Genomic DNA, 57,671 nt, shown 5'->3' on the forward strand with positions numbered 1-57,671 from the left:
TCTAATAGCTACTCTCACACGAGTGAGGTGGCAGCAAAACCGACCAAATTTGTACGCTACTGCGCGTAAATGAGAGCGGTTTTGCTGTTTTGTATTATCTCAAGCCGGCTTTTATAAGAGCCTACCAATTGATAGGCCACATCTTTTTTTTTAGAAATCAAGTAATAGCTAGTCTCACACGAGTGAGGTGGCAGCAAAACCGACCGAATTTGTACGCTCCTGCGCGTAAATGAGAGCGGTTTTGCTGTTTTGTATTATCTCAAGCCGGCTTTTATAAGACCCTACTAATTGGTAGGCCACATCTTTTTTTTAAAATCAACTAATAGCTAGTCTCACACGAGTGAGTCTAATGAGCATTTTTTTTGATTTTAAATATTTTGCAATTATATTCTATTCAACTAGCCCTTTTATCATTCTATTTTTGTCTGGTATAAATACAATGTTTACTTTGGTCATTCATAGAATTCTCATATTATTACAGAAAAAACGCACATATGAAAAGCTTATATTTTACTGGTTTTGTCATGATATTTCAACTGATGAATGCCCAACGAAGTGTTTCTACCTATACATATAACGTAGATAGTGTAGGAGGTGTATCCAGTTTTAACTTTACAGAATATGGCATCACCGAGGATGAGCTTAACAATGCAAGTGGCTCGCCTTATTTGAATAAGGAATTTGCGTATGGTACTATTTCTGTTGGAGACAAGGAGATTGCTTCGATCTTGCGTTATAATATTTTCTTTGATGAAATTGAAATTTCAAAGGTTGTTGATCCCGATGATAAAACTAATATTGGTGGGTTGCTAAAGGATCCCAGTATTAAAGCAAAATTTGATAACAGAACCTTTGTATATATTTCTTCTGGTAACGAAGGAGGATATGTTCAGATATTAACTACCGGAAAACAGTTTGATCTTTATATGAAATCTACCGTAACCTATACACCTCCTTACTACAGCACCAACGGTTATGACACTCCACGACCTGGTAAATTTGAAACAACGAATGCCTTTTATATGGTGTCAAAACAAAATCGATTTATACCGATCCCCCCTAAGCATAAGGATCTTTTAAAAATGATCTCATACAAACAAGCTGAAGTTAAAAAGTATTTAAAAGATAACCGCATTAAGCTCTCTAAGGAAAACGACGTTAAAAAATTCATGGTGTTTTACAATAATCTACAAGGATAAATTCTACCTTTTGGTTCTATTACTTCGCGATATAGACTAGCCAAAGCTGCAACAGGGATAGAACGGATATCCTTTTTGCGCCGGAGGATTTGCGCAAAAAGATAGCAATCATAGCCCGGCAGTTGCTCAAAAGAAAATACAAGAAACTCTATAAGCAGATCTTCTAATTTTTTGAAATTTTAATACCTTTATCATTGTCTTTTAGTTAGACTTTGATAATAGATCTTTTAAACACAATTCCCTAGGTGAGAACTCAAGAAAAAAAGGAAGAATTTTACAATGTAATTACCCACGGGATCGGGTTTTTATTGAGCTTACTTGGATTTGCGTTGTTACTGTTCTTTAAAACATACGAATCATATCAGGGTCTCCTTGGAGTTATACTTTACGGGATTTCACTATCTGTGCTATATTTGGCGTCGACTACCTATCATTATGTGACCAACGAGCGTAAGAAACGTGTATTTAGGGCATTAGATCATATAAGTATTTATTTGCTTATTGCTGGAACTTATTCTCCTGTTGTTTTAATCACCTTAAGTGATAGTAAGGGTTGGCTATTGTTTTGGATCGTTTGGGGTATTGCTCTAGTGGGCACAATTCTCAAAGTATTTTTTACTGGAAGATTTGAAATTATCTCGGTATTTCTATATCTCGTGATGGGTTGGCTGATCGTTTTTGACTTTTCGGCTCTAAAAGATGCTGTAGACACACAGGGTTTATGGCTCTTGATGGGAGGAGGGATGGCCTATACCGTTGGCATAATTTTTTATGCAATGCACAAAGTTAGGTACAGTCATGTTATTTGGCACCTTTTTGTTCTAGCCGGAAGTATTCTTCACTATCTCTTTATATTTTTATTTGTGCTCTAAAGGAAATAGGCGAGGACAATTCCGAAGATAATAGCTGTAATTTTTGCCAGATTAAACTTATGATCTTTACTACTCTCAAAAAGAATGGTAGTTGATACATGCAGGAAAATCCCGATGACAAGTGCCGAAATTTCTATATTATATCGCTTAAATAGTGCTACTTCATTAGAAAGGTAGTTACCAAGCGGTGTCATTAAGGCAAAAAGCACCAGAAATAATATGGTTGTGAGCTTTCTATACCTGGCCTGTATAAAAAATAATGCTAATATAATCGCTACAGGGATCTTATGAACGATGATTCCAATGAATAAGTTGTTATCTTCTGAAATTGGAAACCCTTCTAACAAGGCGTGTAATGACAAACTGAAAAATAATACCCAGGGAAAGGTCTTATCACTAACATGTAAATGAACATGTCCGTGTTCTGCTCCTTTTGAAAAGAATTCTAAGCAAATTTGAAGTAATATTCCGCTCATGATCCAAACGCCAATATGCTCATGATTGGACGTAAAAACTTCAGGGAGTAATTCAAAAACAGTTATAGAAAGTAGAAAGGCTCCACTAAATGCTAGAAATAACTGAAGTTTTGGCGCTTTTGCTTGAATAAGTAGTGCAATTCCGTATCCAAATAATACCGATAAAAAGAGTAATAAATAAACCATGAATGAGCAATCTAATTTTGGTAAAGTGGCTTAGTAATAATAGGTATAAGAGGTTTCTTAATTTGAAATAGTGATTAGACTCTGCGAAAATACTGTATTTTTGTTCTCTATTAAACGGTTTTCGTCAAAATAGTTATTAAGTTGAATTTAAAAGTTCCTTGCCTAAGCAAGGATTAGTATGGGAGAAAATTTTAAAATGGTAGCAAAGACGCTCTACGGAATGGAAGGGTTGTTAGCTGATGAATTACGCAAGCTTGGAGCTTCCAACGTAGAAATTGGAACACGAAATGTTGCATTTGAAGGCGATACAGGGTTTATGTATAAGGCAAACCTTTGCTGCAGAACGGCCATCAAAATTTTAAAACCAATTACGGCATTTAACGTATTTACAGAGGAAGACCTATATAAAAAAGTATATGCTATTCCGTGGGAAAAATATATGGATGCAAAGGGGAGTTTAGCGGTAGATTCTACGGTTTTTTCTGAACAGTTTACTCATTCCCAGTACATTTCACTAAAGACAAAGGATGCTATTGTAGATCGTTTTCGCGATCAAGTAGGGGAGCGTCCGAATGTTGACCTGGATCATCCTACCTTGCGTATTAATGTGCATATTGACAGAAATATCTGTACCATTTCTTTAGATAGCTCCGGACAGTCACTACATAAAAGGGGATATAAGGTTGAAAGCACCATAGCCCCAATTAACGAAGTACTTGCCGCGGGCTTGATCATGCTTTCAGGCTGGCAAGGACAATGTGATTTTCTCGATCCTATGTGTGGTGGTGGAACGATCCTGACCGAAGCTGCCATGATCGCTTGCAATATTCCGCCAAACTTAAACAAGGATGAATTTGGATTTGAAACATGGCCAGATTTTGACGTTGACCTATACGAACTTATTGAGGCTGCTGCGCTAAAGAAGATCCGTGATTTTAGATATAAGATTTATGGGTATGACATTGACCCATTTACGGTAAAAAAGGCAAAAGAAAATATAAAGAGTGCCAATTTACAGGACTTTATAGAGGTTAAGGCACAAGATTTTTTTGAAAGTAAAAAAGAAGGAGAACGGCCTATTCATCTTGTTTTCAATCCACCGTATGATGAGCGAATTTCCATTGATGATATGGAAAAGTTCTATGGAAATATTGGAAATACATTAAAGCGAGGTTATCCTGGAACACAGGCCTGGATGATCACTGCCAATATGGAGGCGTTAAAATGTGTTGGATTACGACCTTCGAAGCGAATCAAAGTATATAATGGAAAGCTTGAAAGTAAATTTGTTAAGTACGAGATGTACGAAGGCAGTAAAAAAGCAAAGAAGCAGTAATTATTTTTTATACAGGGGTATTAAATAAGAGATCGTATAGCCATAACCCGCTCCAAACTTGCTATAATCGTATGTTCTATTAAAACCGGGAATATATACATTGTCAAAACCGTCGGGTTTATCTTCTGTGATCTTTCGTTTTAACTGCAGATTTATCGATAAATAAAGGTTATTGGCCACTTCCGTTTTAATTCCAACAATAAGCTCGGCCCAGTGCGCGGTCAATCCTTTGTCTTCTTGATTTACAACGATTACTTCAGATGGGAATGTCTGATCTGTTGTATAAACGCTGTACGACACCAGTTCTTGCTTAAACGTTGAAAAACCGTAGCGCAATCCTGCAAAAATGGCATTGTTTAGTCCGAACCAGTTTTTATTCGCGTTAAAATCGGCTCCCAGTTTTAAATAGCTTCCTGATGTAGTTATGTTAAGATTTGGTTCTGTATAATCTTTCGTTTCATTACCCAATTCTGCTGCTGCATAGAATCGGTCCGCGAAACGAAAATCTCCCATGATCTCAAAACCAGAATAACCGTCTTCTAAAGCGGTTCGTAGTGGTTTTGCTAGATCTGCGCCTAAGCGGAGTCCGTATTTGGTCTTTTTAAGCAAGCTATCTGTAGGCTTCTCTGTTGTTTGTGCTTCCGAAGTAGAAAACACACAAAATATGCTAATGCAAAATAGTAAGGTGTGCTTCAGTTTCATCTTCGATGTTTGTTTTCAAAATTATAAATGAAGTGATCCAGAAGGCATCCCCGTCATTTTCTCTGTTAACTCTAAGATTGGCGTATAGTGTGCGAAAGGAACACGCTCTGTTTACATAATCGTCAACGCGGTTATACTCAAAGGTAAGAACATCACTATTTTCATCATCTTCATTCCCAGCGAGTTCAATAAAACGAAAAGAAGACAGATCGCTTCCTGTATTTAGAGGAATCGCGATAGAATCTGTTGCTGCGCTTGAATAATAAACCAATGTAGGATCATCTCCCGTAGTCTCAATTCGTAGGCTATCAACACTTTTTGTCAAGCCTGGGTTCGCTCTGTCTTTAAAATTGATCACTAGTAGTGGCGTTGATGGTGTCTCTTCAGGACAGATGTCATCACGTGTGCAACCAAGGAAAAGGCTCAAAATAAGAGTAAAAATCAACCCTCTTTTTAATAATAGCATAAAAATTTTCTCGTTGCTCATAGTGTTTATCTCCTTTCCAAAAGTACAACATTTTCTACATGATGTGTCTGCGGAAACATATCTACCGCCTGTACTTTTGTGACTTTGTACTGTGAGTCTAATAACGCAAGATCACGTGCTTGTGTTGCGCTGTTGCAACTTACATAAATGATCTTTGGTGCTGAAATTTCTAGGAGTTGTGCTACTACATCGGCATGCATGCCATCTCTAGGAGGATCGGTAATGATCACATCGGGAGTACCATGTGCGTTGATAAAGTCTTGATTAAAGACTTTTTTCATATCGCCAACATAAAACTCGGTATTTTCTATACCGTTAAGCAGCGCATTTTCTTTTGCAGCTTCAATGGCATCGGGAACCGATTCTACTCCAATAACTTTCGCTGCGTTTTTAGCAACAAACTGTGCAATGGTTCCGGTTCCTGTGTAAAGATCAAAAACAACTTCATTGCCTGTAAGACCGGCAAAATCTCTAGTAATTTTATATAATTCGTATGCTTGCTCGCTATTGGTTTGATAAAAGGACTTCGCGTTAATTTTAAACAATAGACCTTCCATAGATTCCATAATATGGTCTTTTCCTGCGTAACAGATCACTTCTTGATCATATAAAGTGTCATTTCCTTTGCTATTAATCACGTATTGAAGCGAGGTAATGTTTGGGAATTCTTCGGAAACCGCATCGAGCAATAGCTTTCTGTTGGTCTCATCTTCGTGATAAAATTGAATTAACACCATTACATCTCCTGTACTTGAGGTGCGTATCATCAAGGTTCTTAAAAATCCTTCCTGCTTGCGTGTATTAAAGAAGGAAAGGCTAAGAGCTTCTGCTTTTGCTTTTACAAAGTCACGAATCTGATTGCTAGGATCACGTTGTAAATGACAAATTTCGAGATCTAAGATCTTATCCCACATACCGGGAATATGAAAACCGAGTGCATTTCTGTCTTCTATGACCTTATCGCTCTTTATTTGGTCTAGTGTGAGCCATTTACTATCGCTAAATGAAAATTCCATTTTGTTTCGATAGTAATATTGCTCTTTAGAACCGAGAATAGGAATGATCGCGGGTAGCTCGATTTTCCCAATTCGTTTTAGATTATTTTCAACTTCTTTTTGTTTATAGAACAATTGATGTTCATAGCCCATATTTTGCCATTTACAACCTCCACAGGTTCCAAAATGAATACATTTGGGTTGTACGCGTTTATCAGAATATTTAGAAACGGAAATAGCAGTTCCTTCGTAATACGCCTTACGCTTTTTATTTGTTTGAACGGTCACAACGTCACCTGGAACTGCATTGTCAATAAAAACAACGCGCCCGTCATCTGCCTTTGCTATAGATTTTCCCTTAGCACCTGCGTCAATGACCTCTAAATCCTCAAGGATGACTCTCTTGGTTTTACTTCTTCCCATAGCCGCAAAAATACTATAATTAGCACGGTTAATATATTGGGTTGGGCATAAAAAATTAGATAATAATTTAGTAATTTGCGCATCTAAGGATGATTTCTCTCCTCCGCTGAATTTTCGAGTCTTCGGAAGAATAAAGGTACAGTAGGAATTTTATAATATTTCACATTAAAATTTTATGTTATGTCTGTAACAAATCAAACCTTGTCGCAACAGGCGATCGATCTAGAAAACAAATATGGAGCTCATAATTATCACCCACTGCCAGTGGTTTTGGCTCGGGGAGAAGGTGTTTACGTTTGGGATGTAGAAGGGAAAAAATACTACGATTTTCTTTCGGCTTATTCGGCTGTAAATCAAGGGCATTGTCATCCTAAGATTGTAGATGCAATGACCAAACAAGCCCAAACTTTATCATTAACATCGCGAGCATTTTATAATGATATGTTGGGGAAGTATGAAAAATTTGCTTCTGAATATTTTAAATTCGATAAGCTTTTACCAATGAATACAGGCGCTGAAGCTGTTGAGACAGCTTTAAAGATCTGTAGAAAGTGGGCGTACGAAAAGAAAGGTATTGATGAAAACCAAGCCGAAATTATTGTCTGTGAGAATAATTTCCACGGAAGAACTACAACCATCATTTCATTTTCAAATGATCCGGTAGCGCGTAAAAACTTTGGTCCGTATACAGCTGGCTTTATAAAAGTTGCTTACGACGATCTTTCAGCACTAGAGGAAGCGCTTCAGAATAAAAACGTTGCGGGCTTTCTTGTAGAGCCAATTCAGGGAGAAGCTGGTGTTTATGTTCCTGCAAACGATTATTTGATCAAGGCAAAAGCGTTGTGTGAAAAGCACAATGTATTGTTTATCGCAGATGAAGTACAAACGGGAATTGCCAGAACAGGACGTTTATTGGCTACTTGTGGCAACTGTTCTTGTGAAAACAAAGATTGTAGTGGAACTCCAGACGTTAAACCAGATATATTAATTCTTGGAAAGGCACTTAGTGGCGGGGCATATCCTGTTTCTGCTGTTTTGGCGAACAATCACATTATGGAAGTAATTAGACCTGGAAACCACGGTTCTACTTTTGGTGGTAATCCTATAGCCGCTGCGGTTGCAATGGCAGCATTGAGTGTGGTAAAGGAAGAGAAATTAGCAAACAATGCAGACAGGCTAGGGGAGCTTTTTAGAAGCGAAATTCAAAAGTATATAGAAACGAGTACCATTGCTAATTTAGTGCGTGGGAAGGGGCTTCTAAACGCCATTGTGATCAATGATGCCGAAGATAGCGATACAGCCTGGAACATCTGTATGAGGTTACGTGACAACGGACTACTTGCAAAACCAACACACGGAAATATTATTCGTTTTGCACCACCCTTGGTAATGACCGAAGAGCAATTGATGGATTGTGTTTCAATTATTACAAAAACATTAAAGGAATTCGAAAAGTAGATCTCCTTTTGTCTAACTATCTAAAAAAGCGGCCCTAAAGCCGCTTTTTTTTATTTTGATAGTTTTATATTTAAAAACTACATTCCGTATTCGCGCATCATTTCTTCATTCATTTGCATGATTCCATCGGCACCTACGGTTGCAAAAAGGTAAATTACATACACCAAATAGACGGCACTAAGAATAGTTCCAATAATGGCTAAAATTTTACCTGTCTTTACATTGCCATAACCCGTATATAATTCTGGGTTGGCCATATATTCTGCAGTTGCCTTTTTAGACAAAACCAAAGCTATAATTCCAAAGATAAGTCCGAGGCCATAACAGCAACAGGTCACTATAGAAATTATACCGAATACAAGAATAAGAGTTGCGTTGGGTAATTTTTGTTGTTCCATATTTAAGATTGGTTGATTAATACATCTTAAATATAGTATAAAATAATGAGATGTAACAATATAGAACGCAGTGGAGTACTACATATATTTGCTCATTTTTATAGCGTAACTCACTACAATAATGGCAATGTTAAGGAAGAGAAGCCCCATTTTGATTTTATAATCGTATTTAAATTTTACAAAGAAATTAAATACGACTAGAGCTAATAGAAGAATAATGGTATAAATGGCGGGATACATCTTAAATGCTGCAACAAATTCGCCTTTAAATAATAAGGCTGCGGCACGTTGGGTGCCACAGCCTAAACATTCTACACCGAAGATTTGCTTATTTGTACATGTAAGCATGTAATCTTCGAGTCCTTCAAGAATCATAGAAGGTTAATTGTTATTGTATACTGTAATTTTATGATCAATAGCGAAGTTGTCTTTAGTCAACATTTTCACTAAATAAACCCCATCGCTTAAGTTTCCAGTTGGGAAAGTAAAGGAATTACTACTACCTAAATTCACTTTGCTTAAAACTAAACGTCCACCCATATCATAAATATTAGCCGAACCTACGTCGTAACCTTCTGGGTTAGCAACTTGCAGTTGACCAATTCGATTGTCTTGGAAGAAATCCATAGAAGCAACCGCTTTTTCTTGTGCTTTTGTACCATCAGATGAATCTGTAGCTTCACGCAAACCTCTAAATACAATATAGAATCTGTTGTCGTAATTACCAGCATCTAAACTTAAGTTGGCTACATTATCACCAGAGATACTTTGATACGTGTTATTAGAACTATCCCAAAGATAAGCAGCAGGGTAGGGTTTATTAACTTCCTCTGATGTCCCTACTTCTAAAGTAGTTTGTTGTCTAATGTTAAAAGCGATAGGCACACGTTTTCCTATCTCATAATTAATTGTTTGAATCACATATAGATCTCTATCAGCATCTTCGCCAATTGGGAAACTAGCATCAGTACCTGAAGCTGGATCTGGATTCTTTCCGTCAAAACCACGATCGAAACCATCGGTAGCTTCATCAGAGAAGGCTAAAACCATATCTCTAAAGTGCGACTCGCCAAACATTGTAAAGATTCTCATATGTGGAATTCTATCGTCTGGTAAGGTTGCAGGATCTGAAGAACCACTACCTGTACTTCCTCCACCTGTTCCGGTAACAGCACCAGAATCACTTAGCGTAGGACCGTTTTCAGCACTCTTAAATACCGAACCATTAGTACCCTCTTTAATATAACGACGGTGTGAATTTTTAATAGAGATACTGTTTGCCGTAACATCACCACCTGAAGTAGCAGCACCAACAACAACAAAACCTTGCCCAATTGGAGCAAAACGTCTGTCGTACATTAATCCAGCATCATCACCTGGTGCTATAGGTAAAGGGTTACCTGCGGCATCATATGCAACAAATGTTGGTAATGTATAGAGTCCAGGATTTGTTCCATTAGGATCACTGCCCATAGGAACCCAAGTTCCAAAACCACCTTTATTGGCTACATATAAATGAGAGTTGATCGAGCGATCTTCATCCCAATATAAAATTTCTGTTATTTCTGAATTGTCTGCATCGTAAAACATACGATTTAGATCTAGGGCCGAAGGATAAGGGTTACCAGTTAGTAACGGACTCCCAACGCCTGTTGGAACAGTAATCGTTCCATTGTGTGGACGACCTCTAAAATCATAATTCTGATTTTGAGCATCCGTATGAATATCACCTCCTGCTGGAGTAACATCAGTACCTTTCATGGTAAAACCATATCCAGCTGGAACATTGTTGTTTGTTCCAATAGCTTGATAACCTGCAGCGGCGGTTTGTTTGTACAACCATCGTCTAGAAATAGTCAATGGAGTAGAACTACCATTATATGCAGAGGTAATACCAGTTGTGTACGAATCAGTATCGTCTGTAATACCATTAACTCTTAAAATCCCGAAGCTTCTATTTCCAGCAGGACCTGAAGCAAAACCTACTGGTGCGCTCCAAAAGTTGTAATCATATGAATCTGAATTACTATCTTGATAAACCGACAAAGTACCATTTCCGATGTTATTAGAAGCCGTTGCTCCCTGAATCAATTGTGAGTCATTTCGTAAATAAACACTTGACTCAAAGTTTCCTGTTGGATTTGGTTGTAAATTCACATCTTGCTCAACAAAGAGTATTTGATCATTTACATAGACATAGGATTCATCGGTGCCGTTCGGTTGAACATAGAGTTGCGCACAAGCGCTGGCTGCAACCATAAATACGGTTGCATTAAGTAGTAGGTTTTTCATAAAGTTACATTTAGTGTACTCATTCCTGGGGAAAATTCGTACATATTACGCGCTAAAATTAATACAATTTTTTGAATTACAGGACTTTTGCCCTAAATAATCGATTAAATGTACTTATTAACGTTGAAATATTTCTACGGAATATGTAATTTCACCACCTAAAATTTAGCTTTTTTATGAAAAAAGGAGATCATGTTGCAGTATTAGATGATGTCATATCTGGAATTGTAACGGCTATGAATAATTCTGAAGTTACTATAGAAACTTCCGATGGTTTTCCTATGACCTTTCCCAAAAATGAGTTGGTTGTAATGAATGACCTTATAGATGATACGGCTTTATTTTCAAGGGATGTTTCCGAAGTAATTTCAGAAAAAACCATAAAAAAGAATCAAAATACCAAACGAGTAAAGCCTAAAGAGCGGATTTTACCGCCTATGGTGGTCGATTTGCACATACATCAGTTGGTTCCTAAATCAAAAGGCTTGTCGAATTATGAAATGTTGAATATTCAAATGGATACCGCAAAGCGGCAACTTGAATTTGCCATCAGTAAACGTATTCAGCGCCTCGTTTTTATACACGGTGTAGGCGAAGGTGTATTGCGGAGCGAATTGGAGTTCTTTTTAAATCGCTATGAAAATATTCAATTCTATGACGCCGACTTTCAGAAATATGGCCGTGGTGCTACCGAAGTATATATTTTTCAGAACAAAACGACTAGTTAAAAATTGGTGTCTCTGTTTCGGTTGTATTCACAATGTTTTCAATAGAACCTAAATCCAGACTCTCCTGAATAATACTTTCATTATCGGTTCTTAACTCTAATCCCGAAATAAATATATTGATCGAACTTTGTAAACTGTAGGAGTGCAATATGTATTCGTCAATAATATCTTCATTAACAATAGTATCGTCTAAGTAATCTGGAATGCCATCACCATTCGTGTCGGTTTGTGTAGGATCTAAACCTCCTTCAGCCTCGTAGCGGGTAAGTATGGTGTCATCATCATCATCTGGGTCTAAATAATCTGGAATGGTGTCTCCGTCAGTGTCTGCAGGCTCATCACCAGATCCTAGCTCTATAATGGTAAGCACATTATCACCATCGTCGTCGGCATCGTAATAATCAGGTATCCCATCCATGTCTGTATCGATATCATCGTCAATAGCTTCTTCAACACCATCAAGATCGTCACGCACCACAATTTTGCCCATAGTAACGGTACCTGAGTTACCAACATACTCAACAGAAACCTGCGGCGACTCTGGCGGAACATTATTACAAAAGTAACTTGCTGTAATATCGCCATTGTACTTTCGGTAGTTGGCAAAATTTGTAGTTCCGTTAAGCACAAAAGTTCTGTTTGCAGGATTTTTAAAGTTTTCTACGGAAGTTTCCAAGCTTAATGAAAGACTCTCATTAGCATCAGTATTGAGCTTAAAAAAGACGTAGTTTTCGGGTCCTCCGCAACTTTGAAGTGTCTGATCTTCAAAATCAAAGGAAGTTACAATGATTTCGCCATCATCACAACTACTAAAAAATACAATACAGCAAAGCACTAAAAGAATTTTATTCATGATCTTTCTTCAGAATTTACGATAACAAAGTAACGCATTTCTTCGGGATGTAAGTATAATTTAATATGTATTTTTGCACCCTATGAAAAAAGTATATTTAGATAGCGCCGCTACCACACAGCTCAGACCTGAAGTGATAAGATGCATTACTGAGGTTTTAAAAACTGAATACGGAAACCCTTCATCTACACATGCTTATGGTAGGTCATCTAAATCATTACTAGAGAATTCACGGAAAGAAATTGCGGCTCATTTTAATGTATCTGCAGCCGAAATAATTTTTACTAGCGGAGGTACGGAGGCTGACAACTTAATTTTAAATAGCTGTGTACGTGACCTTGGGGTCAAACACATTATTTCAAGTAAAATTGAGCATCATGCTGTCTTACACACATTAGATCAATTAAAGGAACAACACGAAATTACGGTAAGTTATGTTCAGATCGATCCATCGGGTCATGTAAATTACGAGCATTTAGAATCCTTATTAAATTCTTCAGAAGACAAAATCCTAGTTTCTCTTATGCATGTCAATAATGAGATAGGAAATAAACTTGATTTATTGAGAGTGGCAAAGCTTTGCAAGCAACACGAAGCACTATTTCATAGCGACACGGTACAATCTATTGGGCATTTCGCTTTAGATCTTTCTACGATACCCGTAGATTTTGCGGTTGCGGCAGCTCATAAGTTTCACGGACCAAAAGGTGCTGGTTTTGCTTTTATTCGAAAGAACACAGGACTTAAACCATTAATTTTTGGAGGCGAACAGGAGCGCGGACTACGAGCTGGAACAGAGCCAGTTTACGCTATTGCAGGCATGGCCGAAGCATTAAGGATGTCGTATCACAATTTAGATAAAGAGCAGGCTTATATCACCGAATTAAAAGATTATTTTAAAAAAGAGCTCGTAAATGCAATTCCGGATATTCATTTTAATGGTTCTTGTGGAGACAACGAGCGAAGCACTTATACCTTGTTGAATGTTTGTTTGCCAATTACTTCGGAAAAGGGCTTATTGCTGTTATTTCAGCTCGACCTTAATGGGATTGCATGTTCTAAAGGAAGCGCTTGCCAGAGTGGGAGCAGCAAAGGATCACATGTTTTAGAGGAATTTCTTTCCACAGAACACAAAAACAGACCGTCTATCCGGTTCTCATTTTCAAGCTTTAATACCAAAGACGAGATTGATTACGTAGTTGAAACGCTTAAAAAGTTTGTTGAAGATGCCCAATAAGCATGCCCTGCTTTAAAATTTCATTGTAGCACGTACGTTGTAAACACGAGGTGTTAAGTAGTTTGGAATGGCATATTGCACTTTCGTGTATACATCACGTACATAAGTGTTAGTGATGGAGTTTTGAACATCAAACATATTGAAAACTTCTGCGCCAATAGATAATTCTTTAAATACCTTTAAAAAACCACTTTCACGTAACTTATCCTCATTGACGATCACATATGACACGCCAATATCGGCTCGTTTGTAATCTGGAAGTCGTGTTTGAAAATCATACGGATCAGCGTAACTAGGAGAACCTCCAGGAAGTCCCGTGTTATACACTAAATTCAAGTACATTTTAAGATCAGGAATTACCTTTACGTAGTCCTGAAAAAGCACACCAAATTTGAGACGTTGATCTGTTGGTCTAAAAATGTAACCACGATCCTCAATGTTTTCTTCTGTTTTAAGATATCCTAAACTTACCCAACTTTCGGTTCCAGGGACAAATTCACCCGCCAGTCGCAGGTCTAGACCATAGGCGTAGGCAATAGCATTATTGGTTGCGCGATAGCGAATACGTACGTTTTCTAACGTATAGGGGTTAACATCGGTTAGGCTTTTGTAGTAAAGTTCACTGTTTAAGGTAAAAGGTCTGTCCCAAAGATCAAAACTATAATCGTTTCCTAAAACAATGTGAACCGATTGTTGCGCCTTTACATTAGGTCGAACAGTTCCGGTAGAATCACGCAATTCTCTATAAAAGGGAGGTTGGTGATACAAACCACCCGAAATACGAAATAGCATATCCATGTCCCAATCTGGCTTTAAGGTAGCTTGAGCACGCGGACTAAAGGTAGTCTGGGTTACACTTTCAATGCCATCTCCGCTCACAGTCCAGTTGTGCGCTCTAACACCGGCGTTTAGCCAAACTTCGTTATTGCCTAAAGAAGTACGGCGACTCCATTGGGCATATCCAGAGATACGATTGATCTGAACATCGTTTTGTGCTCGAATGTCTGTAAAAGGAACAATAGGGGAGTCGAAGGGCTCGTAAGGCTGATTGTTTGAATAATCAACAATGGGTGGCCTAATTGAGAATCCTGCCGAATCAATGATCTCGTACTCCTGAACACGATCACGAATATCTTCCATTGTGTATTTAAGTCCGTATTCAAACGTATTTTCGTCTGCCGTAATATTTCCTTTATGCTCAATATTTACAATAAGGGCATCAAGGTCATTTCTTGCATGAGTAAGCTGTGATCCTATACCTTCGCTAAATTCAACTTCTCCGAGGTTTTCGCTTCCAATATCAGTATTTACTTCTCCCAAACGGTATTGAGCAAGTATATCAAAGTATTCTTGTTCTTGTGTATGATATACAGAACCGATCAATTTTGCGGTAAAATTTTCTGAAACATCATAACTCGCTTTTAAGGCACCAAAATAGGTATCGTAACTGTCTTGTTCTTCCCCTTCATAAAAAACGAGAAGCGCAATAGGATCTGCGAGTGTACCGAAATTTGTTTGACGTGTTAAGGGTTGATAGTCGTATTTATTAATGGCTATATTTCCGAGGAAACCCAATTCAAGCTTATCGTTTACCTTATAGGTCAAATAGGTTTGCGCGTCTGCAAATCTCGGAGTAAAGTTGGTTTCGGTTTGTTTAGCATCTACAAAGAGACTGTTGTCGCGATAGCGTAAACCAACAATTCCGGTAAGTCGGCCATTTTTCGAAATACCTTCCGCAGAAAGACTCGCTCCTAATAAACTAAGATCTGCTGTAGCGCCAAAATCGCTAGGACGGCGATAGGTTATATCTAATACAGACGACAATTTGTCACCGTATTTGGCTTGAAAACCACCTGCCGAAAAATCTACATTTGATGTGAGGTCGCTGTTCACAAAGCTTAAACCTTCTTGTTGGCCACTTCGCACCAAAAATGGGCGATAGACCTCTACTTCGTTTACATACACAAGATTTTCATCGTAATTTCCACCACGAACCGAATATTGTGTACTTAATTCATTGTTTCCGTTAACTCCTGGGAGTGATTTTAGCAAGTTTTCAACCCCTGCATTTGCACCTGGGATCTTACGAATCGCTTCCGGACTAATTGATGTAATACCTTCGACGCGACGGTTTTCTCTTCCTGAGATCACAATGTCTGGCAGTTGCTCAAGATCTGTTTTGAGTTGCGGATTGAACTCGTAATCTTCGTTGGGCGATAAATTCAACTTGATCACCGCATTTTTATGGCTTACGTGACTGTAGGTGAGGGTTACTACCTGATTAGCGGGTATCTCTATGATATAAAATCCATTAAAATCGGTTGTAGTTCCTCCGCCATCAAAGGTTATGTTTACTTGCGGTAGCGGCATGCTATCGTCACTCAAAATGACCCCGCGGACGGTTGCCGTTTGAGCAAAAGCAAATGTGGAAACTAATAGAAGGATGGATAGTAGCGTGAATTGTCTTGTCTTCAAAAGCAAAAATTAAGATTGTTTTCTGAAAAATGTTGCCTCAAATGTAGCACTATTTCCTACATTATCGACTACAATCAGTTTCAAATTATTCTCAGATTCAGTGACGATGTTATCGTCAAAGTCATAGGTTAGAACGTCGGTTTTGTAATTATATTCCGTTAAAATATATTTTCCGTTCAAGGTTGCGCGATAGGTACTAATACCACTAAGGTCGTCTTCTATCTTTAATTTTAGAGTACTATTCTTACTGATCCATTTCCCGTCATTGAAGTTTACAGGTTTAATAGTGGGTGGAGTACTATCTGCCACAAGAATATAGTCGCCAAAAGTACGCACGCGCGCCGACAGCTTGTCGCCTTTACGCTTGGTAGCGTTAAAATAAGGGTCTCCTTTATAGTTTAGTCTGCCAATATACAGTTTGTCTTTATCACTACCTGAATAGTTTGAAGCATCCACAGTTATCGTGATATTTTTATGAATAGGAATGATATCTTCATGAAAATGCAGCGTATCTCCCTTTGCCTCAATATCTAAATAGGTATTTTCATAGAGACTATTTGCCGGAATATATATACCAAATTTTTCTTTTGAAATAGAAGTAGCCTGATCTGCAAAGATATAATCGAGCGTAGGGGTGTCGTTTTTTCGATCTAGGATCTCTTCCGAAGCACCTTCAATAGGAATAGAAATAAGTACTTCATTACCACTATAATCTGTTATGGTAATGGTATAGGTAGAATTGAAACCTTCATCAACAAACACATAGCCATTGTCAACTTCATCTTTAATAATGCTTAACGGGTTATTTGTTTGTCTGAATAATTTTTGAATACGACTTCTATTTTCCTGAAAGTAGCCATAATCGATAAATCGGTTTAGATAACGTGTTTCGTTAAACGAGAACTTTTCAAAACGCACGTCAAAAATAGCATTACCGTTAAAAGCCGATTTAATTTGATATACACCGTTCTTATTTGAAGCACCGTCTTGCTGATCATGTGTTGACACGCCAAAACCAATACGCCCTAATGCTTTTATGTTCTCGGCTTTGTATGAACCGTCTTTTTGAAGGATAAGCCGAAGTTTTACAGGGTTTTGCGACCGATTGACATGTGAGTTTTCATCGATGGGATACGCCATAACAGTATTAACCAACGGTTTTTTAGTGTCATTAATGGCCACACCAAAAAGTAAAGGATTCATGGGTCTTGAAGCAGCATCTCGAATTTCATAATGTAAGTGCGGGCCGCCACTACTACCGCTATTTCCGGTGTATCCAATAAGGTCTCCTTTTTTTACTGAAAGTTGATCTACATCTGGAAATAGTTCAATCTCATAAGTTTCTTTTTCGTATTGCTTCTTTTTTACATACTCCTGAATATATCCCGCGTATTTCTGTAAATGCGCATAAACAGTGCTGTATCCGTTAGGATGGATTATGTACAAGGCTTTTCCGTAGCCATAATGTGCCACTTTAATACGTTTTACATAACCATCGGCTGGAGCGAAAATAGGAAAGCCTTCTTTTCGTTGCGTTTTAATATCAAGTCCGCTATGAAAATGATTACTTCTAAGTTCACCAAAACTTCCAGAGAGAATCAATGGAATATCAAGCGGGTTACTAAAATAGTCGGTTGGGAGTTGATTTTGCCCAATAGCGAATGATGCTGAAAAGAGGACAACAAGGATACATTTCTTCATGAGACAAAAATAGCGAATGGCTATATTAAATGGGGGAGTTGCGGGAATTTATTGTAATTGATATTCAATATTACAAAAAATAATACAAAACAGTTGTCTTATTTGAACTTGAATGTTAACTTTGTAAGTGAAGTATTGAAATACCTAACGAATGAGTCAACTTACAGAACTTGTTGATTCTCTTGAGAATAGAATTAGCAAGCTTTTGCATAAATACGAGAGTGCTAAGCAAACTAATATAAAATTGGAAAGCGAATTAGCTCAATTAAGGTCTAACCAAGACAACTTTGAGATAACGCTAGCCTCTCTTCAGGAAGAATGCAACTCATTGCGGTTAGCCAATTCAATGCTTGGCAGCGACCAACATAAACGAGAAACAAAACTCAAGATAAACGCTCTGGTTCGGGAAATTGATCAGTGTATCACCCAACTTTCCGAATAAACATAATGGCAGAACAATTAAAAATAAAACTTTCTATCGCAGACCGGGTTTACCCGTTAACGATCGATCCATCGCAAGAAGAAGGCCTTAGAAAGGCTACCAAGAAGATTGAGGCGATGATCCAAAGGTTTGAAAAAAATTATGCCGTTCGTGATAAGCAAGATGTATTGGCTATGTGCGCCTTACAATTTGCGGCACAAGTAGAGCAAAAACAAATAGATAATACAAGCGACACGCTAGAAACAGAAGAGAAGCTACAAGCTTTGAATCAGTTGTTACAAAAGCATTTGTCGTAACGTTCTTTTAATAAAAAGGTTACTGCCTACATTAATATTATTTTTGGTAAACTCAACACGAATTCTTTAAAAAGGGTGAGTTAAAGTTGTAAAAGCGAGCCGTCTTCGAGCGGATACTTGACCAGCTTATTAGCCCTAAACTTGTTTTTAAGGAGTTTATTCAAAATCGCTTATTAATGTAGGCTTTTTTTATGCCCAAATTTTTGCCATTCAGAAATTTAGGCACCTATTGAATCTAATTAGTACTAAAAATTAACAATGAATACTTATATCATACTTGTCATAGCAGCAATCGTTGGAATCATCATTGGCTTCGTCATTGCCAAGATTCTAGAGCGAAATAATGCCTCAAAGCTGGTCAAATCTGCAAAAAAGAATGCAGCCAATGTGATCAAAGAAGCCAATAAAGAGGGGGAAGCCATTAAAAAGGATAAAATGCTTCAGGCCAAAGAAAAGTTTATTGAACTTAAATCTGAACACGAAAAAGTGATCATGAACCGAGAGAAAAAGATCTCGGAGGCAGAAAAACGTACTCGGGATAAAGAATCTATCGTTTCCAGTGAACTTGCTCGTACCAAAAAATTGAATCAGGAAGTTGATAATAAAAAGAAAAGCTATGAGGATCGTCTCGAATTTTTAGAGAAAAAGCAGAACGAAGTGGATAAAATGCATCGCAATCAAATAGAGCAACTTGAGGTTATTTCAAGTCTCTCAGCAGAAGATGCTAAAAATCAGCTTATGGAAAGCCTTAAAGAAGAAGCTAAAACATCAGCGATGGCGTTTGTGCAAAATTCTGTGGAAGAGGCTAAAATGACTGCTCAGCAGGAAGCTAAAAAAATTATTATCACGACTATTCAACGAATTGGAACAGAAGAAGCGGTTGAAAACTGTGTTTCTGTATTTAATTTAGAGAGCGATGATGTCAAGGGACGTATTATAGGTAGAGAAGGTAGAAATATTCGCGCCATTGAGGCTGCAACAGGGGTAGAGATCATTGTTGATGATACTCCAGATGCAATTATTCTTTCTTGTTTTGACAGTGTACGTCGCGAGATCGCTAGATTGTCATTACACAAATTAGTAACCGACGGTCGTATTCACCCAGCACGAATCGAGGAAATAGTCAAGAAAACATCTAAACAGATCGAAGAAGAGATCATAGAAGTAGGAAAACGTACCGTGATCGATCTAGGTATTCACGGTTTACAACCTGAATTAATTAAAGCTGTAGGTCGAATGAAGTATCGCTCTTCTTACGGACAAAACCTGCTGCAACACTCACGAGAAGTTGCCAAGCTTTGTGGTGTCATGGCAAGTGAATTAGGTTTAAATGCTAAAATGGCAAAACGCGCCGGATTACTTCACGATATAGGAAAAGTACCTGAATCTGAAACAGAGATCCCACACGCGATCTTAGGAATGCAGTGGGCCGAAAAATATGGTGAAAAACCAGAAGTTTGTAATGCTATTGGAGCTCACCACGACGAAATTGAAATGACGAGCTTACTTTCGCCTATCGTACAGGTATGTGATGCTATAAGCGGAGCAAGACCAGGCGCTAGACGACAAGTGTTAGATTCATACATTCAGCGTTTAAAAGATCTTGAGGATATCGCATTTGGATTTAACGGTGTAAATAAAGCATACGCTATTCAGGCCGGACGAGAATTACGTGTAATGGTAGAAAGTGACAAGGTAAGTGATGATAAAGCTGCGCAATTGTCATTTGAGATCTCACAAAAGATCCAAACCGATATGACCTATCCCGGACAAGTAAAGGTTACCGTAATTCGTGAAACACGAGCAGTGAATATCGCGAAATAACATACTTTTTAAATAGTAAAAACCCTCAAAAACCAATGGTTTCTTGAGGGTTTTCTTTTTTTACTAGTTGCTCGTTTATTCATCATAAATATTGACATAACCTTTTTGTGGCTCTTCAAAGAATTTACCCGTAATAAATCGGTAGCCCTTATCAAGTTCAGCGATAGCTTGCATGTCTTCCTCTTTCAACTCAACATTTGCCGCTTGAAAATTGTCTTTAATATGATCTTTGCTTGTTGACTTCGGAATAACCGCGGTACCGCGTTGCGCATGCCAGTTGATCAATACTTGAGCCGGTGTAGCCCTTCGTTTTTTTGCAATTTCTTTAATCACTTCTATTTCTAATAAATTTGGCTCGTCTTCACCTTTCATATCATGGGTACGATCCCCAGAACCTAAGGGAGAATAGGCGGTCATCTTGATACCTTCGCTATTGCAATAGGCGAGTAGGTCATTTTGTTGTAATAGCGGATGCAGTTCAACTTGATTCATTTCTGGTTTGATACTCGCTTCAGAAACTAAGTTCTTAAGTTTTTCTTTACTGAAATTGGAAACACCAATATGACGTGCATATCCAGAGGTTTTTGCAGTTTCCATTTGTTTCCAAGTTTCTGAAATAGGCGCTTCTTCCAATGAATAATAATCGGATGGCTTTTGAGGAAATCCTACACCGTTTTTAAAAGCTACAGGCCAATGAATAAGATAAAGATCTAAATAGTCTAATTGAAGTTTTTTAAGGCTATCCTGCAATGCTGGTATTACTTGTCCTTCTTTATGCGCATCGTTCCATAATTTGGAAGTGATAAAAACATCTTCCCGAAAGATCTTTCCTTCACTAAACACTTCCTTTAATGCTTCTCCAATTTCAGTTTCATTTCCGTAGACAGCCGCAGTGTCAATATGCCGTACGCCAGCATAGAGTGCTTCTTTAACCGCATTCTTTACTTGGTTACCTTTTGCTTTCCATGTGCCGAGGCCAATTGCATGCATTCGATCTTTATTTTCAAACTCTAGTGTTTTCATAGCTTTTTGTATTTCTCTTCAAATTACAATTTCACTAGCTACTTCCGAAGATAAAAAACGACTTTAGCAAATTTTTAACCGTCCTTATGAGGATGAAATTTATGAATAACCTCTTTGAGATAGGTTTTGTCAATGTGGGTATAAATTTCTGTGGTTGTGATGCTTTCATGACCTAACATTTGCTGTATAGCTCGCAGATCGGCACCGCGTTCTAAAAGATGCGTAGCAAAGGAGTGTCGAAAGGTATGCGGACTCACAGTCTTATGGATTCCTGCTTTTTCGGCGAGTTGCTTTACAATAGTAAAGATCATCGCACGAGTTAAGGCTTTGCCTCGTCGATTGAGATATAAGGTGTCTTTGGCTTCAGGCGCAATAGTTTGATGCCTTCGGACATCATTTTTGTAGATCTCGATATATTTCACGGTATGCTCTCCGATAGGTACAAATCGTTGTTTATCGCCTTTGCCGGTGACTTTTATAAATCCTTCATCAAAAAATAGATCAGAAAGTTTAAGTGTGATCAGTTCCGAAACGCGCAATCCGCAGCCATACAGCGTTTCCAATATCGATCGATTGCGTTCCCCTTGTGGACTACCCAGATCGATCATAGCAACCAATTGATCAATTTCTTCTTCCGAAAGCGTATCTGGCAGTTTTCTGCCTGTTTTCGGACTCTCAATTAGTTCTAATGGGTTGGTTTTTCGATATTCTTCAAAAACCAAATAATTAAAGAAGCCACGCAAGCCAGAAATAAATCTACTCTGCGAGGTAGGGCTGTGCGTTTTTGCCGTAGCATAAATACATTGTTGTATGGTTTCTTCGGAAATAGAAATAGGCGAGCTGTTTATTTCATTCGTTTCCAACCAAAGTAGCAGTTTTTGAAGGTCTAACGAATAATTAATAATGGAATTCTCTGAGAGTCCACGTTCAATACGCAGATAATTTTGGTAGTCTTTAATGGCGTGTTTCCATTGCATAGGCTATAATAGAATAATTATCTCTGAAAAAAAAGGCTCGGTGATGGCGATATTAATTTTTGTTATAACTTTGACCTACAAACGAAAAATAAATAATTATGAAAAAAGTATTCTTAGTATGTATTTTGAGTGTTATGGCTTTTGCAGCCAAAGCACAAAACATCGATCTTGGTATTAAGGCAGGGGTTAACTTCGCAACCATTAGTGATGTAACGGATGCCGAAAGCAAAACAGGTTTTGTAGTAGGTGCTTTTGCTGGCTTTAAACTAGGCGAAAAGTTTGGCATACAGGCTGATCTATTATACTCACAACAAGGAGCTAAGTTTGACGCGGGAGATATCGACTTATCGTACGTGAATGTACCTGTAGTTGCAAAGTATTTTGTTACAGACAAATTCAACATTCAATTAGGACCACAATTTGGTTTTGTTGTAGACGATAATATTTCTAAAGTACTTGGTGATATTGCTGAAGCAGAAAAGACTGATGTTACTGGAGTTGTGGGTGTTGGTTTACACCTTCCATTTGGATTGCGTGCCGATGCGCGTTATAACTTTGGTTTAACTGATATTTTAAAGTCGAATAATTCAGATGTTAATATAACTGAACCAGGTAAAAACTCGGTTATTACCATTGCATTAGGGTATTCTTTCCTATAGATAGAGCTTAAAACACTTAAATAAATGACTCAGAAGTCTTTATAGCACAGTCTATATCGAATTCTGAGTCTTTTTTATTAAGATAAGGTCTAAATATTACACAATAAGTGTTTGCAAAGTATTGATAATTAATCTTTTACGTAAAAAATGAAGAATAGTGCATTTGCCCCATAGGCTTTAATTCGTTTTTTTTAGTATGTTTATACTATAAATTAACAATTTAACTAAACGAAACACATTATGAAAAAACTATTTTTATTCGCTGCCCTGGCAGTATTTGGAATGAGCTCAATGATGGCTCAACTATCCTTTGGTGCAAAGGCCGGTGTGAATCTAGCGTCTCTTAGTGGAGATGATGCTGATGATTCAGATGGACTTACTAGTTTCCATGTTGGAGCTGTTGCCGTTTTTCCGTTGGGAGAGATGATTTCTTTACAACCAGAACTTGTTTATTCGTCTCAAGGCGCATCGTATGACATAGAAGGGATCGATGTAAAAACGAAGGTTGATTACCTAAACATTCCTATTATGGTAGATGTAAATCTTGCTGAAGGATTTAGCCTTCAGGGTGGACCTCAGTTTGGAATCAATATCTCATCAAAAGTTGATTTTGATGGTGAAACAGAAGATATTGATGATACTGAAACCTTAGACATTGGTGTTGGAATAGGGGCACAATACAAATTGCCAATGGGTGTATTTTTCCAAGCGAGATATACAGTTGGTATGACCGAAATCTTTCCAGAATCTGACGCTAAAAACTCTGTAGCTAGTATATCTGTTGGATATATGTTTAACTAGAAATAATTAAATTTTTAATAGAAAAGCGAACCAAATTGGTTCGCTTTTTTTATACCTTATTTTTTGTAAGTTTACTATATGAAAATCATCATCATTAATGGACCCAATATCAATCTGCTTGGCACTCGTGAGCCTGATATTTACGGAGCGGAGACCTTTCAGGATTACTTCGGAAAATTACAATTTAAGTATACCGAAATCGAGTTAACCCACTATCAATCGAATATAGAAGGTGAGCTTATTAATAAGCTTCAGGAAGTTGGTTTCGACTATGATGGTATCATTCTCAATGCAGCGGCATATACGCATACTTCCGTAGGAATAGGGGATGCGGTCAAAGCGATTAAAACTCCTGTGGTTGAAGTGCATATCTCAAATACGCACGCTAGAGAGGATTACCGAAAAGAATCCTTTATTTCGGGCGCCGCTAAAGGTGTAATTTTAGGTTTCGGACTCAAAAGCTACGAGCTGGCCCTGCAAAGTTTTCTCTAACCTATTACATTCATAAAACAAAAAATCCCGCTCATGGCGGGATTTTCTATTTGCTTACTACTTTTTACAAGTGAATTACTTCGCCGTACGCATCTGCAACAGCTTCCATTACAGCCTCACTCATCGTTGGGTGTGGGTGAATGGCTTTAAGTACCTCGTGTCCTGTAGTTTCTAATTTTCTACCTAAAACAGCTTCAGCGATCATATCGGTTACACCAGCGCCAATCATATGACAACCTAACCATTCGCCATACTTGGCATCAAAGATCACTTTTACGAATCCGTCTTTAGCTCCAGCAGCACTTGCTTTCCCTGACGCCGAGAATGGGAATTTACCCACTTTCAGTTCATAACCAGCTTCCTTAGCCTGTTTTTCAGTCATTCCAACACTAGCGATCTCAGGTGTAGCATAGGTACAACCAGGAACATTTCCGTAGTCAATAGCCTCAACATGCATTCCTGCGATCTTTTCAACACACGTAATTCCTTCAGCAGAAGCAACGTGAGCTAGGGCAGGACCCGGTACAATATCACCAATGGCATAGTATCCCGGAATGTTTGTTTGATACCAATCATTCACGATCAATTTACCGCGATCTTGTGCGATACCAACATCTTCAAGACCAATATTTTCTAGATTTGAAATAATACCTACTGCAGAAAGAACGATCTCTGCTTCAATAATTTCTTCACCTTTTTTGGTTTTTACAGTTGCTTTAACTGTTTTTCCAGAGGTGTCAACGCTTTCAACAGAAGCATTTGTCATGACCTTAATCCCAGCTTTCTTAAACGAGCGTTCAAATTGCTTAGAAACGTCTTCGTCTTCTAGCGGAACAAGGTTTGGTAAATATTCAACGATAGTTACCTCAGTACCCATTGCGTTATAAAAATGTGCAAATTCAACACCAATAGCACCACTACCTACAACGATCATAGATTTTGGTTGCTTTTCAAGCGTCATCGCCTCACGATATCCAATGACTTTCTTTCCGTCCTGCGGAAGATTTGGAAGCTCACGCGAACGTGCTCCGGTAGCAATAATGATATGATCTGCCGAATATTCTTTTCCGTCAACGTCTATTTTCTTTCCTGGCTTTAGTTTTCCGAAGCCATTAATAACATCGATTTTATTTTTTTTCAGAAGAAATTGAACTCCTTTGCTCATGCCATCGGCTACACCGCGGCTACGTGCAACAACCTTTGTAAAATCCTTATCGGGATTCTCTAAGGTAAGTCCGTAGTCCTCTGCATGTTTTAAATAGTCAAAAACCTGTGCGCTCTTTAATAAAGCTTTGGTAGGAATACAGCCCCAGTTTAAGCAAACACCGCCTAAACTCTCTTTTTCAATTACTGCTGTTTTCAAACCTAGTTGTGAAGCTCTAATGGCTGCCACGTAGCCTCCTGGACCACTACCTAAAACGATTACGTCGTATTTACTCATGTTGTAAGATTGATTGTAATTTGAGTTAGCGAATTTACAAAAATGTAAACGTATACTGCGAATGAATTATACAAAAAACGCTAAGATTGTGCGTCACAAAAAAATCCCGACCGTTTTTAGGCGATCGGGATTACAAATAATTCCTCTTTTTCTATTGTTTTGGAATAAATTTTAAGGCATCTCCATTAATACAATGCCGCTTGCCAGTAGTTTCACGCGGACCGTCATTAAAGACATGTCCTAAATGACCACCACAGGTAGCGCAATGCTCTTCAGTGCGGGTATATCCTAACTTGTTATCGGTGTCGAAAGCCACATTTCCAACGATCTCACGATCAAAGCTTGGCCAACCTGTTCCGCTGTCAAATTTGTGTTTTCCTTCAAAAAGAGGAGTTTCACAAGCTGCGCAAACAAAGGTGCCTGGCTCATATATTTTATTTAAAGGGCTAGAGAATGGACGTTCAGTACCTTCCTTCCGAAGAACATAAAACTGATCATCGGTAAGTTGTGCCTTCCATTCAGCTTCAGTTTTGGTAATCTTAAAGGTTTCTTTTTCCTTTTTAGCATCTTGCGCAGTTGAATTACAACTTATAAATGCTATACAGATAAAGGCGATAACGAGTTGTTTCATAATTAATCTAATCCTGGGTTAATTTGAGTTGGGTCTACATTTAGATTGTAAAGCAGTTCGTCCATTGTCATTCTAGCATTTGCAAATTCTGCTGGTACAACTACAATTCTAAAAGTTTGGTCGTTTGTAAAAAGACTTCCTAACAGATCTAAATTAAAATTAGCGTCTAAAAACAACCGTACATCCAAAAATGTATGATCAAAATTATAGGTAAGGGTACCTTGATCTACAAAGAACGTTTGCGGAAGCTGACTCCATACGTCAAGACTACCTCCAGCACCATCAGAAACAACATCTTCAAGAAGATACACTAGAATAGCATCACTTTCATAAACTTCAATATTTGACGGGATCGTGATCAAATTGCTGTAATCATTCCCCGGAGTAAAATCGACTGTCACCTCAAAGACTTGACCGAGTATATTAACACCATCGGCTCCTGGAGGGCCTGTATCGCCTTTACAAGATGAAAATAATAGGGTAGAAGTAGCCGCAAGGAATAAAATAAGATGTTTCATAATGTTTTTTTAAGTATGTTTTATAAATCAAAGCAAAAGCCGTTCCATTATTAAAATATTCAGTAATAAGTTATTCATCTTTTTTTGAATTAAAGTCGTGTATTAGAATTTTTGGCTTTGTTTTTGAATACTTAGTCGAAAAGAAGTGGTCATTCTTTGATTTTTAGACTTTTTTAATAGATTTTAAATTTGATAGTTTTATTTTTAGGCTATATTAAACAAACAAAACATGAATTATAAAACAACACTATCCATCATTGCTGTTTCTATTTTTGCGGTGGCATGTACCACCAATCCGTTTACGGGAAAATCGACTTTAGCATTGGTTCCTAACTCGCAGATATTGCCAATGGCATTTCAGCAGTACGATCAGTTTTTATCTGAAAACAAGGTTATCACCGGCACCTCAGATGCACAAATGATCAATAATATTGGACAAAAAATTTCAATTGCTGCCGAACGCTGGTTAACCGCAAACGGCTATGCAGGATACCTAAAAGATTACGCATGGGAATACAACTTGGTTGATGATCCTGCCGTAAATGCATGGTGTATGCCAGGAGGGAAGATCGTTTTTTACACAGGAATCTTACCAATAACGCAAAATGACGCTGGTGTTGCCGCTGTTATGGGGCATGAAGTAGCACACGCTTTGGCAAATCACGGACAACAACGAATGAGCGCGGGACAGATTCAGGCTTTAGGAGCCGTAGCTGGGAACGTAGCCTTAGCGAAGGACCCAAAAAATCAGGCAATTTTTAATCAGTCGTATGGTTTAGCAAGTAACGTTGGTGTTATGTTACCTTTTAGTAGAAATCACGAAAGCGAAGCAGATAAAATTGGACTTACCCTTATGGCGATCGCCGGTTATGACCCAATTGCGGCTGCTGATCTTTGGAGACGTATGAAAGAACAAGCAGGCGGCGCACCACCAGAATTTTTGAGTACGCACCCGTCAAGTGATACTCGTATTAATAATATTACAGCTTGGGCAAACGACGCTAAGGCTGAAGCAAGAAAGTATGGCGTTACCAGTTTTAAAAGACAGTAATAGCTAAAATAATTTAGTACTTTAGTCCCGCCATGTGCGGGACTTTTTTGTTCCGCTTAAAATGCCAATTTATGTCGCAACCACTCGCTAAAGGAAGTAAAAAACTACTCAATGCCTGGGCTTTTTACGATTGGGCCAACTCGGTTTACAGTCTTGTTATAGCTTCGGCTGTGTTTCCAATTTTTTACGGTGCTTTGACCTTGGTAAAAGATGAAAACGGGAAGATTCTCGATGATACCGTTACTTTTTTAGGTATTGATTGGAACAATGATACTTTAATAAGTTATGTAACCGCGGCCGCATTTTTGGCCGTTTCTATTTTGAGTCCGTTGCTCAGCGGTATAGCCGATTACGTAGGTAACAAAAAATCGTTTATGAAGTTTTTTTGCTATTTGGGTGCTGTGAGTTGTATTGGGCTTTATTGGTTTTCGATGGAACATTTGTGGTTTGGGCTTTTATGCTATTTCCTTGCGCTTATTGGCTTTTGGGCGAGTTTGGTTTTTTACAACTCCTATTTACCCGATATCGCATTTCCAGAGCAACAAGATAAAATTAGTGCGAAAGGATATTCTTTAGGATATATTGGAAGTGTGATCCTTTTGCTTCTTTGCCTCGGAATGATCTTAGGATATGAAACTTTCGGTTTTGAAGACGAAGGTTTGCCCACCCGTTTATCATTTGTATTGACAGGGGTGTGGTGGATCGGGTTCAGCCAATATTCATATTATCACCTTCCGAAGGGAAACAAAGCACAAAAAATGACGCGTAATGTGGTGTTTAATGGCTTTAAAGAATTAAAGCAAATTTGGGGTCGAATTAAACTAAACATACCGCTTAAACGATATTTGGGCGCTTTCTTTGTGTATAGTATGGCAGTACAAACCATAATGCTGGTTGCTACTTACTTCGGAATTGAAGAATTAGATTGGGGTGATACGAATGCAACCATGGGACTTATAGTTAGTATTTTATTAATACAATTGGTTGCCGTGTTAGGAGCATTTCTCACATCGCGGTCTTCTGCTCGCTTCGGAAATATAAATACGTTGATCGTTTTAAACATCATCTGGATCGCTATCTGTATTTATGCGTTTACCATCACTTCACCACAACAATTTTATGTCACCGCTGCTGTTGTGGGGCTGGTTATGGGAGGAATTCAGTCGCTTTCGCGTTCAACCTATTCTAAATTTATTCCTGAAGGAGCTGTTGATACTGCATCGTATTTTAGTTTCTATGACGTTTCAGAAAAAATTGGGATCGTTATTGGAATGTTTAGCTACGGATATGTAGCGCAGCTAACGGGAAGTATACGTTATGCTATCTTATTTTTTATTCTATTTTTTATAATAGGTGTTGTTTTACTACTCCGAGTACCAAGAAATACTTAAATATTATACAATTTTTCTTTATGTTTGCGTTTAATACCAAAGCTAATCTACTACCTATGACTAACAAGCTACTCTTTAAAGGTGTTTTATTCACCTTTATGGCTCTTCTTATTTTTTCATGTGACAATGAGCCCTTAGAAGGAGAATTTCCTCAAGACCAGATTCCTTCCCAACTCGATCCAGGTCAGTTTAAAGCAGAAATTGATGGCTCTGACTTCGTTTCAACTACTGGCCAAGCTACTGTAGATCAAAATAATAAATTGATCTTAACGGCTCCAGACGATAGTTCGGGTAATACCATACGACTTACAGCCGAAAATATTGGCGTAGGGACTTTTAATCTTACTTATTCAGAAGGAATTGTAAATAATCTCGGCGAATATATAGAGCAGGGTGATCTTCAAAATCCTTTTGCTTCTGTACAATTATTAGGAGGTTCAGGACAACTACAAATAACAGAATATGACGTGACTGCCCTTACTATTTCAGGGACATTCACTTTTGTAGGAACACGACTAGTACTTGACGGACAAGGAAATCCAGATACAGAGGAAATCAGTATCACTGGTGGGGTATTTAATAAAATTCCTTTTATCCAGATCACCGATGACAACGGTGGTGGTGGTGGTGGTGGAAGTGATCCTATGGATACCTTTGCTGCAGAAATTGATGCTGCGACCTTTGTTGTTGATACGCTAATAGTAGAACGTATTGTTTTGTCAGATATACCTATGATTCGTATCATGGCAAAAGATGCAGAAGGTGCTAAAATTAGAGTTGATGTACCAGAGCAATTGGGCGTTGGAACACATGAGATGGTTTCAATTTCAAATGGTACACAACTTATTGGATTATATAATAGTAATACTGGTGGTGAAAATCTTACATCGAACCCTGGAAGTATAACGATCACAGAGTTCAATACCGTAAGGGGTCAGCTTACAGCAAGTTTTAGTTTTACGGGTACAGATCCTTTTAATCAGGATCCAACAACAGTGGAGGTTACTCAAGGTGAATTCTCGGTAAGCTATGAGCCAGATCCTATGAACCCAAATACACCTTTTACAGCCGAGATCGATGATGTATTTTTTAATCCAGGCTTTAATATTTCTGCGGAAGAAACCATAGTTGAAGGAAATAGCGTTGTTTTGATTACAGCTACTTCTGGAACGGAACGTATTGAAATTCTATTTCCAGCTGTCTTAACAGCCGGAACTTACGGTATGAGTAAAATGATTGCTGATGGTGATGAAATTGTTGGGTTTTATACACCAGAAGTAGGTGTTTCTCCAACTTATACGTCAGATCCAGGAGAGTTAACATTAACTGCCTTTGATCTTACAACTGGAGTATTAGAAGGTACATTTTTCTTTACGGCTTCAGATCCTGAAGGTGTCAATCCAGAAGTATTTGAAATTACTTTAGGAAGTTTCACCATGCTTATTGAATAGCAAAAAACAAGACACATAAAAAAGCCGACTCAATAGTTTTGAGTCGGCTTTTTTAGTTTAGAAAGTTTCGCTTCCGAAGAAAACTTAATTACTAATATCTCCAGAACCTACTACCTTTTTATCTACTTTGGCAGGGTTTCCTTTGTAAGAGATATCTCCAGAACCATTTACACGTGCTTTCAAATTATTGCTAGCATGAACACGGGCATCACCCGAACCAGAAACATAGGCTTCTGTATTTTCTGAAGTTAGTCTATCTCCATCAAAATCGCCGCTACCGCTCACTTTAACTTCTAGGTTTGTAGTTCTACCAGAAATTTCCAGATCTCCAGAACCTGTCACTTTAGCATTAAGGTTACTGGTTTCAACCGCCAAGATGATATCACCAGACCCCGTTACAGTTAATTCTAACTCATTAGCTCTAATAATGTCCTTGCTGTCAATATCACCCGATCCAACCAAGGAAACCTCCGATAAGTCTTGAAAAGGAACGGTTACATGAATTCCCCGCTTAGTTCTAATTGACACATTTTTCTTGGTCTTGATAACTAGGTCGTTTCCTTCCACCATGATCTCTAAATATTCATGAATATTATCATCTGTGGTAACGCTAATATTACCTTCAGTACCGCTTTCAAGATGTACATCCATTGATCCTACCACTTTTACGTTATCGTAATCTGAAGTTTGAATACTTTTGGTAGTAATGTTTCCGTTTCCTATCACTTTTTTGTTGCTCCATTGAGCAGACATCTCTGAAGTTGTAAACCCAAGTAATAAGGTTGCGATGGCTATTCGTAATGTGTTTTTCATTTTTTCTGAATTTTTAAGTGTTTGACATTAAAGCTTTGTAAGGCTAACACCACCGTAGCTAGAGCGTACATTCATGGTGTTTCCTGAGTTTTTATTTCCGTGGTATCCCACATATAATTTTGAACTGTTTTTTTCTGAAGTTGTAGTAAGATTCAAGATCTCTTTACCTTTAAGACTTGCATAGCGAAGTTCAAATTCACAATTGAATGAATATCCACTATCAAAACCAATTTTTACACCTGTATAGTCTGCTATAATGGTTACATCTTTTGCTGTAGAAGTGAGTCTATCAATATGTATTGAGCCATAATCGGTGTTCAAATTTACCTCGCCAGTGACTGTACCTAATCTATTGGTGACATAGTCTCCACGACCTATTACATTATTTGCTTTATCTATGGTCACCTTACCGTAATCACAATTGTAATTAATGTCATTGGCTTCCCCGATCTCAGAACGTGTGTAGTCTGCGATCAACTCAAGATTACCAACCTTTTCGAGTGTAAAGCCGGAATAATCTGCATTTATCTTCCCATTCTTCATAAACTCTATAGTCGATTTGTCTGTATAATCGAAAGACAGATAATTGTTGTTTCCTAATAATTCGCCAATGATCAATTGCCCGTAGTCACAATCAATTCTAGCATCTCCTTTAAGTGTATTAAGACTGATGGTTCCGTAGTCATTATCAAGATCTACACTATTGGTAATGGGCAATTTAATGGTGTAATTAACTTCCATTGAAATATTGTCATTTCCGCTATTCCACCAGCTGTTCCAAGATGATTTAGTTTCACCAAAGCGTGTTTTTGCCGTGACCATTGAGGCGCTCGCTGTAAAATCTATTTTAATTTCATTGAGTTTACTCTGTACTTTTGATTCGTCATTTCCATTCGTTCGTATAGTTACTTCAATAACCGTTCTGCTTTCATTCCAGGTTACAATATCAATGTTTCCATAGCTATTCATTACTGTAAGACCTGCGTCCTTATTTACAGTAAATTCTTTCTTGATCGTTTTTTCCTTGGTATACTTGCCTTTAAATTTACCGTCATTGGCAAAGACCAGAGCGGGAAGGCAAAGCAAAAGGATAAGTGTGTTATAGTGTTGTTTCATTTTGAAATGCTTTAAGTGTTTTAACTTCTTCTAAGGTTGATATTACATTTTGTAAAAGGTCGATCCTGTTTTGAAAATTGGTGATCATTGCATAAATAACGCGTTTGTCATTTCCACTTTCAGATAGATCTCTTTTTAAGCCCTTGTATTCTTTTTCAAGGACTTCCAGTTGAACCAAAGCATCTTTAACCAAAGCTTCGCTTTCCGGAGTATTAAAGCTTTGTAAGGTGCGTAGTTCTTCTTCGATGGTTGATTTAAAAAAGGATTCGGTTTGCTTCATTTCAGGAGAAACACTGGCCAAGCCCGTTGTATTTTCTGTTGTGTTCTGAAAAAAGAAGCCTAGCACAAAGATGGCTGCAATGGAAGCTGCAATCGAAACAGGATACATCCAATTACGGCGCTTTGTGCGTGGCTTCTCAACAATTTGAAGCTTATCTAAAAACCGAGACTGATGCCCCGTAGGTGTTTGATGTACATCAAAATCACCTTCCAAATTTTCAAACAAATTTTCTAATGAATCTTTTTTCATGATGCTTTCTTTAATTTCTTTCGTAAACTTTCTTTTGCGCGGGAAATGAGCGTCCTGCAATTGGCATAACTCACATCCATAATCTCACAGATCTCTTCATAATCATATCCCTCTATCAAGTGAAGCGTAAGTACTTGTCTGTAACTCTCATGAAGCTGTTGCATTTGCCGCATCACTTCCGAAGCTTTTACACTCGCATAGTCATCTTCACTCATTCCGTCTTCCTCAGCAACTTCTTCTCCAAAATTTTCATGGCTGATTGGTACAAATCGCTGTGATTTTTTATACTGTGAAATACTGTTATTTACCACGATACGTTTTAACCAAGCCCCAAAAGTTGCTTCTCCTTTAAATGTTTCTAATTTGCTAAAAGCCGTTATAAATGACTCCTGCATGACATCTTCAGCTTCTGCTGTGTCTTTCACAATTCGAACCGCAACATTATACATCGCGTTTTGATATCGATTATAAACCTCCAATTGCGCTAATTGGTTGCCTTTTCCGCATTGTGTGAGCAATACGTCTATATTTTGCTGTGTTAGTGACACGTACTTTTTGATTGGTTATGATAAAGATACATTGTATCTCACATTGTTACACTTTTCAATTATTTTTTCTGAAACTTTCTTCGGAAGAATCCCGCAAGTCATATAATCTTCGGCATAAATCTTGAAATAAAGTAATTGAGATAGCTTGGGGTTTGTTGATTAACAGCAGCTTTCCGAAGATATCGTAAAAATAAAAAATTGAAAAGCACATCGTGATCGCTTCTGTAAGTGACACAATGTCGTAAACTATTATATGAGCAAAGCAAAAGTTACTTCCATAGACAGTTTGTCACTGCAAGAATTGCGAGACGAGGCAGAATTAATTCCATTAATGACCCGAGAGGATGAAGATGCAATGGATAAAGCCGAACTTCCCGAAATATTACCTATTCTACCTTTAAGGAATACGGTTCTCTTTCCAGGAGTCGTTGTACCCATTACTGCCGGACGCGACAAATCGATTAAACTAATCAATGAAACCAACAATGGTAATAAGACCATTGGTGTGGTTTCACAAAAGGATGAAGATAAAGAAGATCCTACCTTACACGACATCAATACTATTGGTACGGTAGCTAAGATCTTACGAGTACTTAAAATGCCTGATGGTAACACCACGGTGATCATTCAAGGACAAAAACGTTTTGAAGTGGCAGAAGTGCTCACTACAGAACCTTATATGACGGCTACAGTTCGCCCAGTGAATGAAGCAAGACCAGCCGAGCAAAACGAAGAGTTCTTAGCTATAATAGAATCTATCAAAGAACTCGCACTTCGTATTATAAAGGATAGTCCGAATATTCCTTCGGAAGCTGCCTTCGCGATAAAAAATATTGAAAGTCCGTCGTTTTTAATAAACTTCGTATCCTCAAACCTGAATATTTCCGTAGCAGAAAAGCAAACACTTCTTGAGATCAATGATCTAAAAGATCGTGCGCTTGAGACCTTGCGTTATATGAATGTGGAACTTCAGAAATTATCTTTACGCAACGATATTCAGTCTAAAGTACAGGAAGACATCAATCAGCAGCAACGCGAATATTTCTTGCATCAACAAATGAAGACCATTCAAGAAGAATTGGGAGGTTCTAATCAAGAAGCTGAAGTTGAAGAATTACGTGCGCGTGCTAAGAAAAAGAAGTGGAATGAGGAGGTTGAAAAACATTTCAACAAAGAACTCGCCAAGCTACAACGTATGAATCCGCAGGTAGCCGAATTTAGTATCCAGCGTAATTACTTAGACCTTATTCTCGAATTGCCCTGGAATGAATTCAGTAAAGATAAATTTGACCTAAATAGGGCTCGTAAGATCCTAGATCGGGATCATTATGGTCTTGATGATGTCAAAAAACGAATCATTGAATATCTCGCAGTATTAAAACTACGAAATGATATGAAATCGCCTATCCTTTGTTTATACGGACCTCCAGGAGTAGGGAAGACCTCTCTCGGAAAATCAATTGCGGAAGCTTTAGGGCGAAAATATGTGCGCATGTCTTTGGGTGGTTTGCGTGACGAAGCAGAGATTCGTGGACATAGAAAAACATATATTGGCGCGATGCCTGGACGTATCATAAAGAGCCTAAAGAAGGCAGGAACCAGTAATCCGGTGTTTGTATTAGATGAAATTGATAAGCTTTCGGTTGGGAGCCAAGGTGATCCTTCTTCGGCTATGCTGGAAGTGCTTGACCCTGAACAAAATGCTTCTTTTTATGATAATTTCTTAGAACTTGGTTTTGATCTATCTAAAGTGATGTTTATTGCTACTTCCAATAGCTTAAGTACAATTCAACCGGCGTTGCTCGATCGTATGGAGATCATCAATGTTACAGGTTATACGGTAGAAGAAAAAGTAGAGATCGCCAAACGGCATTTACTTCCGAAGCAATTGGAAGAACACGGTATGAAAAAAGATCAGATGCGTATTGCTAAGCCTCAATTGGAAACGATTGTAGAAGGTTATACACGAGAGAGTGGTGTACGTGGACTCGAAAAGCAGATCGCTAAAATGGTACGTTACGGTGCTATGAAGATCGCAATGGAGGAAGACTACGAGCCGAAAGTAACCAATGAATTGATCAGTGAAGTACTTGGAGCGCCACGAATGTTACGTGATAAATACGAAAACAATGATGTAGCAGGAGTTGTTACCGGTCTTGCATGGACACGTGTAGGTGGTGATATTTTGTTTATTGAGTCTGCTTTATCTAAGGGTAAAGGAACGCTCAACATGACAGGAAATCTAGGAAAGGTGATGAAGGAGTCGGCTACCATTGCCATGGAATACATTAAATCGAATGCCGAGATCCTTGGTATTGATCCTGAGATCTTTGAAAAATACAATGTACATATTCACGTTCCCGAAGGTGCTACGCCAAAAGATGGTCCGAGTGCTGGGATAACGATGCTGACTTCCTTAGTTTCACTTTTTACACAACGTAAAGTAAAAAAGAGCATTGCAATGACAGGGGAGATCACTTTACGAGGCAAAGTGTTGCCGGTAGGAGGTATCAAAGAAAAGATCTTGGCTGCAAAACGCGCAAAGATCAAAGAAATACTTTTATGTGAAGATAACCGTCGTGATATTGAAGAAATTAAGCCTGAATATCTCAAAGGTCTTACATTTCACTATGTTAAAGATATGAGCGACGTACTTTCTTTGGCTTTAATGAAAGAAAAAGTAAAAAATGCCAAAAAGCTATAAGTAAAGCGTATTTAAAATTATTTAGATTATTATATGACCCGCTCGATAAAGAGCGGGTCAAATAGTTTATAAAAAGATGTGAGCACTAGAATAACTGTATGGTTCCCTACTCATAGCTTGTTATTATAGTCAAATAACATATTTTTAAACGCTTTAATAATAGGAATTAAAAAGGCCATTTTAACCCAGGCCTTTGAGCGTTCAAAAACTATTAGCTGTATCATTTCTCACTCCGCTGAAAATAAATTAATATTGCATTCGTTTTAAATGAAGCAATCGCAATCGCATACATGAACCTCAAACCGCTATTTTTCTTACTAATTTTTACAGCAGGACATGCAATAGCACAGGTTGGCGGCCGATCTACCTACCAATTTTTAAACCTTGTCAACAACCCAAGGCAGGCTGGTTTGGGTGGAAAAGTAGTCACTAATTACGACTATGATCCTTCACAGGCCTTATTTAATCCAGCATCTATTAATCCTGCGATGGATAATCAACTATCTATGAACTACACCAATTATATTGGTGATGTTAACTACGGAACAGTTGCCTACGCCTATCTCTGGGATAGAAGAACGCAGGTTTTACACACAGGGGTCACCTATGTGAATTACGGTAAATTTGATGGATACGACGAACAAGGAAACGCTACAAGTAGTTTTACTGGTAGTGAAGTTGCGCTATCTGTTGGCCATGCACGAAATATAGCCTTTACTAATTTTCATATCGGGGGAAATCTAAAATTAATATCCTCAACTTTAGAGCAATACTCATCTTTTGGAGTGGCGCTTGACATAGGCGTAATGTATTTTTATGACGACTGGGACCTACATATTACTGGAGTAGCGCGTAACTTAGGAACTCAGATCACTCCATACGACACCAATTATGAAAAATTGCCCTTCGAACTGATTTTTGGAATTTCACAAACTTTAGAGAATATTCCTATTCGCTGGCATATTACCTTAGAGAATATGCAGCGCTGGAATATAGCCTTTGCGAACCCAAACCGCGATGAAATTGACTTAGAAGGAAATAGTACTTCAGAAAAAATAGGCTTTGTTGATAATGCCTTTCGCCATACGATTGTAGGTATTGAAATATTTCCTGAAAGTGGTTTTAATCTTAGATTAGGCTATAATTTACGTCGGGCAGAAGAACTACGTATCCTTGAAAGACGAGCTTTTGCTGGGTTAAGCGCTGGGTTTGCAATAAAATTGAATAAATTGCGGTTTAGTTATACATACGCAAAATTCAGTACCGCAGCTTCTGCAGGATACTTGGGCTTGAATATTGATTTACAATAAATGGGTAAAATTACGATTGCTATTGATGGCTTTTCTTCCACTGGGAAGAGTACTATTGCAAAACAGCTAGCAGATTGGCTTGACTACGTCTATGTCGATACTGGAGCCATGTACCGAGCCATCACTTTATATGCCATGCGTAAAGGTTTTATTTCTGAAACTCATTTTGCTTCGGATAAACTTATCGCCGAACTCCCTAATATTTCTATTTCTTTTGAAAAATCAAATCCTTTAGACAAGGCCGAAGTTGTTCTCAACGGTGAAAATGTTGAAAAAGAGATTAGAACACTTGCGGTTTCCGAATTTGTTAGCCCAGTAGCCACTATTTCAGAAGTGCGTAAAAAACTGGTGGAGCAACAACAACAAATGGGGCAGGGGAAAGGCGTAGTAATGGATGGACGAGACATCGGGACCGTAGTTTTTCCAGATGCCGAACTTAAAATATTTCTAGACGCTTCCGCAGAAAAACGTGCAACACGTCGTTATAATGAGCTTCTGGAACGTGGCGATACCATTACATATGAAGAAGTTTTAGCCAATGTAAAAGAACGAGATCATATTGATTCTACCCGCAAAGACTCGCCTTTACGAAAAGCGAATGACGCTATTGAAATAGATAATAGCGAAATGAATTTGGAAGATCAATTCCATATTATTCTACAGCTTGCAAAAGACCGCATTGCTGGCAGAGTTTAATATTAAACGTAAGCGTTTCCTAGAATTTTCCTACAATTTACTGACATTTAAACTGTTAAATTTGTTTTTAAACGATTTTATATGTTTATTTACCCCATAACTAGCCCCAAATTCCTACGTTTATGAAAATTATGAAACCAATTATTGCCTTGGCAATATTAACTGCGCTCGCGTCTTGTTCTAAGGAAATTTCAAAGAACGACATGAGTTCAAACTTGACTAGTTCGATCATAATTCCTTTAAAAAATCAGACGCCAAACTTTAACTATGACGAGTCAAAATTTGGAATGTACCACGGTGTGATCGCCTCAGGAACCACTTTATCACGAGGAAAAATCTGGATCAACTTAGGGAACGACTCCAGATATACAGCAACCGTTGAGCTTGTGGATGGAACCCGCATTGATCTAGTAACTGCTTACCAGTTTGAAGAAATGGCATTGTCAACAACATTTTTCCAATTTGTAAGTGATAATGCTAGTTTTAGCTTTGACGTAACTGATTATAACTCACCCATAATTTCTGAATTGGAAATTAACAATGAAGCTCATTTTGCCAAGGTGGTAAAAAGCAGAAGTACAAGTATGGCCAGTTCGGTAACTGCAACCTTTACCGAGACCGAAAATCCGTCATATAGCGGAACATGGAATATGATCGCCGATGGAACCATTGTAAACGCAAACGGACTCAATGGTGATGGTATCACATCTTTAATGATCACTATAAATGGTGAAGTTTTTACAGATGCGACCTTCGACCATTTTGACGCATCAGTCTGTTTCGGAATTTCTAACTTAGTTCCAATACTCAATACGCAAGGTATTCCTAACTATATAGTTAGTAGTTACCAAACCACTGAATTCGACAATGGTGTAGCGAAATGGGGCCTAGGATATGATCCCACTACAGACACCTATATGAACTATCGCACTTGTACTACGGCCACGTCAGGCTATTTTAATTGGATAGACGCTCCTGGAAACGTGCGTAATGGTATAATTACAATTGATTAAGAAAAATAAAATTTAGTTAGTAAGAAAGGCAACCTTATTGGTTGCCTTTTCTTTTAATCTACTTTCTGAAATCGAAGGAGCTCATTTCGCTGAGCGTCATAAAAAATTAACTCTAGATTTTTGATAGAATAGGCCGTTGTAGCCTGTAACGCTTGTGTATACTCTGAAGAAAGGTTCATATCGGGACATGCCATTTTTGTTCCGCCCATCATACCAAAACGTATGATCGATTCATCAACATTGATGATCGTTCCGAAGAGATTGTTACAACCGTCGTTACCTCCAAAGCGCTTTTCAGCAATAAAAATTTCTAGCATCGGGCGTTTATTTCTACCTTCAAGCCGTTCGGGAGTAAGCGCTTTACTATTAATTTCCTTTAAAGCCCAAATATCATGTAAGCGCATCGCAGGATCTGCTTTTTTCTCTAGTACTTCAAGCAGTGTATATTTTTTGGTCGATGCATCGACGGGTAGTTTTTTAGCATCCAAGGTTTCAACTTTAACGCGTAGCAGATAGAAATAACCAGTCTGATAGTCAAACCCTTCAATCGGATTGTATAAATTTTCCCAAGCTCCTGTTTGATCTAAATCGCCCGACTGTATTTGTAGACATTGCATAGGAAGCACGCCTTCGCACGCCACTTTAGTGCTATTGACTTTAATGGTATATATTTTTTCGTTCTTATTACAAGAATTTACCAGCGCAAAAAAGCTTAATAGAATTACGAGTGCTTTCATAAAATTGATTTTAAACAAAAATATAAGCAAACTTCCGAAGCAAAAAGAATTTAGCGATACTTTAATAGATTACTGGAAGAAAGATATTTGTGTAAACTATTAATACTGAATCCAAATTCCACCTAGTTCCCCAATTAACTCATTAATTCATTATCTCAGTAATTCCTTATCTCATTAATTCCTTAACTAATTATCTACTGAACCCTTTGAAAATCAAAAGAAAAAGATTAATTTTGCAACCCTTTTAGCGGCAAATCAAGACTAAAAGGATTATTTAAAATCTAAACATAACCCTTCTGTGGGATCGCCGGACGAGTGTCTCTTGTTACATCACAGAATACAAATCGTTGTTATTAAGCTATTAATAAAGCGAAATGGCAATATTATTTAAACATGGCTGACAAAGCAAAAGACGAAGCAGTAAAAGAAAAAAAAGCTGCAAAACCAAGAAAAAAAACGACTGCTGCAAAAGTAGCAGAAGTTGAAGAAGTAGCGGCTGAAGCGACTCCTGTAGTTTTAACTGAGGAGGAAATTGAAGCTAATGAGGCAGCTGCCTTAAAAGAAAGCAATCCAGATAAATATTTGGCAGACTTTAACTGGCACAACTATCAAGAAGGTATTGACCCAATTGATGACGGAAAGTTAGAAGAGTTTGAAAAACTAGTTGCTGAAAATTTTGTTGACACCTTAGATGATGAAGTTGTTGAAGGTGAAGTTATTCACATTTCAGATCGTGATGCCATTATTGACATCAACGCAAAAAGTGAAGGTGTTATTTCTTTAAACGAATTTCGCTACAACCCAGACCTTAAGGTAGGGGACAAAGTAGAAGTATTAATTGACGTACGTGAAGACAGTACAGGTCAGTTGATCCTTTCTCACAGAAAAGCAAGAACAATCAAAGCATGGGATCGTGTAAACGCTGCTCATGATGAAGGTACTATCGTTAATGGTTATGTAAAATGCAGAACTAAAGGTGGTATGATCGTAGACGTATTTGGTATTGAAGCATTCTTACCAGGTTCACAGATCGATGTTAAGCCAATTCGTGATTACGATATCTACGTTGGAAAAACAATGGAATTCAAAGTGGTTAAAATTAACCATGAATTCAAAAACGTTGTGGTTTCTCACAAAGCGCTTATCGAAGCTGATATCGAAGAGCAGAAAAAAGAGATCATTGGCCAGTTAGAAAAAGGACAAGTATTAGAAGGTGTTGTTAAAAACATTACTTCATACGGTGTGTTCGTTGATCTTGGTGGTGTTGATGGTTTGGTACACATTACAGACCTTTCTTGGTCACGTATCAACCACCCGAATGAGATCGTTGAACTTGATCAAAAATTAAACGTTGTAATCCTTGATTTTGATGAGGACAAAACACGTATCCAATTAGGTCTTAAACAATTAAACGCACACCCATGGGATGCCCTAGGTGATGAGTTGAAAGTAGGTGATAAAGTTGAAGGTAAAGTTGTTGTGATCGCAGATTACGGTGCATTTATTGAAGTTGCCGAAGGTGTTGAAGGACTTATCCACGTTAGCGAAATGTCATGGTCTACACACTTACGTAGCGCACAAGATTTTGTAAATGTTGGTGATAAAGTAAATGCTCAAATCCTAACATTAGACCGTGAAGAACGTAAAATGTCATTAGGTATTAAGCAATTAACGCCAGATCCATGGACTGATATTACAACCAAATACCCTGTAGGCTCTAAGCACTCTGGTATTGTTCGTAATTTCACAAACTTTGGTGTATTCGTAGAACTAGAAGAAGGAATCGATGGTCTTATTTATATCAGCGATCTTTCTTGGACCAAGAAGATCAAGCATCCTAGTGAGTTTACCAATATTGGTGACACTCTTGATGTGATCGTGTTAGAATTAGATGTTGACGGACGTAAATTAAGTTTAGGTCACAAACAAACTACAGATAACCCTTGGGATAAATACGAAGACGAATTTGCTGTTGGAACTAAGCACACAGCTGCTATCGATGAGATGGTAGACAAAGGCGCGGTGATCAACTTTAATGATGATATCACAGCATTCGTTCCAAAACGTCACTTAGAAAAAGAAGACGGCACCGATGTGAGCAAAGGTGAAGAAGCAGAATTCCAAATTATTGAATTCAACAAAGAATTCAAGAAAGTGGTTGCTTCACACATGGTGATTCACAAGGAAGAAGAAGCGAAAATTGTTAAAACGCAAGCTAAAAAAGCTGCAAAACAAGCAGACGAAGCAAAACCAACTTTAGGTGATGCCAACTCAGCGCTTCAAGCATTGAAAGACAAAATGGACGGGAAAAGTTAATCCAATTCATTTTATATAATAAGAAGCCCCTTCAGCAATGAAGGGGCTTTTTTTATACTAACTATTTTTCACATAATCGATACTTGAGAACCCATACTCCATATTCCATAGTCCATTCTCCATATTCCAAATTTAACCCCCTGCGTCATCTCTATACCAAGCAACTGCTAATCATTGATCTCTTTTGGGCGTTACCCAGACATTCGCTAGCGCTCGGTCTACGTCGGGCTTTCGGTATTACACGGTAATTTACCTCAATCCCTAACGCGAACTCTCCATAAAAGATACCATAGCAGCCACCGGTAATTACTGTCTATAAAAACAAAGCAGCCTCAAATATCAACTTTTTCAACAAAAACCCTTAAATTTGCTACCTGAATAGTAATTCAGAAATCTTCTATGAGTCAAAAAGTGCTTTTAAACGCAACCGAAGTACATATAGCGCTTCACCGTTTGACTTGTCAATTAATTGAAAATCACGATACTTTTAGCAATACCGTTCTTGTAGGCATTCAGCCACGAGGCGTATTTTTGGCCGAACGCCTTAAAAAGATGCTAGAGCAGGAGTATAAGATCAAAAACGTCCAATTAGGTTACTTAGACATCACTTTTTATCGCGACGACTTTAGACGAAGCGACAAACCCCTTGAAGCCAATAAAACCAACATTAATTTTATGGTTGAAGATAAAAAAGTGGTCTTTATAGACGATGTGCTGTACACTGGGCGTAGTATTCGAAGTGCCTTAACCGCCATTCAATCATTTGGCCGGCCACTGGAAATAGAATTATTAACACTAATTGATAGACGCTTTAGTAGACATCTCCCCATTCAACCCGACTACCGCGGAAGACAAGTAGATGCCATAGGCGACGAAAAAGTAAAGGTTTGCTGGAAAGAAAATGATGGAGAAGATGCAGTTTATTTAATAAATAATTAGCGCATTTAAAGGCGCTAAACTTTAAGTTATATGCAATAGGCAGCTTAAAGTTTAAATCCCAATGCCTATTGCGTTTTTGAACAACAACAAATGAAAGAATTAAGTGTAAACCACTTATTGGGAATAAAATACATTACCGAAGATGATATTCAACTGATCTTCGAAACGGCCGATCATTTTAAAGAAGTGATCAACAGACCGATAAAAAAAGTTCCTTCTTTGCGCGATATTACCATTGCAAACTTATTTTTCGAAAACAGCACGCGAACCAGACTATCGTTCGAACTAGCAGAAAAAAGACTTTCAGCCGATGTAATAAACTTTTCAGCTGCATCCTCCTCGGTTAAAAAAGGAGAGACGCTTATCGATACGGTAAACAATATCCTATCCATGAAAGTTGATATGGTAGTGATGCGGCATCCAAATCCGGGTGCAGGCGTATTCCTGTCGAAACACGTTAATGCAAGTATTGTAAATGCGGGTGATGGTGCGCATGAGCATCCCACTCAAGCTTTATTAGACGCGTACTCCATACGTGAAAGCCTTGGAGATGTGGCAGGAAAAAAGGTGGTTATTGTAGGGGATGTATTACACTCAAGAGTCGCTTTATCCAATATTTTCGCGCTACAAAAGCTTGGAGCATCTGTTAAAGTTTGCGGACCTAAAACACTTATTCCGAAGTATATAGAAAATTTAAATGTTCAGTACGAACCAAGCCTGTATAAAGCACTAGCGTGGTGCGATGTAGCCAATATGTTACGAGTACAAAACGAACGAATGGACATCAGTTATTTTCCATCAACACGCGAATACACACAGCAATATGGGGTAAATAAAGCGCTCTTAGATTCGCTTAAAAAAGAAATTATTATCATGCACCCTGGCCCTATCAATCGCGGTGTGGAAATAACTAGTGATGTTGCCGACAGCAAACAAGCAATTATCTTAGATCAAGTACAGAACGGTGTTGCCGTTCGGATGGCAGTTTTATACTTACTCGCCTCAAAAATTCAACACAATGAAAGTAACTAAAAAAGACACCTATACCATACTTGCCGACGAAAGGGATGATGTGACTCATTTTGCAGCTTTTCTTGAAGGAATTGTGCCCCGAGAATTCGAAACGAGCAACTTGGTCATCGATCTTTTAAAATATACAAATCTCACTTTACCTGAATTATTACATTTTTTAAAATTATCTATGTATCACAGAGCGTCAAAACACTCTTTTGTTATTGTAAACACTGCAATAGATATAGATGACATTCCAATGGAAATGGTTGTTGTTCCTACATTGCAAGAAGCTGGCGATATTGTGGAAATGGAAGAAATAGAACGTGATCTAGGGTTTTGAACATAGTACAAAAACCGCTATAGGTAATTGGCATTATGCCTTATGCAAGGAAAAGCGTAGAGCCTAAAACTTTTGGCTTAGGGCAAATTTTCAAAGATTTTTTTTATGAAACTCACCATTCTAGGTTGTCACTCTGCAACGCCCCGCTGGGACGCAAATCCAACAGCGCAATTGCTAGAAGTGAAAGGGCATATGTTTCTTATTGATTGTGCTGAAGGCACACAGGTACAGCTTCGAAAGTACAAAGTAAAATTCTCTCGAATTAAACACGTCTTTATTTCACATTTACACGGGGATCATTTTTTCGGACTCGTCGGACTTATCTCTACTTTCCGATTACTCGGGAGAGAGGCAGACCTTCATGTTTACGGACCTAAGGGCATTAAAGAAGCTATTACACTTCAATTAAAACTCGGAAAAAGCTGGACCAATTATAATCTCTTTTTTCATGAGCTAGATAGTGATAAACCCCAACTTCTGTTTGATGATGATAAAGTTTCTGTCACAACCATCCCTTTAAACCACAGGGTTTACACCAACGGATTTCTTTTTCTGGAAAAACCCAACGAACGAACACTCAATATTGAAGCGGTTAAAGCTGCCAATGTAAGCATGAGTTATTACAGCAAGATCAAACAAGGTTATGATGTAATTAATGAAGACGGTGTTCTTATAGACAATAAGAGCATTACTATAGATCCGCCAAAACCAAAGAGCTATGCTTTTTGTAGTGACACCGCTTATTTCCCTCAAATTATTCAGCAGATATATGGAGTTACTACACTTTACCATGAAGCCACTTTTTTAGAACAACATCACGATCTTGCTGAAAAAACAAAACACAGTACGGCGAAAGAAGCCGCTATGATCGCAAAGGAAGCGGCTGTTAAGCAGTTGATACTTGGGCATTATTCTGGACGATACCCAAGTACACAGGTCTTTAAAAAGGAGGCACAAACCGTTTTTGACAGAGTGTCTCTTGCGGAAGACGGAAAGATCTTCGAATTATAGCTTAAATTAATAAGTTGTACCGAAGAATTGTCTAATTGTTGTCGTCTAACTTTTTTATAAGATTTTTACCGAATAATCCTTTGAAGCTATTCTAGGTCTGCCAATGAATTTCCAAACGCTTTATGAAAACAATAAAAACCTGGTCTTTAACTTGGCACTTCAATATGTTCAAAACACAGAAGATGCCGAAGAGGTAACGCAAGATGTTTTTATGAAGGTCTATAAAAAGAAAGATACTTTTCAGAAAAGATCAACTGCAACAACATGGATTTACCGTATCACGATCAACACCGCATTAGATTATGTAAAAGCTCGCAACCGCAAGAAGCGTAAAGCCTTTGTCTATGCAGTACGAATGGACGATGAAAGCAAAGGATTTGATATGGGACATTTTGATCATCCGGGAGTTGCACTCGAACAGAAAGAATCAATAGCCGGCATCTTTAAAGGAATCAATGAGCTTTCGGAAAATCAAAAAACCGCAGTTATATTATTGAAAATAGAACAACTCCCTATCTCTGAAGTTGCAGAGATTTTAAATATTAGTGAAAAAGCCACCGAGTCGCTTTTTCAGCGTGCTAAAACAAATTTGAAAAAAATATTACAACAAAACGAAGAAGCTGTATGAAAGTATCGTCAAATAATCAGATGGACAAACAGTTAAACATATTGCAAAATATTACGAGAGTAGAAGCTCCTGCTCATCTTTATCATGCAATCATGGAAAAGGTAAAAGAACAGGATCTAGTTTCTTGGCACTGGGTACGAGGTCTTGCTGCGGCTTTCCTTTGCCTAGTTGCTGTAGAATGTTATGTCTTGTTTAGTGGAACTTCAGTTGAAGAGACCGTTCAAACAGAAGAACTAATGGCTATGACAGATAATTTCTTGTATCATGAATAGATCTAAGTTATATATCGTAATTATTATTGCGCTTTTGATTTCAAACGCAATTCTTATTGGTTTTATGATTTTTCCGAAGGAAAAAAACAGACGGGGAGATAGAACTCATAATGTTAAAGAAAAGATCGTTCAAAAGCTGGAATTGGACGAAAATCAAGTAGCTGCTTTTGAAAAACTTATAGAGAAGCATCGAGAAGATATCAATAAAACGGATGAAGAGATCATGAGGTCTAAACGATTGCTATTTAAGCAATTACAAGAAGATAATCAGCATGCTCCAGATTCGATTCTTCAACAAATAGCCTCATTTCAACAGCAAGCTGAGCGCATTAAGTTTAATCACCTTAAGGAGATCAAGAATTTGTGTACTCCTGAACAACAAGATAATTTTAAAGCCTTAATGGACGAACTCGGGGATATTATCCAAAAGAATCGTCGTAGGAAAAAATAAATTTTCATTTTATTTGGTTAGTTTTTTTTAACGGGTTCAGAAGCATTAGTTTCTGGATCCGTTCTGTTTTCACTTCATTATCAATTTAACCCAAACTTAACGTATGTTGTATTTCCAAGGATGATACAATCTTTGTAACTTGCATATACAATCAAGTAAAGTCATTTACTTCAGTTAAAAAAACAGCTATTGAATAACTTACACGATCATCGAAAATCATACGAAAAGAGCGAACTAACCATAGCAGGCTTGGATCCAAATCCGATGCAACAATTTCACAGTTGGTTTTATGATGTAAAGAATGATGCGGGCCTAGACGAACCTAACGCCATGACATTAACTACCGCGGGAAACGGTTTTCCAAGAGGCCGGGTAGTGCTATTAAAAAAGTACGATGAGTATGGCTTTTATTTTTATTCGAACTACAAAAGTGAGAAGGGGCAAGCTATTTCAGAGAATAACAAGGTTTGTCTTTCATTTTTTTGGCCTTCATTAGAGCGACAGATCATTATTCAAGGGATCGCCGAAAAAACTTCCGAAGAAAACAGCACTAATTACTTCCATTCACGTCCAAAAGGAAGCCAGTTAGGCGCTTTAGTTTCAGATCAAAGCGAACCTATTGAGAGTAGAGAACTTTTACAAGAACGTTTAAAAGCGCTTGAAGAGAAATATGCTAATAAGGAAGTACCAAAACCAAAAAATTGGGGTGGTTACTTGGTAAGACCTATGATTTTTGAATTTTGGCAGGGAAGACCGAATAGATTACATGATCGAATACAATATGTTTGGAAGGATAATGACTGGCAATTAAGACGCGTTCAACCCTAAGAAATCAATCCAAAACCAAAAGAAACAAAATATTTTTAGGAAATAGATTTACACAAACTTAACTATACGAAATGAAAACACTATATATGGTGCGTCACGCAAAATCTTCATGGAAGCATGATGTTATTGATCACGGTCGTCCACTTAAGAAAAGAGGACACAATGATGCCAAGTTAGTTTCGCAAACTATTGCAAGTGAAATAGCAGCACCTCAAAAAATAATTAGTAGCGATGCAGTTAGAGCCCTAACCACTGCGCACTACTTTCAAGATGCTTTTAAGCTCGCTGACGAACACTTTAGCACAGATCATAGTCTATACGACTTCAGTGGGCAAAATGCAATGTCGGTTATTACAAGCTTAAATGACGCTATAGATTGCGTGATGATCGTTGGTCATAATCATGCGTTTACATCAATTGCAAATATGCTAGGAAACAAGTATATTGAAAATGTACCAACCTCTGGATTTATTATGCTTGAATTTGATGAAAATTCGTGGGCAAATGTGACTACTGGGCGTACTGTAAAAACTCTTTTTCCGAAACATCTTAAATAAATGACGCAAGACACCGCTACAACCCCACATACTGAAAACAGATACTATAACCGAGAACTAAGCTGGTTAAAGTTTAATGCGCGCGTCTTACAAGAAGCCGAAGACGAAACGGTTCCGTTAATTGAACGACTTCGGTTTATCGGGATTTTTTCAAACAATTTAGATGAGTACTTCAAAGTTCGATATGCCACGATCAAACGAATTGCTGAGGCAGGTAAAGGCGGAAGAAGCTTTTTAGGAGGTAGTACTGCAAATGTGCTGTTAGATAAAATAACGCAAACAGTTATTAAACAACAGTCAACTAGTTTGCGAATCTTAAGCGCTATTGAAAAAAAATTGGCCAAGCAAGATATCTATATGATCGATGAAACAGAGGTTTCAGAGAGCCAGGGAAAATATATATCAGATTATTTTATTCGGAAGGTGAGCCCGGCATTGGTCACGATCATGATCGGTGAATTAGAACGTTTTCCATCTTTAAAAGACAGTGCTGCCTATTTGGCCGTAAAGATGATCATGTCACAAGATGACGACACCTTCGAAGAAAAGAAAAATTACGCACTCATTGAAATTCCAAAATCGATCGATCGATTTATAGAACTTCCAAAGGATGGGGAAAAACGCTATATCATTATTCTCGACGATCTTATAAGATACTGTCTACATAACTTGTTCAGCATTTTTAAATACACAAGTATTACGGCGCATATGATCAAAATTACACGTGATGCCGAGCTAGATATTGACAGTGATTTAAGTAGAAGTTTTATTGATAAGATCTCCAAAAGTGTTAAAAACAGAAGCGTAGGAGACCCCGTGCGTTTTGTGTATGACAAGAGCATCGATAAAGGTACACTCAAGTATCTTATGAATAAGATGGGAATTGATAATACAGACAGTATTATTCCTGGCGGACGATATCACAACCGAAGAGACTATATGAAATTTCCTAGTCTAGGGCGTACTGATCTTTTATATAAGAAGATCGACGGACTCCCAATTCCGGGTTTAAGCCTTGAAGGAAGCCTTATCGATAAAGTGGCTACCAAAGATTATCTGCTCTATGCCCCATATCAAACGTTTTCATACGTAGTGAAATTTCTAAGAGAAGCAGCCTTAGATCCTAAAGTAAGTGCAATCAAAATTACGATCTATCGTCTTGCGGAAGTTTCTCACATTGCGAGCTCCTTGATAAACGCTGCAAAAAATGGTAAAGAGGTAACTGTTCAAATTGAATTGCAAGCTCGTTTTGACGAAGAAGCCAATATTCAATATGCAGAGCAGATGCAAAGTGAGGGAGTTAAGCTTATTTTTGGCGTTTCCGGACTCAAAGTACACTGTAAGGCCTGTATCATTGAACGTGTAGAAAACAAAAAAATACGGCGATATGCCTTTGTAAGCACGGGAAATTTTAACGAGTTTACGGCAACCATTTACACAGACTATACCTTGTTTACAGCAAATAAGAAAATTTGTAAAGAGATCAACAAAGTATTCGATTTCTTTGAGGTAAACTATAAGATCAAAAAGTACAATCACCTTATTGTATCACCGCATTATACGCGAAATGTGCTTTATTCTTTGATCGAAGCTGAGATTGATAATCACAAAATGGGATTGCCCAGTGGAATTCGCCTAAAGTTAAACAGCTTATCTGATTATGGGATGGTTGACGCACTTTATGAGGCGAGTAGAGCAGGAGTGAAAATTCAGCTTATTATTCGAGGAATTTGTTGCTTAATTCCCGGTGTGGAAGGGATGAGCGAAAATATTGAAGTGATAAGTATTGTCGATAAATTTTTAGAACATCCTCGTTTATATCTCTTCGGAAATAATGGAAACACCAAAGTATACATTTCTTCTGCCGATTTTATGGGCCGTAATCTTGATAATAGAGTTGAAATCTCTTGTCCAATCTACGACCCAGAGATCAAAAAAGAGATCATAGACACGTTTAATATTAGTTGGAGCGATAATGTTAAGGCCCGTGTTATTTCAGAGAAACAAGATAATGCCTATAGAAAGAATAATTTACCAAAAGTTCGTTCGCAATTCAAACTATACGAGTATTACCAAAACAAACTAAAACAATAATTTGTTAAAAATAGATAAATACGGCGCAGTAGATATTGGCTCAAATGCCATTCGACTTCTTATTGCATCAGTCATTGAGCAAGAGGGAAAACCTACAATATTTAAAAAAACATCTTTAGTACGAGTGCCTATTCGATTGGGTTCCGATGTTTTTCTTAATGGTGCCATTTCCGAAGAAAACGAAAAACGAATGTTAGACGCTATGCTTGCGTTTACCTTATTGATAAAAACTCACAACGTAACCAAGTTTAGAGCCTGCGCTACGTCGGCCATGCGGGAAGCTTCCAATGGAATCGCTATCGCCAAACGAGTAAAAAAAGAAACTGGTCTAAACATTGAGATCATTGACGGAAACGATGAAGCTGCTATTATAGCTTCAACCGACCTAACATCACTTATTCAAGACAATAAAGTTTTTCTTTATGTGGATGTTGGAGGTGGAAGTACAGAATTTACAGTTTTTGCGAACGGAAAAACGGTTACCTCACGATCATTCAAGTTAGGAACAGTACGCTTGCTTAAAGATATCGTTGAAAAAGATATGTGGGAAACCGTAAAAGCCTGGATCAAGGAAAACACCTTTTCTTACAACAAAATTGAACTAATTGGTTCTGGTGGAAACATCAATCACGTGTATAAAATGAGCGCGGTAAAGCTTGGTCGCCCGTTAAGTTATTTTTATCTCGCTAATTACTACGAGAATATCCAAAACATGACCTATGAAGAGCGCATAACCGATTTGGGCATGAACCCAGACCGTGCCGATGTGATTGTTCCTGCTATCCGCATTTATTTGTCGGCTATGAAATGGAGCAAAGCAAAAAATGTTTTTGTGCCAAAGATCGGTTTAGCCGATGGGATCATTAAGAGTTTGTACAGCGAAAACGCTGAACTTGTTTAAGCTAGGCATTACAAGGTCTTTAAGCTGTTTGATATTTCGATCATTTCTTGAGTTACTTGATTTACACCTATTACACCTCCAGAAAATCCTGAAGTAGCGCGCAATACTCTAACACCTACTTCTCCGTCACTCAACGTATCAACCATCACTTTAAATTTGAAATATTTTACAAACGCACCAAATAAAATCCGCTTGGTTCGATCACCTTTTTCATAAGTGCCATTGCCTACTTCGCCATCAAGACGTTTATATTTTCTAAACAAGAGAATTTCATCAATTTGCGGCAAAAGAGTTTCTCTTGTAATACTTGAAAAACGCAATGACAGCATCTCTTTGGTAGTTCCGTCGTCTTTTATAAAATGTGACATAATTTCGACCGTTAAGTTAAATATCGTTTAATAATGTTGACCTATGATATGCAATTAGCCATGAATTGTCTCTTGTGTTCCTAAATTCTTCATTACTTCAGCTTCAAATGTCAGTAACTCCTGCCATTTTTCATCCACAACGGCTCTTTCTCCATATTCTCGGGCAAATCTTAAAAACATGGTATAATGATTAGCTTCGCTAACCATTAGCTTATGATAGAATTCAGAGAGTTCTTTGTCTTCCAGCTCTTCACTTAATAAACGGAAACGTTCACAACTTCGGGCCTCTATAAGCGCAGCGTATAATAAGCGATGTACTAATTGTGTGGTTCTGCTTCCTCCTTTGGGAAAAAAGCTTACGATCTGCAGTACATATTCGTCCTTTCTATCGCGACCCATGGTCCAACCACGTTCCAAAATTTTGTCGTGAACCATTTTAAAATGACTGATCTCTTCTTTAACCAATGCCACCATCTCTTGTACGAGCTCACTGTATTCGGGAAAAGAAACTATCAATGAAATAGCAGTTGAAGCTGCTTTTTGCTCACAATAGGCGTGATCGGTCAAAATTTCTTTAATATTTTTTTCTACAATATTTACCCAGCGAGGGTCTGTTGGTAGTTTTAATCCTAGCATGATTATCGTTCAGGGTTATAAATATGTACTTTGTTAGAATCACCTTTAAAAATTTCTCTTACTTTTTTGGTTTGCAAAAAGAAGATCAGTCCGGTTAACGGAAGTGCACACACCAATATAGCAATGATTGCCGATGCTACCAGCCCCTTTGAATCAAAAAACTGACTCCAGGAAATTATTTGAAACCAAAAAACGATGACAATAATAATCAAGATCCCCGAAAACCAAATTAGGAACAATCGCGCCCAGTTTTTGCGCTTTAACAGGTTTACTGCGGAAATAAAATAGATACTCCCCAATACCACAAAAATGAGACATAAAATAGAGTAGTGGCTAATAAAGAAATCAAATAAATTGAGTTTTACCTTTCCCGAAACATAGGTTTCCACTTCTTCGCGAAACCCCAGCAAAGCTCCCAATACAGCCGTCATAGAAGACGCAAAGATCACGAATGCCGAAATAAAAACGATACTCTTTCCTATATTCTTAAGTGTAATACTTTTTAACATGTTTACCTTGTTACGCCGCCCTGTGCCAGCTTATGATACTAGAGGTCTAAGTCAAATTCGGTACGTAATGTATCTATTAACGGATTCTTCTCTTTCATTTTTTCAAACTTTTCACGAGCAGTATAAGCATAACGCTTAACAGCAGTTTCATTTACTTCAATGGAGAGATCAATATCGTAATTTTTTAGGCGTTCTCGCAAATAGCCCAACAATTCGTGTTTTGCCCTTTCAACTTCTACCTTGATCGTATTATTTGGAAATTCTAAATGGATCAGGGTACCCTCTAATTTGGGAACTCCCATGGTTAGATGCGATAAAAGGTTAAATCGCCCTTTCTCCTCAACCAATTTTGTAAAATCATTCCAACCCGCAATCATTTCTTCTTCAGTAAAGGTCTCTTTTGGAAGATTTTTTTGGTCTGGGAGTTTTGCGTTTAGTTCTTTTTTAAGCTCCTGCTTTTTTTGAATACTTTTTAAAGAAAGCGCAGAAACCTTAGACGTGTTTCGTTCCGCTAAAATCTGTGGACGCTCAGCAAGTTGGTCGTCCAATACTATATTTGCTTCTATATTTTCTTCGGAAACCGGAGTGGGTGTGACCTCTGGGGTCACAAGCTCTTGTTTGGCTGTAACTACTTCGGTGGGTTGATTGCTCGGTGCCGAAACATTTTGTTGTATAGCTTTCCCTTCCGACGCAGCTTGGGCTGGAGTCGCATTAGAATCTATTGGTTCTTTAGCAGGGGTCTCGCTCGTTACAGTTTCCGAAGCTGGTATTACAGCATCTACGGTCTCTAACGGACTAATAACTGCATTTTTAAAATGGGAGGGAGGCAAAACAAAACGTTTTCCCTTTAAATTAGCGTTTTTTTTTTCGTCGACCGCCGTAAGAGAAGCCAACTGAAGTAAACAAAGTTCAACCAATAACCTTTGATTTCTACTAGTTTTAAATTTGAGATCACAGCTATTCGCGATCTCAATACCTTCAACCAAGAAAGCGACATCGGTTTTTTGTGATTGTTCAAAATATAAGGTTTTAACCTGCTCGCCAACTTCCAGCAAAGCAATGGTCTCTTGGTTTTTACACACCAACAGATCTCTAAAGTGAGAGGCCAAGCCCATGACAAAATGATGACCGTCAAAGCCTTTGGCTAATATAGTATTATACGCTACTAAAACCTGCGGAATGTTATTTTGCAACAAAAGATCAGTTACTTGAAAATAATAGGTATAATCAAGAACGTTCAAGTTTTCGGTAACGGCCTCACGAGTCATCGTCTTCCCAGAAAAGCTAACCACACGATCAAAAATTGAAAGAGCATCTCTTAGGGCGCCATCTGCTTTTTGAGCGATTACGTGTAGGGCGTCGTCTTCGGCTTCTATGCCTTCAGCTTTAGCTACTTCTGCCAAATGTCCTTTAATGTCCTGAACCGTAATTCTCTTAAAGTCAAAAATTTGACAGCGAGAAAGAATAGTAGGTATTATTTTATGTTTTTCAGTAGTGGCTAAAATAAAAATAGCATGTTTTGGAGGCTCTTCTAGCGTCTTTAAGAATGCGTTAAAGGCAGCAGAAGACAGCATATGGACTTCATCAATAATATACACCTTATAAAATCCTACCTGCGGAGGAATACGAACCTGCGCAATTAGATCGCGAATATCATCAACCGAATTATTAGAAGCCGCGTCTAATTCAAATATATTAAAGGCAAAATCTTCGTCGGTTTGCTCAGTACCATCCTGATTTATCTTTTTAGCTAGAATCCGGGCGCAGGTTGTTTTACCAACACCTCTTGGGCCTGTAAAGAGTAATGCTTGCGCTAAGTGATTGTTTTCTATGGCATTCTCGAGAGTATTGGTTATGGCCTGTTGCCCCACAACATCTTTAAAGATGGCTGGGCGGTACTTTCGAGCTGATACTATAAAATGTTCCATAGGTAGAAAACAAATATAATCATGTACACTAAGTTTGCGAAAAATACCAGCCCTCTTTTTACGCTTTTTATTAACATTAAAGTACCTTTGGCAGCAGCAGGCCGCCTTATCGTCACAGACAGCGTTTCGCTCGTCTGTGGAGGAAAGTCCGGGCACCATAGGGAAGTATAGCGGCTAACGGCCGTCGTCACGTCATTGGCGTGATAGGACAAGTGCAGCAGAAAGGATGTACAGGTAATGCTGTAGTGAAATCAGGTAAACTCTATACGGTGAAATGTCACGTAAACCTGTGCTTGAGGGTTCCCGCCCGATGCAGGAGGGTAGGCAGATAGAATGTATTGGTAACAATGCATCCAGATAAATGATAAGGTATCGAATTCGTTTCGATAACAGAACCCGGCTTATAGGCCTGCTTTTTTTTAAAACTTCAGACAGTAATTTTTCTGCCCATTCAATACATTCGTCCATTTCTTTAAAGATCATAAACACGCCAGGATAGAATTCTCTTTCAAATAAGGCTATTTGATAGGAAGAGTCTGTATGGCAAACTACTCCAATTGCGGCTATTTCTGGCAAACGCATGGTTTTAAATAGTTGCGGATCTACGGTGTAATCATTTTTTCGGTTAGCAATAGAAACAAATGGTTTGTTGCCATAATGCAATTTAAATATCTCAAAAAAAGCTTCTAGATGTGGTGCATTAAACATGACTCCTTCTTTTATAGAAGAAATGGCATAGGTGTCAAACAATTGTATTTCAGCAAACTCAAGGTCAATGGTTTTTGGTTGCATGGGAAGCGGGTGGAGTTTCTTAGGTTGTTATATAGGGATAAATGCTAGGTAAAGTTAACTAAATTTTGGTGGGAAGCTATGCCTTACTGCTAAAAAACCTTACGTACTGCCACTTAATTATACTTACAAAACGGGTGTAGAACACTGTAGGAAAGCGATGTAACTACCTAAAAAAACTAAAAACCGAACCCCCATATTTTCTGGAATTCTCAAAGCGAAGCACCTTAGAAAGATCTGTGTGCTTTGAATGTTCAATAACCACCAATCCATCCGTAGCAACACGCTCATTATTGAATAGGTTTTGAACGAGTATATCTAGTTCGGCAGCTTCTATATCATACGGGGGATCCGCAAAAATTACATCAAAGGGTGCCCCACGCATAGTGGCATACTTAAAGACATCAGCTTTTACAGTGTTGATAGGGAACTCTAACTGCTCTGCAGTCTGGTTAATGTACTTTATACATCCGAAATGGGAATCAACGGCCATGATCTGTTTACAACCTCTAGAAGCAAACTCGTACGATATGTTACCTGTTCCGGCAAATAGATCCAACAAAGAAACCTCTGAAAACTCGATCTGATTGTTCAAAATATTGAAAAGTGCTTCCTTAGACATGTCTGTCGTAGGACGAACAGGTAAATTCTTTGGAGCGGTAAGGCGTCTGCCTTTGTGAGTACCCGAGATAATTCGCATTAGAGCGTGCTTTTTAAAATGAGATGTTCGTGTGCTTTTGCATCTTCAGCAAAGCGAATTCCAGAAAAATTAAACGTATGAAAAGAAATATTCCGAATATATCTATAACAAATTTCATATAAAGGATCGTTATTTTGAATTGAGCCACTTAAAACGGTATCTATGGCATCTGGATTACAATGAAGTTGCTCTAAACTAAATAACACATAGTAGATAAAATCTTCTGGTGTTTTAAAAGTATAGCTATTACACAATTGCAAGACTCCTTCGTCTAGCACCAACATATCAAATTCTTCTTTACGCACATGAATAAAGGCTTTTTTACCCTGAACATGTCTTTCTGTGTCAAGAATAGTTTTAAGCAGGATACTCGCGCTGTGAAAGTATTGAAAACTGCCATACTGATCAAAAAAGTAATTATTTATGTTTACAAAGGGTACGTATACAACCACCATTTGGTGATTATCCACTTCATCGTGAGCAATAAAATCGTTTGCCAATATTTTGGCATTGAACTTTAAATAATCACTGGGTCTTGAATCATCAAAAAGGCTAGATGGCACCACAGTATACATATTGGTGGCGTATATGATGACAACTTCAGAAAAATCTTTTTGAAGTTCTTCTTCCCGGGCTAATAGCTGTTGAATTTCGAATAAAAGTTCTTCTGGGGTATAATTCCGGTCAAAGACTTTTTCAGTAAAATAAAGGGTATCCTTAGTATCTGTATGTGATACTAAAAAAGAAAGTCCGGTCAATGAAACTTGAACGGACAGTCTTTTATATTCGTTTGATCTATTTTTATTGATTGTCTGGAGAGTCATAGCTTTTTGGCCAGTTACCACTCGTATCTACATCTTCCATAGAACCAACTTTAATATATTTTCCATTAACCCCGTCAACAGAAACAACTTGTTTCTCTTGAGTTAGTAGGTCTTTATCTAAATCACCCAAGACAACATCCTTAGATACTCTAGCTTCAAATACTGAATAAACTGTTTTATTCTTTTCCAGTTTACCAGATCTCATTTCAAATTTAGCTCCTTTTGCTTCCTCTATAGGAACATTCATCATGGTCTTATAACGATCTGTTCCAGCGTATAATGAAT

General features: G+C 38.0%; 58 protein-coding genes and 2 other RNA genes (1 of these 60 running past the window's edge). 33 read left to right on the forward strand and 27 right to left on the reverse strand.

All coding sequences use genetic code 11. The annotated features are described in order from the left end of the window. Positions 1-494: 494 nt before the first annotated feature. Both ACY2RU_RS05740 and trhA read left to right on the forward strand, forming a co-directional pair. A complete protein-coding gene (locus ACY2RU_RS05740) occupies positions 495-1,199 on the forward strand; it encodes a hypothetical protein (protein ID WP_490137476.1) in 705 nt (234 codons plus the stop codon). 245 nt (positions 1,200-1,444) lie between these two features. After that, positions 1,445-2,071 carry a PAQR family membrane homeostasis protein TrhA gene (gene trhA, locus ACY2RU_RS05745; RefSeq protein WP_490137477.1) on the forward strand — a complete coding sequence of 209 codons (627 nt, stop codon included), beginning with the start codon at positions 1,445-1,447 and terminating at the stop codon, positions 2,069-2,071. Here trhA and ACY2RU_RS05750 read toward each other — a convergent pair. After that, the gene (locus ACY2RU_RS05750) at positions 2,068-2,733 is read right to left on the reverse strand and encodes a ZIP family metal transporter (protein WP_490137478.1); all 666 of its coding nucleotides are present in this window, start codon (positions 2,731-2,733) and stop codon (positions 2,068-2,070) included. The genes trhA and ACY2RU_RS05750 overlap by 4 nt on opposite strands. Before the next feature lie 178 nt (positions 2,734-2,911). Here ACY2RU_RS05750 and ACY2RU_RS05755 point away from each other — a divergent pair, with 178 nt between their 5' ends. After that, positions 2,912-4,069 (forward strand): THUMP domain-containing class I SAM-dependent RNA methyltransferase, encoded by a 1,158-nt coding sequence (locus ACY2RU_RS05755; protein WP_490137479.1) that lies wholly within the window; start codon positions 2,912-2,914, stop codon positions 4,067-4,069. Here the strand turns inward: ACY2RU_RS05755 and ACY2RU_RS05760 are convergent, their stop codons facing one another. Genes ACY2RU_RS05760 through rlmD form a run of 3 tightly spaced genes read right to left on the reverse strand, consistent with a single transcriptional unit; the run spans position 4,070 to position 6,676 of the window. Beyond that, on the reverse strand, positions 4,070-4,771 hold the full coding sequence (locus ACY2RU_RS05760; RefSeq protein ID WP_490137480.1) for a DUF6048 family protein: 702 nt from the start codon (positions 4,769-4,771) through the stop codon (positions 4,070-4,072). Continuing rightward, a complete protein-coding gene (locus ACY2RU_RS05765) occupies positions 4,737-5,258 on the reverse strand; it encodes a DUF6452 family protein (RefSeq protein ID WP_490137481.1) in 522 nt (173 codons plus the stop codon). Before ACY2RU_RS05765 ends, ACY2RU_RS05760 begins: the two co-directional genes overlap by 35 nt. 5 nt (positions 5,259-5,263) lie before the next feature. Beyond that, positions 5,264-6,676, reverse strand: a complete 1,413-nt coding sequence (gene rlmD, locus ACY2RU_RS05770; protein WP_490137482.1) for a 23S rRNA (uracil(1939)-C(5))-methyltransferase RlmD — start codon at positions 6,674-6,676, stop codon at positions 5,264-5,266. A gap of 180 nt (positions 6,677-6,856) precedes the next feature. Here rlmD and rocD point away from each other — a divergent pair, with 180 nt between their 5' ends. Continuing rightward, positions 6,857-8,134, forward strand: a complete 1,278-nt coding sequence (gene rocD, locus ACY2RU_RS05775) for an ornithine--oxo-acid transaminase (protein WP_490137483.1) — start codon at positions 6,857-6,859, stop codon at positions 8,132-8,134. A gap of 77 nt (positions 8,135-8,211) precedes the next feature. Here rocD and ACY2RU_RS05780 read toward each other — a convergent pair whose 3' ends face one another. The 3 genes from ACY2RU_RS05780 to ACY2RU_RS05790 all read right to left on the reverse strand — a co-directional run bounded on the left by ACY2RU_RS05780 (position 8,212) and on the right by ACY2RU_RS05790 (position 10,824). Continuing rightward, positions 8,212-8,532: a CCC motif membrane protein gene (locus ACY2RU_RS05780; RefSeq protein WP_490137484.1), complete on the reverse strand. Its 321-nt coding sequence runs from the start codon at positions 8,530-8,532 to the stop codon at positions 8,212-8,214. A 78-nt stretch (positions 8,533-8,610) separates the two neighbouring features. Then, a complete protein-coding gene (locus ACY2RU_RS05785; RefSeq protein WP_490137485.1) occupies positions 8,611-8,907 on the reverse strand; it encodes a DUF2752 domain-containing protein in 297 nt (98 codons plus the stop codon). A 6-nt stretch (positions 8,908-8,913) separates the two neighbouring features. Continuing rightward, positions 8,914-10,824 carry a DUF8693 domain-containing protein gene (locus ACY2RU_RS05790; RefSeq protein WP_490137486.1) on the reverse strand — a complete coding sequence of 637 codons (1,911 nt, stop codon included), beginning with the start codon at positions 10,822-10,824 and terminating at the stop codon, positions 8,914-8,916. 176 nt (positions 10,825-11,000) lie between these two features. Between ACY2RU_RS05790 and ACY2RU_RS05795 the strand changes: the two genes are divergently transcribed. Then, positions 11,001-11,552: a DUF8465 domain-containing protein gene (locus ACY2RU_RS05795; RefSeq protein WP_490137487.1), complete on the forward strand. Its 552-nt coding sequence runs from the start codon at positions 11,001-11,003 to the stop codon at positions 11,550-11,552. Here ACY2RU_RS05795 and ACY2RU_RS05800 read toward each other — a convergent pair. Continuing rightward, positions 11,545-12,405 carry a hypothetical protein gene (locus ACY2RU_RS05800; protein ID WP_490137488.1) on the reverse strand — a complete coding sequence of 287 codons (861 nt, stop codon included), beginning with the start codon at positions 12,403-12,405 and terminating at the stop codon, positions 11,545-11,547. The two genes, ACY2RU_RS05795 and ACY2RU_RS05800, sit on opposite strands and share 8 nt — an antisense overlap. An 82-nt stretch (positions 12,406-12,487) precedes the next feature. Between ACY2RU_RS05800 and ACY2RU_RS05805 the strand changes: the two genes are divergently transcribed. Further along, positions 12,488-13,642: a cysteine desulfurase family protein gene (locus ACY2RU_RS05805; RefSeq protein WP_490137489.1), complete on the forward strand. Its 1,155-nt coding sequence runs from the start codon at positions 12,488-12,490 to the stop codon at positions 13,640-13,642. A gap of 12 nt (positions 13,643-13,654) precedes the next feature. Here ACY2RU_RS05805 and ACY2RU_RS05810 read toward each other — a convergent pair whose 3' ends face one another. After that, positions 13,655-16,117, reverse strand: coding sequence for a TonB-dependent receptor (locus ACY2RU_RS05810; RefSeq protein WP_490137490.1), 2,463 nt, complete (start codon positions 16,115-16,117; stop codon positions 13,655-13,657). Between the two features lie 9 nt (positions 16,118-16,126). Next, on the reverse strand, positions 16,127-17,818 hold the full coding sequence (locus ACY2RU_RS05815; protein WP_490137491.1) for a M23 family metallopeptidase: 1,692 nt from the start codon (positions 17,816-17,818) through the stop codon (positions 16,127-16,129). A 151-nt stretch (positions 17,819-17,969) separates the two neighbouring features. On the opposite strand from ACY2RU_RS05815, the gene ACY2RU_RS05820 reads away from it, so the two are divergent. The 4 genes from ACY2RU_RS05820 to rny all read left to right on the forward strand — a co-directional run bounded on the left by ACY2RU_RS05820 (position 17,970) and on the right by rny (position 20,380). Continuing rightward, on the forward strand, positions 17,970-18,260 hold the full coding sequence (locus ACY2RU_RS05820; protein WP_490137492.1) for a hypothetical protein: 291 nt from the start codon (positions 17,970-17,972) through the stop codon (positions 18,258-18,260). Positions 18,261-18,265: 5 nt separating this feature from the next. Further along, positions 18,266-18,556, forward strand: coding sequence for a cell division protein ZapA (locus tag ACY2RU_RS05825; protein ID WP_490137493.1), 291 nt, complete (start codon positions 18,266-18,268; stop codon positions 18,554-18,556). A 50-nt stretch (positions 18,557-18,606) separates the two neighbouring features. Continuing rightward, positions 18,607-18,714, forward strand: a non-coding RNA gene (ssrS, locus tag ACY2RU_RS05830) — 6S RNA. 100 nt (positions 18,715-18,814) lie between these two features. After that, complete coding sequence (rny, locus tag ACY2RU_RS05835; protein WP_490137494.1) at positions 18,815-20,380, forward strand: ribonuclease Y; 1,566 nt, start codon at positions 18,815-18,817, stop codon at positions 20,378-20,380. A gap of 75 nt (positions 20,381-20,455) precedes the next feature. Here the strand turns inward: rny and ACY2RU_RS05840 are convergent, their stop codons facing one another. Further along, on the reverse strand, positions 20,456-21,403 hold the full coding sequence (locus ACY2RU_RS05840; protein WP_490137495.1) for an aldo/keto reductase: 948 nt from the start codon (positions 21,401-21,403) through the stop codon (positions 20,456-20,458). A gap of 74 nt (positions 21,404-21,477) precedes the next feature. Further along, positions 21,478-22,380, reverse strand: a complete 903-nt coding sequence (gene xerD, locus ACY2RU_RS05845) for a site-specific tyrosine recombinase XerD (RefSeq protein ID WP_490137496.1) — start codon at positions 22,378-22,380, stop codon at positions 21,478-21,480. Between the two features lie 98 nt (positions 22,381-22,478). Here xerD and ACY2RU_RS05850 point away from each other — a divergent pair, with 98 nt between their 5' ends. The 3 genes from ACY2RU_RS05850 (at position 22,479) to aroQ (ending at position 24,332) form a co-directional block, all read left to right on the forward strand. After that, positions 22,479-23,039 carry a porin family protein gene (locus ACY2RU_RS05850; protein ID WP_490137497.1) on the forward strand — a complete coding sequence of 187 codons (561 nt, stop codon included), beginning with the start codon at positions 22,479-22,481 and terminating at the stop codon, positions 23,037-23,039. 240 nt (positions 23,040-23,279) lie between these two features. After that, positions 23,280-23,840 (forward strand): porin family protein, encoded by a 561-nt coding sequence (locus ACY2RU_RS05855; protein ID WP_490137498.1) that lies wholly within the window; start codon positions 23,280-23,282, stop codon positions 23,838-23,840. A 78-nt stretch (positions 23,841-23,918) separates the two neighbouring features. Then, on the forward strand, positions 23,919-24,332 hold the full coding sequence (gene aroQ / locus ACY2RU_RS05860; protein ID WP_490137499.1) for a type II 3-dehydroquinate dehydratase: 414 nt from the start codon (positions 23,919-23,921) through the stop codon (positions 24,330-24,332). 64 nt (positions 24,333-24,396) lie between these two features. On the opposite strand, the gene lpdA is transcribed toward aroQ, so the two are convergent. The 3 genes from lpdA to ACY2RU_RS05875 all read right to left on the reverse strand — a co-directional run bounded on the left by lpdA (position 24,397) and on the right by ACY2RU_RS05875 (position 26,922). Beyond that, the gene (lpdA, locus tag ACY2RU_RS05865; protein WP_490137500.1) at positions 24,397-25,773 is read right to left on the reverse strand and encodes a dihydrolipoyl dehydrogenase; all 1,377 of its coding nucleotides are present in this window, start codon (positions 25,771-25,773) and stop codon (positions 24,397-24,399) included. A 151-nt stretch (positions 25,774-25,924) separates the two neighbouring features. Continuing rightward, positions 25,925-26,404: a peptide-methionine (R)-S-oxide reductase MsrB gene (gene msrB / locus ACY2RU_RS05870; RefSeq protein ID WP_490137501.1), complete on the reverse strand. Its 480-nt coding sequence runs from the start codon at positions 26,402-26,404 to the stop codon at positions 25,925-25,927. Between the two features lie 2 nt (positions 26,405-26,406). After that, positions 26,407-26,922, reverse strand: coding sequence for a collagen-like protein (locus tag ACY2RU_RS05875; RefSeq protein WP_490137502.1), 516 nt, complete (start codon positions 26,920-26,922; stop codon positions 26,407-26,409). A 229-nt stretch (positions 26,923-27,151) separates the two neighbouring features. On the opposite strand from ACY2RU_RS05875, the gene ACY2RU_RS05880 reads away from it, so the two are divergent. From ACY2RU_RS05880 to ACY2RU_RS05890, 3 genes are all read left to right on the forward strand, one after another. Then, positions 27,152-27,973 carry a M48 family metallopeptidase gene (locus ACY2RU_RS05880; RefSeq protein WP_490137503.1) on the forward strand — a complete coding sequence of 274 codons (822 nt, stop codon included), beginning with the start codon at positions 27,152-27,154 and terminating at the stop codon, positions 27,971-27,973. Between the two features lie 71 nt (positions 27,974-28,044). Next, entirely contained in the window at positions 28,045-29,364 is a 1,320-nt protein-coding gene (locus ACY2RU_RS05885; protein WP_490137504.1) for an MFS transporter, read from the forward strand. A gap of 56 nt (positions 29,365-29,420) precedes the next feature. Further along, positions 29,421-30,815 carry a DUF6252 domain-containing protein gene (locus ACY2RU_RS05890; protein ID WP_490137505.1) on the forward strand — a complete coding sequence of 465 codons (1,395 nt, stop codon included), beginning with the start codon at positions 29,421-29,423 and terminating at the stop codon, positions 30,813-30,815. A gap of 84 nt (positions 30,816-30,899) precedes the next feature. Here the strand turns inward: ACY2RU_RS05890 and ACY2RU_RS05895 are convergent, their stop codons facing one another. From ACY2RU_RS05895 to ACY2RU_RS05910, 4 genes are read right to left on the reverse strand one after another with little or no spacing between them, the layout of a single operon-like run. Then, positions 30,900-31,628 carry a head GIN domain-containing protein gene (locus ACY2RU_RS05895; protein ID WP_490137506.1) on the reverse strand — a complete coding sequence of 243 codons (729 nt, stop codon included), beginning with the start codon at positions 31,626-31,628 and terminating at the stop codon, positions 30,900-30,902. 27 nt (positions 31,629-31,655) lie between these two features. Next, a complete protein-coding gene (locus ACY2RU_RS05900; protein ID WP_490137507.1) occupies positions 31,656-32,744 on the reverse strand; it encodes a hypothetical protein in 1,089 nt (362 codons plus the stop codon). Then, positions 32,728-33,273, reverse strand: coding sequence for a hypothetical protein (locus ACY2RU_RS05905; RefSeq protein ID WP_490137508.1), 546 nt, complete (start codon positions 33,271-33,273; stop codon positions 32,728-32,730). Before ACY2RU_RS05905 ends, ACY2RU_RS05900 begins: the two co-directional genes overlap by 17 nt. Continuing rightward, positions 33,270-33,821 carry an RNA polymerase sigma factor gene (locus ACY2RU_RS05910; protein WP_490137509.1) on the reverse strand — a complete coding sequence of 184 codons (552 nt, stop codon included), beginning with the start codon at positions 33,819-33,821 and terminating at the stop codon, positions 33,270-33,272. Before ACY2RU_RS05910 ends, ACY2RU_RS05905 begins: the two co-directional genes overlap by 4 nt. Positions 33,822-34,074: 253 nt before the next feature. On the opposite strand from ACY2RU_RS05910, the gene lon reads away from it, so the two are divergent. The 4 genes from lon (at position 34,075) to ACY2RU_RS05930 (ending at position 39,544) form a co-directional block, all read left to right on the forward strand. After that, positions 34,075-36,525 (forward strand): endopeptidase La, encoded by a 2,451-nt coding sequence (lon, locus tag ACY2RU_RS05915; RefSeq protein ID WP_490137510.1) that lies wholly within the window; start codon positions 34,075-34,077, stop codon positions 36,523-36,525. Positions 36,526-36,815: 290 nt separating this feature from the next. Continuing rightward, the gene (gene porQ, locus ACY2RU_RS05920; protein ID WP_490137511.1) at positions 36,816-37,835 is read left to right on the forward strand and encodes a type IX secretion system protein PorQ; all 1,020 of its coding nucleotides are present in this window, start codon (positions 36,816-36,818) and stop codon (positions 37,833-37,835) included. Next, entirely contained in the window at positions 37,836-38,531 is a 696-nt protein-coding gene (gene cmk, locus ACY2RU_RS05925) for a (d)CMP kinase (protein WP_490137512.1), read from the forward strand. Positions 38,532-38,662: 131 nt separating this feature from the next. After that, positions 38,663-39,544 carry a hypothetical protein gene (locus ACY2RU_RS05930; RefSeq protein WP_490137513.1) on the forward strand — a complete coding sequence of 294 codons (882 nt, stop codon included), beginning with the start codon at positions 38,663-38,665 and terminating at the stop codon, positions 39,542-39,544. Between the two features lie 53 nt (positions 39,545-39,597). On the opposite strand, the gene ACY2RU_RS05935 is transcribed toward ACY2RU_RS05930, so the two are convergent. Beyond that, on the reverse strand, positions 39,598-40,281 hold the full coding sequence (locus ACY2RU_RS05935; RefSeq protein ID WP_490137514.1) for a DUF4377 domain-containing protein: 684 nt from the start codon (positions 40,279-40,281) through the stop codon (positions 39,598-39,600). A gap of 393 nt (positions 40,282-40,674) precedes the next feature. Between ACY2RU_RS05935 and rpsA the strand changes: the two genes are divergently transcribed. The 12 genes from rpsA (at position 40,675) to ACY2RU_RS05995 (ending at position 51,632) form a co-directional block, all read left to right on the forward strand. Beyond that, positions 40,675-42,597, forward strand: a complete 1,923-nt coding sequence (gene rpsA / locus ACY2RU_RS05940; RefSeq protein ID WP_490137515.1) for a 30S ribosomal protein S1 — start codon at positions 40,675-40,677, stop codon at positions 42,595-42,597. A 399-nt stretch (positions 42,598-42,996) separates the two neighbouring features. Next, complete coding sequence (gene pyrR / locus ACY2RU_RS05945) at positions 42,997-43,536, forward strand: bifunctional pyr operon transcriptional regulator/uracil phosphoribosyltransferase PyrR (protein ID WP_490137516.1); 540 nt, start codon at positions 42,997-42,999, stop codon at positions 43,534-43,536. Positions 43,537-43,626: 90 nt separating this feature from the next. Beyond that, a complete protein-coding gene (locus tag ACY2RU_RS05950) occupies positions 43,627-44,568 on the forward strand; it encodes an aspartate carbamoyltransferase catalytic subunit (RefSeq protein WP_490137517.1) in 942 nt (313 codons plus the stop codon). Next, positions 44,555-44,890, forward strand: coding sequence for a ribonuclease Z (locus ACY2RU_RS05955; RefSeq protein WP_490137518.1), 336 nt, complete (start codon positions 44,555-44,557; stop codon positions 44,888-44,890). Before ACY2RU_RS05950 ends, ACY2RU_RS05955 begins: the two co-directional genes overlap by 14 nt. Positions 44,891-44,995: 105 nt before the next feature. Beyond that, positions 44,996-45,901, forward strand: a complete 906-nt coding sequence (locus ACY2RU_RS05960; RefSeq protein ID WP_490137519.1) for a ribonuclease Z — start codon at positions 44,996-44,998, stop codon at positions 45,899-45,901. Positions 45,902-46,004: 103 nt separating this feature from the next. After that, positions 46,005-46,529, forward strand: coding sequence for an RNA polymerase sigma factor (locus ACY2RU_RS05965; protein WP_490137520.1), 525 nt, complete (start codon positions 46,005-46,007; stop codon positions 46,527-46,529). After that, positions 46,526-46,801, forward strand: coding sequence for a hypothetical protein (locus tag ACY2RU_RS05970; protein ID WP_490137521.1), 276 nt, complete (start codon positions 46,526-46,528; stop codon positions 46,799-46,801). The genes ACY2RU_RS05965 and ACY2RU_RS05970 overlap by 4 nt, the downstream gene beginning before the upstream one ends. Continuing rightward, positions 46,794-47,252 (forward strand): Spy/CpxP family protein refolding chaperone, encoded by a 459-nt coding sequence (locus tag ACY2RU_RS05975; protein ID WP_490137522.1) that lies wholly within the window; start codon positions 46,794-46,796, stop codon positions 47,250-47,252. Before ACY2RU_RS05970 ends, ACY2RU_RS05975 begins: the two co-directional genes overlap by 8 nt. A 189-nt stretch (positions 47,253-47,441) precedes the next feature. Next, entirely contained in the window at positions 47,442-48,080 is a 639-nt protein-coding gene (gene pdxH, locus ACY2RU_RS05980; protein ID WP_490137523.1) for a pyridoxamine 5'-phosphate oxidase, read from the forward strand. A gap of 71 nt (positions 48,081-48,151) precedes the next feature. After that, positions 48,152-48,637 (forward strand): SixA phosphatase family protein, encoded by a 486-nt coding sequence (locus ACY2RU_RS05985; protein ID WP_490137524.1) that lies wholly within the window; start codon positions 48,152-48,154, stop codon positions 48,635-48,637. Further along, complete coding sequence (ppk1, locus tag ACY2RU_RS05990; protein ID WP_490137525.1) at positions 48,638-50,731, forward strand: polyphosphate kinase 1; 2,094 nt, start codon at positions 48,638-48,640, stop codon at positions 50,729-50,731. A 1-nt stretch (position 50,732) separates the two neighbouring features. Next, entirely contained in the window at positions 50,733-51,632 is a 900-nt protein-coding gene (locus ACY2RU_RS05995) for a Ppx/GppA phosphatase family protein (RefSeq protein WP_490137526.1), read from the forward strand. A gap of 8 nt (positions 51,633-51,640) precedes the next feature. On the opposite strand, the gene ACY2RU_RS06000 is transcribed toward ACY2RU_RS05995, so the two are convergent. Genes ACY2RU_RS06000 through ACY2RU_RS06015 form a run of 4 tightly spaced genes read right to left on the reverse strand, consistent with a single transcriptional unit; the run spans position 51,641 to position 55,073 of the window. Beyond that, entirely contained in the window at positions 51,641-52,000 is a 360-nt protein-coding gene (locus ACY2RU_RS06000) for a hypothetical protein (RefSeq protein WP_490137527.1), read from the reverse strand. A gap of 54 nt (positions 52,001-52,054) precedes the next feature. After that, positions 52,055-52,636 carry a MiaE family protein gene (locus ACY2RU_RS06005; RefSeq protein WP_490137528.1) on the reverse strand — a complete coding sequence of 194 codons (582 nt, stop codon included), beginning with the start codon at positions 52,634-52,636 and terminating at the stop codon, positions 52,055-52,057. A gap of 2 nt (positions 52,637-52,638) precedes the next feature. Then, positions 52,639-53,145: a hypothetical protein gene (locus tag ACY2RU_RS06010; RefSeq protein ID WP_490137529.1), complete on the reverse strand. Its 507-nt coding sequence runs from the start codon at positions 53,143-53,145 to the stop codon at positions 52,639-52,641. A gap of 38 nt (positions 53,146-53,183) precedes the next feature. Continuing rightward, positions 53,184-55,073 carry a DNA polymerase III subunit gamma/tau gene (locus ACY2RU_RS06015; RefSeq protein WP_490137530.1) on the reverse strand — a complete coding sequence of 630 codons (1,890 nt, stop codon included), beginning with the start codon at positions 55,071-55,073 and terminating at the stop codon, positions 53,184-53,186. Positions 55,074-55,166: 93 nt separating this feature from the next. Between ACY2RU_RS06015 and rnpB the strand changes: the two genes are divergently transcribed. Next, positions 55,167-55,493, forward strand: an RNA gene (gene rnpB / locus ACY2RU_RS06020) — RNase P RNA component class A. Positions 55,494-56,028: 535 nt separating this feature from the next. Here the strand turns inward: rnpB and ACY2RU_RS06025 are convergent. The 3 genes in view from ACY2RU_RS06025 to ACY2RU_RS06035 are tightly spaced (each overlapping or abutting the next) and all read right to left on the reverse strand, a layout consistent with a single transcriptional unit that may run on beyond the window. Continuing rightward, entirely contained in the window at positions 56,029-56,562 is a 534-nt protein-coding gene (locus tag ACY2RU_RS06025; protein WP_490137531.1) for an RsmD family RNA methyltransferase, read from the reverse strand. After that, positions 56,562-57,386 carry a DUF3822 family protein gene (locus ACY2RU_RS06030; protein ID WP_490137532.1) on the reverse strand — a complete coding sequence of 275 codons (825 nt, stop codon included), beginning with the start codon at positions 57,384-57,386 and terminating at the stop codon, positions 56,562-56,564. Before ACY2RU_RS06030 ends, ACY2RU_RS06025 begins: the two co-directional genes overlap by 1 nt. Next, positions 57,364-57,671 carry the 3' end of a hypothetical protein gene (locus ACY2RU_RS06035; RefSeq protein WP_490137533.1) on the reverse strand. The gene runs 355 nt beyond the window's last position, so the window shows 308 of its 663 coding nt (coding positions 356-663); its start codon lies off the right edge, out of view — the gene reads right to left on this strand; it ends in the stop codon at positions 57,364-57,366. Before ACY2RU_RS06035 ends, ACY2RU_RS06030 begins: the two co-directional genes overlap by 23 nt.

Source organism: Ulvibacter sp. 2305UL32-6 (assembly GCF_058148545.1).

Bases quoted from the DNA above. Each gene is read 5' to 3' on its own strand.
- ACY2RU_RS05740 (WP_490137476.1), top strand. From the start codon at position 495: ATGAAAAGCTTATATTTTACTGGTTTTGTCATGATATTTCAACTGATG.
- ACY2RU_RS05750 (WP_490137478.1), bottom strand. From the start codon at position 2,733: ATGGTTTATTTATTACTCTTTTTATCGGTATTATTTGGATACGGAATT.
- ACY2RU_RS05755 (WP_490137479.1), top strand. From the start codon at position 2,912: ATGGGAGAAAATTTTAAAATGGTAGCAAAGACGCTCTACGGAATGGAA.
- ACY2RU_RS05760 (WP_490137480.1), bottom strand. From the start codon at position 4,771: ATGAAACTGAAGCACACCTTACTATTTTGCATTAGCATATTTTGTGTG.
- ACY2RU_RS05765 (WP_490137481.1), bottom strand. From the start codon at position 5,258: ATGAGCAACGAGAAAATTTTTATGCTATTATTAAAAAGAGGGTTGATT.
- rlmD (WP_490137482.1), bottom strand. From the start codon at position 6,676: ATGGGAAGAAGTAAAACCAAGAGAGTCATCCTTGAGGATTTAGAGGTC.
- rocD (WP_490137483.1), top strand. From the start codon at position 6,857: ATGTCTGTAACAAATCAAACCTTGTCGCAACAGGCGATCGATCTAGAA.
- ACY2RU_RS05780 (WP_490137484.1), bottom strand. From the start codon at position 8,532: ATGGAACAACAAAAATTACCCAACGCAACTCTTATTCTTGTATTCGGT.
- ACY2RU_RS05785 (WP_490137485.1), bottom strand. From the start codon at position 8,907: ATGATTCTTGAAGGACTCGAAGATTACATGCTTACATGTACAAATAAG.
- ACY2RU_RS05790 (WP_490137486.1), bottom strand. From the start codon at position 10,824: ATGAAAAACCTACTACTTAATGCAACCGTATTTATGGTTGCAGCCAGC.
- ACY2RU_RS05795 (WP_490137487.1), top strand. From the start codon at position 11,001: ATGAAAAAAGGAGATCATGTTGCAGTATTAGATGATGTCATATCTGGA.
- ACY2RU_RS05800 (WP_490137488.1), bottom strand. From the start codon at position 12,405: ATGAATAAAATTCTTTTAGTGCTTTGCTGTATTGTATTTTTTAGTAGT.
- ACY2RU_RS05805 (WP_490137489.1), top strand. From the start codon at position 12,488: ATGAAAAAAGTATATTTAGATAGCGCCGCTACCACACAGCTCAGACCT.
- ACY2RU_RS05815 (WP_490137491.1), bottom strand. From the start codon at position 17,818: ATGAAGAAATGTATCCTTGTTGTCCTCTTTTCAGCATCATTCGCTATT.
- ACY2RU_RS05820 (WP_490137492.1), top strand. From the start codon at position 17,970: ATGAGTCAACTTACAGAACTTGTTGATTCTCTTGAGAATAGAATTAGC.
- ACY2RU_RS05825 (WP_490137493.1), top strand. From the start codon at position 18,266: ATGGCAGAACAATTAAAAATAAAACTTTCTATCGCAGACCGGGTTTAC.
- rny (WP_490137494.1), top strand. From the start codon at position 18,815: ATGAATACTTATATCATACTTGTCATAGCAGCAATCGTTGGAATCATC.
- ACY2RU_RS05840 (WP_490137495.1), bottom strand. From the start codon at position 21,403: ATGAAAACACTAGAGTTTGAAAATAAAGATCGAATGCATGCAATTGGC.
- xerD (WP_490137496.1), bottom strand. From the start codon at position 22,380: ATGCAATGGAAACACGCCATTAAAGACTACCAAAATTATCTGCGTATT.
- ACY2RU_RS05850 (WP_490137497.1), top strand. From the start codon at position 22,479: ATGAAAAAAGTATTCTTAGTATGTATTTTGAGTGTTATGGCTTTTGCA.
- ACY2RU_RS05855 (WP_490137498.1), top strand. From the start codon at position 23,280: ATGAAAAAACTATTTTTATTCGCTGCCCTGGCAGTATTTGGAATGAGC.
- aroQ (WP_490137499.1), top strand. From the start codon at position 23,919: ATGAAAATCATCATCATTAATGGACCCAATATCAATCTGCTTGGCACT.
- lpdA (WP_490137500.1), bottom strand. From the start codon at position 25,773: ATGAGTAAATACGACGTAATCGTTTTAGGTAGTGGTCCAGGAGGCTAC.
- msrB (WP_490137501.1), bottom strand. From the start codon at position 26,404: ATGAAACAACTCGTTATCGCCTTTATCTGTATAGCATTTATAAGTTGT.
- ACY2RU_RS05875 (WP_490137502.1), bottom strand. From the start codon at position 26,922: ATGAAACATCTTATTTTATTCCTTGCGGCTACTTCTACCCTATTATTT.
- ACY2RU_RS05880 (WP_490137503.1), top strand. From the start codon at position 27,152: ATGAATTATAAAACAACACTATCCATCATTGCTGTTTCTATTTTTGCG.
- ACY2RU_RS05885 (WP_490137504.1), top strand. From the start codon at position 28,045: ATGTCGCAACCACTCGCTAAAGGAAGTAAAAAACTACTCAATGCCTGG.
- ACY2RU_RS05890 (WP_490137505.1), top strand. From the start codon at position 29,421: ATGACTAACAAGCTACTCTTTAAAGGTGTTTTATTCACCTTTATGGCT.
- ACY2RU_RS05895 (WP_490137506.1), bottom strand. From the start codon at position 31,628: ATGAAAAACACATTACGAATAGCCATCGCAACCTTATTACTTGGGTTT.
- ACY2RU_RS05900 (WP_490137507.1), bottom strand. From the start codon at position 32,744: ATGAAACAACACTATAACACACTTATCCTTTTGCTTTGCCTTCCCGCT.
- ACY2RU_RS05905 (WP_490137508.1), bottom strand. From the start codon at position 33,273: ATGAAAAAAGATTCATTAGAAAATTTGTTTGAAAATTTGGAAGGTGAT.
- lon (WP_490137510.1), top strand. From the start codon at position 34,075: ATGAGCAAAGCAAAAGTTACTTCCATAGACAGTTTGTCACTGCAAGAA.
- porQ (WP_490137511.1), top strand. From the start codon at position 36,816: ATGAACCTCAAACCGCTATTTTTCTTACTAATTTTTACAGCAGGACAT.
- cmk (WP_490137512.1), top strand. From the start codon at position 37,836: ATGGGTAAAATTACGATTGCTATTGATGGCTTTTCTTCCACTGGGAAG.
- ACY2RU_RS05930 (WP_490137513.1), top strand. From the start codon at position 38,663: ATGAAACCAATTATTGCCTTGGCAATATTAACTGCGCTCGCGTCTTGT.
- ACY2RU_RS05935 (WP_490137514.1), bottom strand. From the start codon at position 40,281: ATGAAAGCACTCGTAATTCTATTAAGCTTTTTTGCGCTGGTAAATTCT.
- rpsA (WP_490137515.1), top strand. From the start codon at position 40,675: ATGGCTGACAAAGCAAAAGACGAAGCAGTAAAAGAAAAAAAAGCTGCA.
- pyrR (WP_490137516.1), top strand. From the start codon at position 42,997: ATGAGTCAAAAAGTGCTTTTAAACGCAACCGAAGTACATATAGCGCTT.
- ACY2RU_RS05950 (WP_490137517.1), top strand. From the start codon at position 43,627: ATGAAAGAATTAAGTGTAAACCACTTATTGGGAATAAAATACATTACC.
- ACY2RU_RS05955 (WP_490137518.1), top strand. From the start codon at position 44,555: ATGAAAGTAACTAAAAAAGACACCTATACCATACTTGCCGACGAAAGG.
- ACY2RU_RS05960 (WP_490137519.1), top strand. From the start codon at position 44,996: ATGAAACTCACCATTCTAGGTTGTCACTCTGCAACGCCCCGCTGGGAC.
- ACY2RU_RS05965 (WP_490137520.1), top strand. From the start codon at position 46,005: ATGAATTTCCAAACGCTTTATGAAAACAATAAAAACCTGGTCTTTAAC.
- ACY2RU_RS05970 (WP_490137521.1), top strand. From the start codon at position 46,526: ATGAAAGTATCGTCAAATAATCAGATGGACAAACAGTTAAACATATTG.
- ACY2RU_RS05975 (WP_490137522.1), top strand. From the start codon at position 46,794: ATGAATAGATCTAAGTTATATATCGTAATTATTATTGCGCTTTTGATT.
- ACY2RU_RS05985 (WP_490137524.1), top strand. From the start codon at position 48,152: ATGAAAACACTATATATGGTGCGTCACGCAAAATCTTCATGGAAGCAT.
- ppk1 (WP_490137525.1), top strand. From the start codon at position 48,638: ATGACGCAAGACACCGCTACAACCCCACATACTGAAAACAGATACTAT.
- ACY2RU_RS06000 (WP_490137527.1), bottom strand. From the start codon at position 52,000: ATGTCACATTTTATAAAAGACGACGGAACTACCAAAGAGATGCTGTCA.
- ACY2RU_RS06005 (WP_490137528.1), bottom strand. From the start codon at position 52,636: ATGCTAGGATTAAAACTACCAACAGACCCTCGCTGGGTAAATATTGTA.
- ACY2RU_RS06010 (WP_490137529.1), bottom strand. From the start codon at position 53,145: ATGTTAAAAAGTATTACACTTAAGAATATAGGAAAGAGTATCGTTTTT.
- ACY2RU_RS06015 (WP_490137530.1), bottom strand. From the start codon at position 55,073: ATGGAACATTTTATAGTATCAGCTCGAAAGTACCGCCCAGCCATCTTT.
- ACY2RU_RS06025 (WP_490137531.1), bottom strand. From the start codon at position 56,562: ATGCGAATTATCTCGGGTACTCACAAAGGCAGACGCCTTACCGCTCCA.
- ACY2RU_RS06030 (WP_490137532.1), bottom strand. From the start codon at position 57,386: ATGACTCTCCAGACAATCAATAAAAATAGATCAAACGAATATAAAAGA.